This is a genomic window from Paraburkholderia franconis, assembly GCF_009362735.1.
Lineage (GTDB): Bacteria > Pseudomonadota > Gammaproteobacteria > Burkholderiales > Burkholderiaceae > Paraburkholderia > Paraburkholderia franconis.
Genome location: NZ_WHNP01000059.1, coordinates 1 through 42,721, shown reverse-complemented (window position 1 = coordinate 42,721; position 42,721 = coordinate 1). Strand labels below are relative to the sequence as shown.

The 42,721-nt window shown below is 63.7% G+C and carries 41 protein-coding genes and 1 pseudogene; 13 read left to right on the top strand and 29 right to left on the bottom strand.

The features are described 5' to 3' along the window. Positions 1 to 209: pseudogene (locus GCT13_RS36555) on the top strand (group II intron reverse transcriptase/maturase); the annotation flags it as partial. Positions 210 to 311: 102 nt separating this feature from the next. On the opposite strand, the gene GCT13_RS36550 reads toward GCT13_RS36555, so the two are convergent. From GCT13_RS36550 to GCT13_RS36520, 7 genes are all read right to left on the bottom strand, one after another. Next, positions 312 to 1,097, bottom strand: coding sequence for a DODA-type extradiol aromatic ring-opening family dioxygenase (locus tag GCT13_RS36550; RefSeq protein ID WP_152766715.1), 786 nt, complete (start codon positions 1,095 to 1,097; stop codon positions 312 to 314). A 166-nt stretch (positions 1,098 to 1,263) separates the two neighbouring features. After that, positions 1,264 to 1,863: a UbiX family flavin prenyltransferase gene (locus GCT13_RS36545; RefSeq protein WP_152766713.1), complete on the bottom strand. Its 600-nt coding sequence runs from the start codon at positions 1,861 to 1,863 to the stop codon at positions 1,264 to 1,266. Between the two features lie 25 nt (positions 1,864 to 1,888). Next, a complete protein-coding gene (grxD, locus tag GCT13_RS36540; protein ID WP_090873640.1) occupies positions 1,889 to 2,200 on the bottom strand; it encodes a Grx4 family monothiol glutaredoxin in 312 nt (103 codons plus the stop codon). 110 nt (positions 2,201 to 2,310) lie between these two features. Continuing rightward, positions 2,311 to 3,159 (bottom strand): peptide chain release factor N(5)-glutamine methyltransferase, encoded by an 849-nt coding sequence (gene prmC / locus GCT13_RS36535; RefSeq protein WP_152766712.1) that lies wholly within the window; start codon positions 3,157 to 3,159, stop codon positions 2,311 to 2,313. A gap of 7 nt (positions 3,160 to 3,166) precedes the next feature. After that, complete coding sequence (gene prfA / locus GCT13_RS36530) at positions 3,167 to 4,249, bottom strand: peptide chain release factor 1 (RefSeq protein ID WP_152766710.1); 1,083 nt, start codon at positions 4,247 to 4,249, stop codon at positions 3,167 to 3,169. 144 nt (positions 4,250 to 4,393) lie between these two features. Further along, a complete protein-coding gene (gene hemA, locus GCT13_RS36525; protein ID WP_321574863.1) occupies positions 4,394 to 5,683 on the bottom strand; it encodes a glutamyl-tRNA reductase in 1,290 nt (429 codons plus the stop codon). A gap of 54 nt (positions 5,684 to 5,737) precedes the next feature. Further along, positions 5,738 to 6,484, bottom strand: a complete 747-nt coding sequence (locus GCT13_RS36520; RefSeq protein WP_152766706.1) for a response regulator transcription factor — start codon at positions 6,482 to 6,484, stop codon at positions 5,738 to 5,740. 195 nt (positions 6,485 to 6,679) lie between these two features. Here GCT13_RS36520 and GCT13_RS36515 point away from each other — a divergent pair, with 195 nt between their 5' ends. The 4 genes from GCT13_RS36515 to GCT13_RS36500 all read left to right on the top strand — a co-directional run bounded on the left by GCT13_RS36515 (position 6,680) and on the right by GCT13_RS36500 (position 10,054). After that, the gene (locus GCT13_RS36515) at positions 6,680 to 6,934 is read left to right on the top strand and encodes a hypothetical protein (RefSeq protein ID WP_152766704.1); all 255 of its coding nucleotides are present in this window, start codon (positions 6,680 to 6,682) and stop codon (positions 6,932 to 6,934) included. Positions 6,935 to 6,953: 19 nt separating this feature from the next. Continuing rightward, positions 6,954 to 8,768, top strand: coding sequence for an aminopeptidase P family protein (locus GCT13_RS36510; RefSeq protein ID WP_152766702.1), 1,815 nt, complete (start codon positions 6,954 to 6,956; stop codon positions 8,766 to 8,768). Between the two features lie 114 nt (positions 8,769 to 8,882). Next, a complete protein-coding gene (locus GCT13_RS36505; RefSeq protein WP_152766700.1) occupies positions 8,883 to 9,434 on the top strand; it encodes an isochorismatase family protein in 552 nt (183 codons plus the stop codon). Beyond that, a complete protein-coding gene (locus GCT13_RS36500) occupies positions 9,431 to 10,054 on the top strand; it encodes an HAD family hydrolase (RefSeq protein WP_152766698.1) in 624 nt (207 codons plus the stop codon). Before GCT13_RS36505 ends, GCT13_RS36500 begins: the two co-directional genes overlap by 4 nt. Positions 10,055 to 10,088: 34 nt before the next feature. On the opposite strand, the gene GCT13_RS36495 is transcribed toward GCT13_RS36500, so the two are convergent. The 7 genes from GCT13_RS36495 to ychF form a co-directional block, all read right to left on the bottom strand. Next, positions 10,089 to 11,237, bottom strand: coding sequence for a DUF748 domain-containing protein (locus GCT13_RS36495; RefSeq protein WP_152766696.1), 1,149 nt, complete (start codon positions 11,235 to 11,237; stop codon positions 10,089 to 10,091). Between the two features lie 98 nt (positions 11,238 to 11,335). After that, positions 11,336 to 13,003: an energy-dependent translational throttle protein EttA gene (gene ettA / locus GCT13_RS36490; RefSeq protein WP_152766694.1), complete on the bottom strand. Its 1,668-nt coding sequence runs from the start codon at positions 13,001 to 13,003 to the stop codon at positions 11,336 to 11,338. A 243-nt stretch (positions 13,004 to 13,246) separates the two neighbouring features. Then, positions 13,247 to 14,335, bottom strand: coding sequence for a sn-glycerol-3-phosphate import ATP-binding protein UgpC (locus GCT13_RS36485; RefSeq protein ID WP_152766692.1), 1,089 nt, complete (start codon positions 14,333 to 14,335; stop codon positions 13,247 to 13,249). Positions 14,336 to 14,402: 67 nt separating this feature from the next. Continuing rightward, on the bottom strand, positions 14,403 to 15,248 hold the full coding sequence (ugpE, locus tag GCT13_RS36480; RefSeq protein WP_152766690.1) for a sn-glycerol-3-phosphate ABC transporter permease UgpE: 846 nt from the start codon (positions 15,246 to 15,248) through the stop codon (positions 14,403 to 14,405). Then, positions 15,245 to 16,129: a sn-glycerol-3-phosphate ABC transporter permease UgpA gene (ugpA, locus tag GCT13_RS36475; RefSeq protein WP_152766688.1), complete on the bottom strand. Its 885-nt coding sequence runs from the start codon at positions 16,127 to 16,129 to the stop codon at positions 15,245 to 15,247. Before ugpA ends, ugpE begins: the two co-directional genes overlap by 4 nt. Positions 16,130 to 16,218: 89 nt before the next feature. Beyond that, positions 16,219 to 17,544, bottom strand: a complete 1,326-nt coding sequence (ugpB, locus tag GCT13_RS36470) for a sn-glycerol-3-phosphate ABC transporter substrate-binding protein UgpB (RefSeq protein WP_152766686.1) — start codon at positions 17,542 to 17,544, stop codon at positions 16,219 to 16,221. Between the two features lie 423 nt (positions 17,545 to 17,967). Beyond that, entirely contained in the window at positions 17,968 to 19,062 is a 1,095-nt protein-coding gene (ychF, locus tag GCT13_RS36465) for a redox-regulated ATPase YchF (RefSeq protein ID WP_152766683.1), read from the bottom strand. 432 nt (positions 19,063 to 19,494) lie between these two features. Here ychF and GCT13_RS36460 point away from each other — a divergent pair, with 432 nt between their 5' ends. From GCT13_RS36460 to GCT13_RS36445, 4 genes are all read left to right on the top strand, one after another. Further along, positions 19,495 to 20,667, top strand: coding sequence for a UbiH/UbiF family hydroxylase (locus tag GCT13_RS36460; protein ID WP_152766681.1), 1,173 nt, complete (start codon positions 19,495 to 19,497; stop codon positions 20,665 to 20,667). 195 nt (positions 20,668 to 20,862) lie between these two features. Further along, a complete protein-coding gene (locus tag GCT13_RS36455; RefSeq protein WP_152766679.1) occupies positions 20,863 to 21,588 on the top strand; it encodes a DsbC family protein in 726 nt (241 codons plus the stop codon). A gap of 179 nt (positions 21,589 to 21,767) precedes the next feature. Then, positions 21,768 to 23,558: a M61 family metallopeptidase gene (locus GCT13_RS36450; RefSeq protein ID WP_152766677.1), complete on the top strand. Its 1,791-nt coding sequence runs from the start codon at positions 21,768 to 21,770 to the stop codon at positions 23,556 to 23,558. Positions 23,559 to 23,723: 165 nt separating this feature from the next. Continuing rightward, positions 23,724 to 24,320 (top strand): FMN-dependent NADH-azoreductase, encoded by a 597-nt coding sequence (locus tag GCT13_RS36445; protein WP_152766675.1) that lies wholly within the window; start codon positions 23,724 to 23,726, stop codon positions 24,318 to 24,320. Positions 24,321 to 24,503: 183 nt separating this feature from the next. On the opposite strand, the gene GCT13_RS36440 is transcribed toward GCT13_RS36445, so the two are convergent. The 9 genes from GCT13_RS36440 to rpe form a co-directional block, all read right to left on the bottom strand. Next, entirely contained in the window at positions 24,504 to 26,108 is a 1,605-nt protein-coding gene (locus tag GCT13_RS36440; RefSeq protein ID WP_152766672.1) for a GMC oxidoreductase, read from the bottom strand. A 168-nt stretch (positions 26,109 to 26,276) separates the two neighbouring features. Continuing rightward, on the bottom strand, positions 26,277 to 27,086 hold the full coding sequence (locus tag GCT13_RS36435; RefSeq protein WP_152766671.1) for a uracil-DNA glycosylase: 810 nt from the start codon (positions 27,084 to 27,086) through the stop codon (positions 26,277 to 26,279). A gap of 86 nt (positions 27,087 to 27,172) precedes the next feature. After that, positions 27,173 to 27,811 (bottom strand): CYTH domain-containing protein, encoded by a 639-nt coding sequence (locus GCT13_RS36430; protein ID WP_152766669.1) that lies wholly within the window; start codon positions 27,809 to 27,811, stop codon positions 27,173 to 27,175. A gap of 28 nt (positions 27,812 to 27,839) precedes the next feature. Further along, positions 27,840 to 28,625 (bottom strand): indole-3-glycerol phosphate synthase TrpC, encoded by a 786-nt coding sequence (trpC, locus tag GCT13_RS36425; RefSeq protein WP_152766667.1) that lies wholly within the window; start codon positions 28,623 to 28,625, stop codon positions 27,840 to 27,842. A gap of 51 nt (positions 28,626 to 28,676) precedes the next feature. Then, complete coding sequence (gene trpD, locus GCT13_RS36420; RefSeq protein WP_152766665.1) at positions 28,677 to 29,705, bottom strand: anthranilate phosphoribosyltransferase; 1,029 nt, start codon at positions 29,703 to 29,705, stop codon at positions 28,677 to 28,679. 26 nt (positions 29,706 to 29,731) lie between these two features. Further along, positions 29,732 to 30,319, bottom strand: coding sequence for an aminodeoxychorismate/anthranilate synthase component II (locus GCT13_RS36415; protein WP_152766664.1), 588 nt, complete (start codon positions 30,317 to 30,319; stop codon positions 29,732 to 29,734). A gap of 12 nt (positions 30,320 to 30,331) precedes the next feature. Continuing rightward, a complete protein-coding gene (gene trpE, locus GCT13_RS36410; protein ID WP_152766662.1) occupies positions 30,332 to 31,825 on the bottom strand; it encodes an anthranilate synthase component I in 1,494 nt (497 codons plus the stop codon). A 387-nt stretch (positions 31,826 to 32,212) separates the two neighbouring features. Beyond that, entirely contained in the window at positions 32,213 to 32,953 is a 741-nt protein-coding gene (locus GCT13_RS36405) for a phosphoglycolate phosphatase (RefSeq protein ID WP_152766660.1), read from the bottom strand. Position 32,954: 1 nt separating this feature from the next. Beyond that, complete coding sequence (gene rpe, locus GCT13_RS36400; RefSeq protein WP_087732413.1) at positions 32,955 to 33,638, bottom strand: ribulose-phosphate 3-epimerase; 684 nt, start codon at positions 33,636 to 33,638, stop codon at positions 32,955 to 32,957. Between the two features lie 299 nt (positions 33,639 to 33,937). Between rpe and apaG the strand changes: the two genes are divergently transcribed. Next, complete coding sequence (apaG, locus tag GCT13_RS36395) at positions 33,938 to 34,312, top strand: Co2+/Mg2+ efflux protein ApaG (RefSeq protein WP_087732412.1); 375 nt, start codon at positions 33,938 to 33,940, stop codon at positions 34,310 to 34,312. A gap of 24 nt (positions 34,313 to 34,336) precedes the next feature. Here apaG and GCT13_RS48705 read toward each other — a convergent pair whose 3' ends face one another. Beyond that, the gene (locus GCT13_RS48705; RefSeq protein ID WP_193727847.1) at positions 34,337 to 34,507 is read right to left on the bottom strand and encodes a hypothetical protein; all 171 of its coding nucleotides are present in this window, start codon (positions 34,505 to 34,507) and stop codon (positions 34,337 to 34,339) included. Here GCT13_RS48705 and mltA point away from each other — a divergent pair. Then, complete coding sequence (mltA, locus tag GCT13_RS36390; protein WP_152766658.1) at positions 34,428 to 35,660, top strand: murein transglycosylase A; 1,233 nt, start codon at positions 34,428 to 34,430, stop codon at positions 35,658 to 35,660. The genes GCT13_RS48705 and mltA overlap by 80 nt on opposite strands. 129 nt (positions 35,661 to 35,789) lie before the next feature. Here the strand turns inward: mltA and paaK are convergent, their stop codons facing one another. The 5 genes from paaK to paaN form a co-directional block, all read right to left on the bottom strand. Next, positions 35,790 to 37,094 (bottom strand): phenylacetate--CoA ligase PaaK, encoded by a 1,305-nt coding sequence (gene paaK, locus GCT13_RS36385; RefSeq protein ID WP_152766656.1) that lies wholly within the window; start codon positions 37,092 to 37,094, stop codon positions 35,790 to 35,792. 77 nt (positions 37,095 to 37,171) lie between these two features. Next, positions 37,172 to 37,633, bottom strand: a complete 462-nt coding sequence (paaI, locus tag GCT13_RS36380; protein WP_193727846.1) for a hydroxyphenylacetyl-CoA thioesterase PaaI — start codon at positions 37,631 to 37,633, stop codon at positions 37,172 to 37,174. Between the two features lies 1 nt (position 37,634). Beyond that, entirely contained in the window at positions 37,635 to 38,426 is a 792-nt protein-coding gene (gene paaG, locus GCT13_RS36375; RefSeq protein WP_152766654.1) for a 2-(1,2-epoxy-1,2-dihydrophenyl)acetyl-CoA isomerase PaaG, read from the bottom strand. 43 nt (positions 38,427 to 38,469) lie between these two features. Then, positions 38,470 to 39,672 carry a 3-oxoadipyl-CoA thiolase gene (gene pcaF, locus GCT13_RS36370; protein WP_152766652.1) on the bottom strand — a complete coding sequence of 401 codons (1,203 nt, stop codon included), beginning with the start codon at positions 39,670 to 39,672 and terminating at the stop codon, positions 38,470 to 38,472. Between the two features lie 138 nt (positions 39,673 to 39,810). Next, positions 39,811 to 41,502 carry a phenylacetic acid degradation protein PaaN gene (gene paaN, locus GCT13_RS36365; RefSeq protein WP_152766650.1) on the bottom strand — a complete coding sequence of 564 codons (1,692 nt, stop codon included), beginning with the start codon at positions 41,500 to 41,502 and terminating at the stop codon, positions 39,811 to 39,813. A 136-nt stretch (positions 41,503 to 41,638) separates the two neighbouring features. On the opposite strand from paaN, the gene GCT13_RS36360 reads away from it, so the two are divergent. Both GCT13_RS36360 and GCT13_RS48700 read left to right on the top strand, forming a co-directional pair. Then, positions 41,639 to 42,415, top strand: coding sequence for an enoyl-CoA hydratase (locus GCT13_RS36360; RefSeq protein ID WP_152766647.1), 777 nt, complete (start codon positions 41,639 to 41,641; stop codon positions 42,413 to 42,415). A gap of 113 nt (positions 42,416 to 42,528) precedes the next feature. Beyond that, positions 42,529 to 42,681, top strand: a complete 153-nt coding sequence (locus GCT13_RS48700; RefSeq protein WP_193727793.1) for a hypothetical protein — start codon at positions 42,529 to 42,531, stop codon at positions 42,679 to 42,681. Positions 42,682 to 42,721 lie beyond the last annotated feature (40 nt).

Sequence of the window (42,721 nt, the reverse complement as noted above, 5' to 3'; positions counted from 1 at the left end):
TGCGTCACCGGTTGCGCGTCATCCAGCTTAAGCAATGGCGCCGCGGGCCGACCATCTACCGGGAGCTACGGGCGCTGGGGGCACCGTCCGCTGTGGCGCACCAGGTGGCGGCGAACAGCCGTCGCTGGTGGCGTAACAGCGGCCAGCTCCTGAATCGCGTGCTGACCCTCGCATACTTCGATCGGCTGGGTGTGCCAAGACTCTCGTAACCTCAACTTCCCGAACCGCCCGGTGCGGACCCGCATGCCGGGTGGTGTGGCAGGGGTACGGCCTCATGGCCGTCCCCTATGCCGATCCGGCGACGGCGGCGCTTATGCGTTGCCGAACACGTAGTTCGTCATCGCCAGCGAGCGCTGGAACGTCCCGAGCGATTGAATGCCGAGCTCGTAATCGTCGGCTGCCGCGCCGAGCGCTGCGAATACCGGCAACAGGTGCTCGTCGGTCGGATGCATGAACACGGCGTGCGGCGCCTGGCGGCGATAGTCGAGCAGCGCGTCGATATCGCGGGCGGCAAGATGCGTCTCGAACCAGTCGGTGAATTCGGTGACGCGCGGATCGGCATCCTCGGGCCGCGCCGAGAAATCCGCCTCGCGCAGATTGTGCGTGATCTGGCCGGAACCGACGATCATCACGCCCTCGTCCTGCAGCGGACGCAGTGCGCGCCCCACGCGGAAGTGATGCGCGGGATCGAGCCGTGGCTGGATCGACAACTGGGCGATCGGCACATCGGCATGCGGGAACATGAGCAGCATCGGGACCCACGCGCCGTGATCGAGGCCGTGCGGTTGCGTCGCCGTCGGCATGCCCTGTTCGCCGAGCAATTCCGCCGCGCGCCGCGCGACGTCGGGCGCGCCGGGCGCCGGGTACTGGATCTCATACAGCTGACGCGGAAAGCCGTAAAAGTCGTGAATCGTCTCAGGCGCGTCCGATGTACTGGCGGCTGGCTGCAGCGTGCCCCAATGCGCGGACAGCATCAGGATCGCTTTCGGGCGCGGCACCTCGGCGGAAAGCGAGGCGAATTGCTCGCGCGGCATCGACGGATCGATCGGCAGCGTCGGCGCGCCGTGCGACAGAAAGAGGGAAGGCAAGCGGGTCATGGCGGTGCGGGCCATTCAGGCCGGAAAGGTTTCGTTGATACGAATATACGTCCGCACTCGCGATTGATAAACGGCACTGGGTGGATTTGATTGTCTCGCTGCTGTTGCGAATCCAGTCGAATGAACGGCTCGCGCGGCCGTGAGAGGTGAGACAACCGCGCCCGGCTTATTGCGCCGGACTATTCAGCCCTTGCCACGCCGGCGCGAGCGCCGGGCCCAGCGCGAACAGATCGAGCACGCGCGCGACGGTATCGTCGACCATCAGGTCGATCGTCGCCGGCCGGTTGTAGAACGCGGGCAGCGGCGGAAAGATCACGCCGCCCATTTCGGTGACGGCCGTCATGTTGCGCAGATGCGCGAGATTGAACGGCGTTTCGCGAACCATCAGCACGAGTCGCCGACGCTCTTTGAGCGTGACATCGGCGGCGCGCGTGATGAGATTGTCGGAGAGTCCGTGCGCCACGCTCGCGAGCGTTTTCATCGAGCAGGGCGCGATGATCATGCCGTCGGTCGCAAACGAGCCCGACGCAATGCTTGCGCCGACGTCGCGCACGGAATGAACGACATCCGCGAGCGGATGCACGTCGTCACGCGACAACTGGAGTTCGTGCTGAATATTGAGCCACCCCGCGCTGGAGATCAGCAGATGGCTTTCGACGCCGCCAAGCTTGCGCAGCGTTTGAAGCAGCCGGACGCCGTAGATCGCGCCCGTCGCTCCCGTGATGGCGATGATGAGACGACGTGGCGCCGCGGCGCGAGGTTCCATGGCGTGCGGCGCCCGTCTGCGTAAATCAGGCTGCGGCGAAGAGCTGCTGCAGTTCGCCCGACTGATACATCTCCATCATGATGTCCGAGCCGCCGACGAATTCACCCTTGACGTACAGCTGCGGGATCGTCGGCCAATTCGAGTATTCCTTGATGCCCTGGCGCACGGCTTCGTCTTCGAGGACGTTGACCGTCTTGAACTGATCGACGCCGCATGCCTTCAGAATTTGCACCGCACGGCCCGAGAAGCCGCACATCGGGAATTGCGCGTTGCCTTTCATGAAAAGCACGACGGGGTTTTCGTCGACGATTTGCTTGATGCGTTGTTGCGTGTCCATGACTGACCTTGCGGTTCCGGTATGTGTTGGGGATAGAGTCAAATGATAGCGGATTTCGCCGATGCCGACCGGTGGCGGAATCCCACAGGGCGCCGTGATTTCGTCGCGTGTCAGTCCGGCCAGTGCCCGCCGCTGATGCGTTCGATGCCGGCCAGATCGCACTCGGAGCGGACATCGGCGAAGCCTTGCGCCGCCAGAATTTCGCGGACGGCTTCCGCCTGGTCGTAGCCGTGTTCCATCCACAGCACGCCATCGGGTGCCAGCCTCGACGTCGCGCCCGCGACGATCGCGCGGATCGCCGAGAGGCCGTCAGCCTCGTCGGTGAGTGCGCCGCGCGGTTCGAAACGCAGATCGCCTTGCGACAGATGCGGATCGCCGCTCGCGATATACGGCGGGTTGCTGACGATCACCTCGAACGTAAGCGAGGCGTCGAGCGCGCCGTACCAGTCGCCTTGCGCGAACTGCACGTCGCCACCGGGGCGCTTCGGCTCGAGCAGCCGGATCGCATTGCGCGTGGCAACAGCCAGTGCTTCCGACGACCGGTCGACGGCCCAGACGCGCGCATCCGGGCGCGACCACGCAATCGACACGGCGATCGCGCCCGTCCCCGTGCCGAGATCGAGCACGCGGGCACGTGCGGCGCGCGCTTCGAGCGCCTGCACGGCCGTTTCGACGAGCAATTCGGTTTCAGGGCGGGGAATGAGCACATCGCGCGTGACTTCGAAATCGAGCCCGAAGAATTCACGCGATCCGATGAGTTGCGCAATGGGCTCGCCATCGACACGTCTCGCCTGAAGCTCGCGGAACGCCGCGACTTGCTGCGGATCGAGCGCATTGTCGGCGCGCGTGATCAGTGCCGTGCGGCGCCAGCCGAGCGCATGCCCGAGCAGAATGCGCGCTTCGAGCGCAGGTAGCGGCGACGCGCGCAGCAGCGTAGCGACGGTATCGGCTGTATTCATGCCCGGCTCAGTCCGCGTCGCCGAGCGACGCCAGCAATTCCGCCTGATGCTCGGACACCAGCGCCGCGATCAGTTCGTCGAGATCGCCTGCCATGATCGCTTCAAGGCGATACAGCGTCAGGTTGATCCGGTGATCGGTGAGACGGCCTTGCGGAAAGTTGTAAGTGCGAATGCGCTCCGAGCGGTCGCCCGAGCCGATCAGGCTTTTGCGCGTAGCCGCTTCCTTCGCGTGCTGCTCGTGGTACTGCTTGTCCTTGATGCGCGCGGCGAGCACCTTCAGCGCGCGATCCTTGTTCTTGTGCTGCGAGCGATCGTCCTGGCATTCGACGACGATGCCCGTCGGCAGGTGCGTCACGCGCACGGCCGAATCTGTCTTGTTGATGTGCTGACCGCCCGCGCCGGATGCGCGGAACGTGTCGATGCGCAGATCGGCGGGATTGATTTCGACTTCGCCGATTTCATCCGCTTCCGGCATCACCGCAACCGTGCACGCCGACGTGTGAATGCGGCCCTGCGTTTCCGTCGCGGGCACGCGCTGCACGCGATGCCCGCCCGATTCGAACTTGAGCTTCGAGTACGCGGCGTCGCCCGCGATCCGCACGATCACTTCCTTGTAGCCGCCCAGATCCGATTCGCTCGCCGACATCATCTCGACCTGCCAGCGGTTGCGCTCCGCGTAGCGCAGGTACATGCGCAGCAGGTCGCCCGCGAAGAGCGCGGACTCGTCGCCGCCCGTGCCCGCGCGAATTTCGAGGAAGATGTTGCGGTCATCGTTCGGGTCTTTGGGCAGCAGCATCTTCTGCAGTTCGCCTTCGAGCTTTTCCATCTGCTCGCGCGCTGTGCGGATTTCCTCTTCCGCGAAATCCTTCATCGATGCGTCCGACAGCAGTTCCTGCGCCGTCGCCGCATCGTTCAGCGCCTGGCGCCACAGACCGTAATGTTCGACGACAGGCTGCAGCTCCGCGTGCTCGCGCGTGAGCTTGCGGTATTGCTCGATGCTCGACGTGATGTCTTCGCGGCTCAACAGGTCGTTCAGTTCGGCCAGCCGGGTAGTGAGCTGGTCGAGCTTGGCTTGCATGCTCGTTTTCATTGGGGCGCTCGGAGCGGACTCCGGAAAGGACGGCTGGATTCGGGATTCGGGACGAGAACCGGCGACGAATGCCCGGGACACTGCGGATAGAGCACTGTGCGGGCCTGGACGGCAACACGCGCGATGCGTCGGCTTGGAGCGCCGCTAACGCTCCGACGAAGAGTGAGCGTGTTTGTAGAAGCCGCCCATCAGCTCGATCAGCTGATCGCGATTTTCGCTGCTGGCGCGGTTGAGCGCGTGCGTCGGACCGTGGATCAGCTTGTTCGTCAGCGCTTGAGACAGTGCTTCGAGCACGACGGCGGGGTCCTCGCCGCGCGCGAGCATCTTCTGCGCTTTCTCGACTTCGGCGCGCCGGAGCGTGTCGGCCTGGGTATGCATATGGCGGATGACGGGCACGATGCTGCGCGCGTCGAGCCACTGCATGAAATTCTGCACGCGCGTCTCGATGATCGTTTCGGCTTGCGCGACGGCGGCTTGCCGCGACGCATTGCCTTCGCGGACGATCGCGCCGAGATCGTCGACGGTGTACAGGAACACGTCTTCGAGCTGGCCGACTTCCGGTTCGATGTCGCGCGGCACGGCGAGATCGACCATGAAGATCGGCCGGTGACGGCGCGCTTTCACCGCGCGCTCAACGGCACCCAAACCGATGATGGGCAGCGTCGACGCCGTGCACGACACGATGATGTCGAATTCGTGCATGCGCGCGGGCAGTTCGGACAGCGGAATCGCGCGGCCGTTGAAGCGGCCGGCGAGGCGTTCGCCGCGCTCGGCCGTGCGGTTCGCAACGACCAGCTCACGCGGCTGCTGCGCGGCAAAGTGCGTCGCGCACAGCTCGATCATTTCGCCCGCGCCGATGAACAGCACGCGCTGGTTCGACACCTTGTCGAAAATGCGCTGCGCGAGGCGCACCGAGGCCGCCGCCATCGAAACAGATTGCGCCCCGATTTCCGTCGTGGTCCGCACCTCTTTCGCGACGGCGAACGTGCGCTGGAACAGCTGGTTCAGATACGTGCCAAGCGCGCCGGCTTCGGACGCAGTGCGCACGGCATCCTTCATCTGGCCGACGATCTGCGTCTCGCCGAGCACCATCGAGTCGAGCCCCGACGCGACGCGAAACGCGTGGCGCACGGCTTCGGACTGCGGCAGCGCGTACACGTGCGGCGCGAGTTCATCGACGGCGATGTTGTGGTACTTCGACAGCCAGTGGATCGCCGCTTCGCGGGCGGCGTGGTCGTCGGTGGCGCAGTACAGTTCGGTGCGGTTGCAGGTCGACAGGATCGCCGCTTCCGGCGCGATACGGGCCGTGCGGCCCAGGAAGATGTCCTTGAACGTCGAGAGCGCCGGCTTGATCTGTTCGAGCGGAAACGCCACGCGCTCGCGCAGGGCAACGGGCGCGGTGTGGTGATTGATTCCGATCGTTAAGAGTTGCACGGGGACGCTACGGCCTTGCAGGGCGACGTATTGGGGCTATGGTTAGGCCCAATATTATAGTGTTTCCACGAATCTTTCATTGGCGAGTGCCTTATCCGCGCCATCTGCCTTTTCTACGGGAATCTGGTCCAGACGGTAGCCGTAGCCGTACAGCGGAACCAGCGTGTAGCCGAATTCCGGCCGCAATTCGAGCTTGGTCCTGATGCGCGATGCATGGGTATCGAGCGTGCGCGACTTAACGTCGCGGCGGCGCGACCAGACGGTTTCGAGGATGTGTGCGCGCGAAACGGCCCGCGACATATTCGTGAACAGCAGCAGCGCGAACTGGAGTTCCTTCGGCGTCAGCGCTACGCTCTGGCCCCGAAAGGTGACGACCGAGCGGCCTGTATCGAACGCGTATTCGCCGAACATTTCCCGCGCGCGGTTGCGCGGGCGGCGGATGCCGGCGCGGCGCATCAGCGCGTCGATGCGCGCAAGCATTTCGGGACCGCGCGCGGGCTTCGCGAGACAATCGTCGGCGCCCGCCTGCAATGTCGCAACCAGTTCGCTTTCGCGTGGCGAGGTCATCAGCACGACGACGGGCAGACCGGGCAACACCTCGCGCACGCGCGCGATCACGTCTTCGGCGGCGGCGTCGCCGCAAAAGGCGTCGGTGACGAGAAGATCGAAGAATTCTCGAGCGGCGCCCGCCAAAAACGGCGCGCTGGCGGAAAAGTGGTGACAGGCATGCCCACCGGCAAACAGCAGCCGGCCGACAATTTCCGCATGCCGCAGGTCGGGCTCGATAAGGGCGATTCGCATGGGACGAAGGGCGGGACGCAGCGGCCTGGCGCGGGAGGCTTTCGGCTTGCCTAACCTTACCCCGGGCCCCTAAACTCAACCGCTACGCAGAAAGCCGTGCTGACCTTCTAGTGAAAGAGAAAAAATGCTAGCCATTGATAAAACAGCCGCCTATCAGAAAAGTCTTAAATTGATGATGCGCGGCGGAGTGCGCTGATGGGCTGGCCCGGCCTGATCCTCCTTGGCGCCGTCGTCGGTCTGGTCAGCTGGTGGCTGCATCCGCTGCGGCGCGCGAGCCGCGTGAGCCTGTGGGTGGCGCTCCTCGTCGGCATGGCGGGAGCGGCCATCGCGCACATGGCTGGCAACGTCGTTCAGCTTTTCCATGACGGCGATACGCTCGAATGGCCCGTCTGCACCGCTTTCGCTCTTGTTGCCGTTGCCGTGACGGTCGGCTTGTTATCCCGTCGATGAATCTTTGCAGGTGAAACCGATGAACGTACGACTCCCCGAAACCGCCTCGATCCCCGAGCGCATTGCACAACTGCGCAGCGCGATGACTCAGCAAGGGCTCGCCGCCTGGCTCGTGCCGTCGGCCGATCCGCATCTCTCCGAATATCTGCCGGGCCGCTGGCAAGGCCGCGAGTGGCTGTCCGGCTTCACTGGCTCGGTCGGCACGCTGGTCGTGACGGCCGACTTCGCCGGCCTGTGGGTCGACAGCCGCTATTGGGTGCAGGCCGAGGCGCAACTGGCCGGCACGGGCATTCAGCTGATGAAAATGTTCGGCGGCCAGATGACGGCGCCGCACATTGACTGGCTCGCGCAGAACGTGCCGGCGGGCGCGACGGTTGGCGTCGACGGCGCCGTGCTCGGCGTCGCGGCGGCGCGCGCGCTGAGCGATGCGCTGACGGCGCGCGGCGTCAAGCTGCGCACCGACTCCGATCTGCTCGACACCGTCTGGCCGCAGCGTCCGCCGCTGCCGACGGGCGCCGTCTACGAGCACGTCGCGCCGCACGCGAGCGTTTCCCGCGCGGAAAAGCTGGACCGTATTCGCCGCGCGATGCAGGAAAAGGGCGCGCAGTGGCACTTCATCTCGACGCTCGACGACCTCGCCTGGCTGCTGAATCTGCGCGGCGCGGACGTGAACTACAACCCGGTGTTCGTCGCGCATGCGCTGATCGGGCTGGATCGCGCGTCACTTTTCGTGACGGACGGCAAGGTGCCTGCGGAACTGGCGGAGTCGCTGGCCCGCGACGGCATCCGTGTCGAGCCGTACACCAAGGCCGCCGACGCGCTCGCCGCACTGCCGGGCGGCCAGACGCTGCTGATCGACCCGCGCCGCATCACGTATGGCTTGCTGCAATCGGTGCCGGCGTCGGTGGAGATCGTCGAGTCGGTGAATCCGTCGACGTTCTTCAAGTCGCGCAAGACGGAAGCCGAAGCCGCGCACGTGCGCGCGACGATGGAGCAGGACGGCGCGGCGCTCGCTGAATTTTTCGCGTGGTTCGAGGGCGCGCTCGGCCGCGAAAAAATCACCGAACTGACGATCGACGAAAAGCTGACGGCGGCGCGCGCGCGCCGGCCGGGCTTCGTCACGCTGAGCTTCGCGACGATCGCCGGGTTCAACGCGAACGGCGCGATGCCGCACTATCGTGCGACGCCCGCTTCGCATTCGACGATCGAAGGCAACGGCCTGCTGCTGATCGACTCGGGCGGCCAGTACCTGAGCGGCACGACCGACATCACGCGCGTCGTGCCCATCGGCACGATCAACGACGAGCATCGCCGCGACTTCACGACGGTGCTGAAGGGCACGATGGCGCTCTCTCGCGCGAAGTTTCCGCGCGGCATCCGTTCGCCGATGCTCGACGCGATCGCGCGCGCGCCGATCTGGGAAATGGGCGCGGACTACGGCCACGGCACGGGGCATGGCGTCGGCTATTTCCTGAACGTCCACGAAGGACCGCAGGTGATCTCGCACTACGCGCCCGCCGAAGCGTGGACGGCGATGGAAGAGGGCATGATCACGTCGATCGAGCCGGGCATCTATCGTCCGGGCAAATGGGGCATTCGCATCGAGAATCTGGTGCTGAACCGTCCGGCGCAGAAAACCGAGTTCGGCGATTTCCTCGAATTCGAAACACTGACGCTGTGCCCGATCGACACGCGCTGCGTCGCGCAGAACCTGCTGCGCGACGACGAGCGCGCGTGGCTCAACGCATATCACGAGATGGTGCGCGCGCGCGTGTCGCCGCATGTGTCGGGCGACGCGAAGGCGTGGCTCGAAACGCGCACGCAGCCAATCTGACGCGCAGGACGCCGCCGCGGCCGCTCGTTGCGGCGGCGTCTCGCGCATCGGCGCTGCCGTGTTCGCCGCAAAAATCCGCCGCCAAAATAACGACTAACGAATAGCGAGGCTCGCATGTCCGGTGTTGCCGTCATCGTCATCGACGTACAGCAGATGTTCTTCAGCGGCCCGTCGGCAGCTCATCGCGCCGGCGACGTGATCGACGGCATCAATCGGCTCACGTCGGCGGCGCGTCAGGCGAATGCGCCAGTGTTTATCGTGCAGCACGAGAGCGACGCGAATGGGCCGCTCTCGCGCGGTAGCGACGCGTGGCAATTGCCTGCCGCGCTCGTTCGCGAGCCACAGGACCGTTCCATCTTCAAGACCGTCGGCGATTCGTTCCAGGACACGCCGCTTGCCGCGCAGCTTCAACAAGGCGACATCGACAGCGTGATCCTATGTGGCTACGCGACCGAGTTCTGCGTCAACGCCACGGCGCGCCGCGCCGAACTGCTCGGCCTGCGCGCGACGGTCGTGTCCGATCTTCACACGACCCAGCACAAGCCGCACCTCGCCGCCGACAAGATCGTCGAGCACCAGAACTTCGTCTGGGCCAATTCGTCGATGACGGGCAAGCGCGTCAAAGTGCGTCCCCTCGCCGACATTCTGCAAACGGAGTTCGCATGACCATCAAGGCAGTCGTGTTCGATTTCGGCGGCGTGCTGATCGACTGGAGCCCCGAGTATCTGTACCGCGCGCTGATTCCCGACGACGCCGAGCGCCGCTGGTTCCTGTCCAATGTCTGCACGATGGACTGGGTGATCCGCCAGGACGGCGGCCAGCCGATCGCGGAAGGCACGGCGGAGCTGATCGAAAAGTTTCCCGAGCACGAGCCGCTGATTCGCGCGTTCTACGAGCGCTGGCACGAGATGGTCGCGGGCGTGCTCGACGACGGCGTTGCGACCGTCGAGAAACTCGAAGCCGCGAACGTGCCGCTCTTCGGCCTGACGAACTGGTCGGACGAGACCTTTCCGTATGCGTGGGAGCACTATACGGTGTTGCGCCGCTTCAGGGACATCGTCGTGTCGGGCCGCGTGAAGATGGTCAAGCCCGACCCGGCGATCTTCGACGAAATGCTGCGCCGGATTCGCGCGCATCTGCCGGATGTGCAGCCGCACGAACTCGTCTTCATCGACGACAACATCAAGAACGCGAACGCGGCAACCGAACTCGGCTGGCACGGCGTGCATCACACGAACGCCGATGAAACGGAAGCGAGACTGCGAGCGCTAGGCTTGCCCGTCTGAGCGTGGCAGCCGGGCACCGCCGTTGAAGCGAGCGTCATTGCCCGAGCAGATTCTTCAGCGCGTTGCCGAGTCCTTTCACCGTTTCACCCGCGCCCTTCGCGACGCCTTCTGCACTGACGCCGAGCGCTTTCGCGAAGTTCGCGCGCAGCTCGGTCATCAGGCTTTCGTTGAGCTTGAACTTCGGGTCACGCAAATTGCCGTCGATCGTGAAGTGCAGCGTCATGTCGTCGCCATGCTTCTTCAGCGCGGCGACGGCGGCGCGGGTCGGAATCTGCATGAACGTATCGAGCGGATCGCCCGTGTCGGCCAGTTGCAGACGATGCAGCGTGACCGTGCCCGGCGCGTGGATGTGATAGCTGGTCACGCTCGCCTGCATGTTCAGGTCGAGCGTGCCGCCCGTAACCTGCGTTCTCGCGCCCGCCTTCCTCAGCAGATACGGGTCGAGCGTGACGACGTCGACGCCGCGCAGCGTCGTGGTCGTCTGCGAGTCCTTGCTGGCGATTTTCATCCAGCCGTCGAACGTCACCTTGCCGGAGTGCTCCGGACCTTTGATCGAGCCGCGAACTGACAGGTTGGTCGGTTCGGTGAGTTCGGGCAGATGGATGTGGTCGACGCTGGCGCTCGCGTCGCTGACGATCACCTTGTACGGCGGCTTGCTGACCGATTCGTCGTAGAAGACGAACAGGCCGTCTGCGAACGCGATGTGTTCGATGAGCTTTTCAGCGGGCAAGGGCGGCCGGCTCGACGCTGCGCCGCTCGCCGCGCTGGCGCCACTTGCCGCGTTCGCGGGCTGGCTCAGCGTTTGCCGCAGCTTCGGCAGCAGTTCGAGACGTCCGCTCGCCGTGCGCACCAGCGCGAGACTGAAGCCGTGCACCACGACGCTTTTCATATGCACGCGATGCGCGAGCAGATCGCCGACATCGGGCGTCATCGTGATCTGCTCGGCGGTGAGTGAGTCGGCGGTCGGCCAGTCTTTGGGCGCCGTCAGCCGCACGCGGTTGAGTGTGATCGACGTGAGGCCGACGTCGATGCTCTGAGCGCTGCCGATCGGCGCGAGCGTCTCGACGACACGCTCTTTCACTTCGTGTTGCACGAAATACAGCCCGCCGAGCGCGATCACGACGAGCAGCACGATCACGCCCGCCAAGGCCACCACCACACGCTTGCCCGCCGATATCGCCATGCCTTCTCCTCGTCTGCGTGTGACGAGCCAGCAAACCATATGCCGTTCGCATCGAACCGCGCGAGCGGTCCGTCTGCGGACGACGGCACAGCGAACGCTTAACGGGTGATCGGCTTGTAACGCAGACGCTTCGGACGCGCCGCTTCTTCGCCGAGACGCGCGCGCTTGTCCGCTTCGTACTCCTGGTAGTTGCCGTTGAAGAACGTCACTTGCGAATCGCCTTCGAACGCGAGGATGTGCGTCGCGATACGGTCGAGGAACCAGCGGTCGTGCGAGATCACCATCACCGAGCCGGCGAATTCGAGCAGTGCGTCTTCGAGCGCGCGCAGCGTTTCGACGTCGAGGTCGTTCGACGGCTCGTCGAGCAGCAACATGTTGCCGCCCGCGATCAGCGTCTTCGCCAGATGCAGACGGCCGCGCTCGCCGCCCGACAGGTTGCCGACGATCTTCTGCTGGTCGCCGCCTTTGAAGTTGAAGCGGCCGATATACGCGCGCGACGGCGTTTCGTACTTGCCGACCGTCAGCACGTCGGCGCCGCCGGAGACGGCTTCGAACACGGTCTTCGAGCCGTCGAGCGCGTCGCGGCTCTGGTCGACATACGCGAGCTTGACGGTCGGGCCCTTGATGATGTCGCCCGAATCCGGCTGTTCCTTGCCCGTCAGCATGCGGAAGAGCGTCGACTTGCCGGCGCCGTTCGGCCCGATGATGCCGACGATCGCGCCCGCCGGAATCTTGAAGCTGAGGTTGTCGATCAGCAGGCGATCGCCGTACGACTTGCTGACGTTCTTGAACTCGATCACTTCATTGCCGAGGCGGTCACCAACGGGAATGAAGATTTCCTGCGTTTCGTTGCGCTTCTGATATTCCTGGCTGTTCAGTTCCTCGAAGCGGGCGATACGCGCCTTCGATTTCGCCTGACGGCCCTTCGGATTCTGGCGCACCCACTCCAGTTCCTTCTTGATCGCCTTCTGACGCGCCGATTCGGACGCCTCTTCCTGCTTCAGGCGGTCTTCCTTCTGATCGAGCCAGCTGCTGTAGTTGCCTTTCCACGGAATGCCGTAGCCGCGGTCGAGTTCGAGAATCCACTCGGCGGCGTTGTCGAGGAAGTAGCGGTCGTGCGTCACGGCGACGACGGTGCCCGGGAAGCGCGTGAGGAATTGCTCCAGCCATTCGACCGATTCCGCGTCGAGGTGGTTGGTCGGTTCGTCGAGCAGCAGCATGTCGGGCTTTTCGAGCAGCAGCTTGCACAGTGCGACGCGGCGCTTTTCGCCGCCCGACAGATGCTCGATCTTCGCGTCCCACGGCGGCAGGCGCAGCGCGTCGGCGGCCACTTCGAGCTGCTGTTCGGCGCTGCCGCCGTCCGACGTCGCGAGGATCGCTTCGTACGTCGCCTGCTCGGCGGCCAGTGCGTCGAAGTCGGCATCCGGTTCCGCGTACGCGGCGTAGATTTCGTCGAGTTTCTTTTGCGCGTTGAACACGTCGCCGAGACCTTCTTCGACGGCTTCGCGCACGGTCTTTTGCGGATCGAGCTGCGGTTCCTGCGGCAGATAGCCGATGTTCAGATTCGGCATCGGCGTGGCTTCGCCTTCGATGTCCTTGTCGACGCCGGCCATGATCCTGATCAGCGTGGATTTGCCCGAGCCGTTCAGGCCGAGCAGGCCGATCTTCGCACCGGGGAAGAACGACAGCGAAATGTCTTTCAGGATTTGACGCTTGGGCGGCACGATCTTGCCGACCCGGTTCATGGTGAAGACGTATTGGGCCATTTGCGTGAGTTGAGCGTGGAATGGATACGGCACTGCGCGTGCCGGCGCCCGGGCGGGCGGATGTGTCATTGTACTTGGGTGCTTTCTCTTTCTGTCTGCGACCGCTTTTTTTGTGGTTCGCTTCGTCTTTCGCTGGCATCCGCGATGCGCCTCGACAGGGGCAACCCCCGCGCCGCGAGGCGCTGACGCGGATGCCCGCGAAAAACCAAAAATACCGAAAAGCGTCGCAGACAAGAAAAGACTTCAATTCAACCGCTTGCCATCTTCCTCATCAAAGAAGTGAAGATGCCGCGCGGGCAGCGCGATCTGAAGCATCTCACCGGCACTCGGCCTGTGCGCGTGCGGCAGCCGTACGGTGACGTCGTGCCGCCCCCAGCGCCCATGCGCAAGATTATCCGCGCCGAGCAGTTCGCACGAATCGACGCCGAGCGTCGCGGCCGACGCGCCGGGCTGTTCCGGCGTCATGTGCTCGGGCCGGATGCCGAGCACGCATACGCGGCCCGCCACCACTTCGCGGCCGATACACGGCACGCCTTCGAGCGGCAGCTTCGGCCCATCGCCTGCGACTTCGAACGAAGCGCCGTCGTCGGCGATCCGGCCGTTCAACAGATTCATCCCCGGCGAGCCAATGAAGCCCGCGACGAAAGTCGTCGCGGGCCGCTCGTAGACTTCCGTCGGCGCGCCGATCTGCTCCGCGTGGCCGCGATTCATCACGATCACGCGCTGCGCGAGCGTCATCGCTTCGATCTGATCGTGCGTCACGTACAGGCTCGTCGTCTTGAGCCGGCCGTGCAGGCGCTGGATTTCGAGCCGCATCTGCACGCGCAGCCGCGCATCGAGATTCGACAGCGGCTCGTCGAACAGAAACACGGCCGGCTCGCGCACGATCGCGCGGCCCATCGCGACGCGCTGCCGCTGGCCGCCCGACAGCTCGCGCGGCTTTCTCGACAGCAGCGGTTCGAGTTCGAGAATCTTCGCGGCCGTCAGCACGCGCGCTTCGATCTTCGATTTCGGCAGCCCGGCGATCTTCAGCGCGTAGCCCATGTTTTCCGCGACCGTCATGTGCGGATAGAGCGCGTAGTTCTGAAACACCATCGCGATGTTGCGATCTTTCGGTTCGAGATCGTTGACGACCTTGCCGTCGATCGCGATCTCGCCCTCGGTGACCGCTTCGAGGCCCGCGACCATGCGCAGCAACGTCGACTTGCCGCACCCCGACGGCCCGACCATCACGACGAACTCGCCGTCGCGCACGTCCGCGTTGATGCCGTGCAGGACGTTCTGCTTGCCGTCGTACGATTTCTTCACCCCTTTCAGCGTCAGTGCAGACATGGGTTTTTATCCTTGTTTTTCAGCACTCGTTTTTCGGCCTCATTTTTCAGCATTCATTTTTCAGCATTCATTTTTCAGCATCAATGAGTCCGCGCACGAACCAGCGCTGCATCGCCAGCACGACGACGAGCGGCGGCAGCATCGCGAGCAGCGTCGCGGCCATCACGAGATGCCATTCGGTCGCCGTGTCGCCGGAAGCGATCATGCTCTTGATGCCGACCACGGCCGTCGTCAGCGACTGCTGGCTCGTGATCAGGATCGGCCACAAGTACTGGTTCCAGCCGTAGATGAACGTGATGACGAAGAGCGCCGCGAGATTCGTCTTTGACAGCGGCAGCACCACGTCCCAGAAGAAGCGCAGCGGACCCGCGCCGTCGATGCGCGCGGCTTCCATCAGCTCGTCGGGCAGCGTGAGGAAGAACTGGCGGAACAGAAACGTCGCGGTGGCAGAGGCGATCAGCGGCAACGTGAGGCCGGCGTACGTGTTGCTCAGATGCATCGACGACACGACTTGCACGGTCGGAAAGATGCGCACTTCGACGGGCAGCATCAGCGTGACGAAGATCAGCCAGAACGCGGCGTTGCGGCCCGGAAAGCGGAAGAACACGATCGCGAACGCCGAGATGATCGACACGGCGATCTTGCCGACCGCGATCACGAGCGCCATCACGAGACTGTTGAGCAGCATCGCGCCGAACGGGCTCGCGGCGTTGCCCGTGCCGTGCGTCCAGATGTTCGCAACGTTCTCGAACAGATGCGTACCTGGCACAAGCGAAAGCGGCACGCTGAACACTTCGTGCTCGCTCATCGTCGCCGCGCAGAACGCGACATAGACGGGAAACACGACCAGCAGCACGCCGACGATCAATACTGCGTGGCAGAAGAGGTCGAAGCCGCGGCGATTCTCGATCATGAGTATTGAACCCTCCGCTCGATGAAGCGGAACTGCACGACGGTCAGACCGACGACGATCACCATCAGCACGACCGATTGCGCGCCCGAGCTGCCGATGTCGAGCCCCTGGAAGCCTTCGGCGAAGATCTTGTAGATCAGCGTGCGCGTGGATTGCGCGGGGCCGCCGCCCGTTGCGGCATCGATGATCGGGAAGGTGTCGAAGAATGCATAGACGAGATTGACGACGAGCAGAAAGAACGTCGTCGGCGACAGCAGCGGCAGCGCGACGCCGAAGAAGCGCCGCACGGGACCCGCGCCGTCGATCGCGGCCGCTTCGATCAGTGAGCGCGGAATCGCCTGAAGGCCCGCATAGAAGAACAGGAAGTTGTAGCTGACCTGCTTCCATACCGATGCAAGCACGACGAGGAACATCGCCTGACCGGGATTGAGCGCGTGATTCCACACGATGCCCGCCTTGCCGAGCGCGAAGGTCACGAGACCGATGCTCGGGTTGAACAGGAACGACCACAGCACGGCCGCAATCGCGGGTGCGACGGCGTACGGCCAGATCAAGAGCGTCTGATAGGCTTTCGCGCCGCGCGTCACGCGATCCGCGCAGGCGGCGAACAGCAGCGAGATCGCGAGCCCCGAAACGGTGACGAGCGCGCAGAAGATCAGCGTCGTTTCGAACGACGACAGGTACAGCGGATCGGCGAACAACTGACTGAAATTGCCCAAGCCAACGAATTCGCTCGACGTGCCGAACGCGTCCTGAGTCTGCGTCGATTGCCAGAGCGCTTCGCCTGCGGGCAAGAGAAAGAACAGCAGCGTAATCGCGAGCTGCGGCGCGACGAGCAGATAAGGCAGGAAGCTGGTGCCGAAGCGGGAGCGCTTGTCCATCGACGTCCTTCCCAACGGTGAGCGAATCAGGCGCGCTTTGCTGCCGCATTCAACTTCATGCAGCGGCGAAAGCGCGCTCCTCGTACTGATCAGCTGCCTGCCTTCTCGAAGCGGCGCAGCAGATCGTCGCCGCGCGACACCGATGAATCGAGCGCATCTTTAGGCGTCTTCTTGTCGGCCCAGACCTGTTCGAGTTCTTCGTCGATGATCGTGCGGATCTGCGGCATGTTGCCCAGACGCAGGCCCTTCGTGAACGGCAGCGGCGGCTTGTTGAGCATCTGCTTGATGGCCGTGTCGCTGCCGGGGTTCTTCTCGTAGAAGCCCTGTTGCTGGGTCAGCTGATACGCGGCCGTCGTGACGGGCAGATAGCCCGTGTCCTGATGCCATTTCGCGGCGACGGGCGGCGAGCTGAGATAAGCGAGGAACTTCGCGACGCCCTTGTAGACGGCCGGGTCCTTGCCCGACAGCACCCACAGGCTCGCACCGCCGATGATCGCGTTCTGCGGAGCGCCCTTCACGTTTGCGTCGTACGGCATCATGCCCGTGCCAAAGCTGAACTTCGCGTACTTGCGGATTGTCGCGAGCGAGCCGGACGAATTCGTGATGATCCCGCAGTCGCCGCTATAGAACTTCGATACGGGTTCGTCCTTGCGGCCTGCATAGGTGAACGTGCCTTCCCTGGCCATCTTCTGCAGGAACGCGATGTGGGCGATCTGCAGCGGCTTGTTGAATTCGAGCTGCGCATCGGCGCCGTCGAAGCCGTTGTTTTCCGTCGCGAACGGCGCGCCGTGCCACGCACTGTAGTTCTCGAGCTGAATCCAGCTTTGCCACCCCGACGAATAGCCGCACGACAGGCCCGCTGCTTTCAGCTTCTGCGCATCCTGCTCGACTTCGGCCCAGGTCCTGGGCGGCGCGTTGGGATCGAGACCGGCTTTCTTGAAGGCGTCCTTGTTGTAGTAGAGGACGGGCGTCGAGCTGTTGAACGGCATCGAAATCAGATGGCCTGTTTTCGAATCGCTGTAGTAGCTGGCGATGGTCGGCACGAAGGCTTTCTCGTCGAGCGTCATGCCTGCCTGCTTGAACACATCGGACACGGGGACGACGGCCTTCTTGGCCTGCATCATCGTCGCCGTGCCGACCTCGTAGACCTGCAGGATCGCGGGCGCGTTGCCGCTGCGATACGCGGCGATGCCTGCGGCAAGCGTCTGGTCATAGGTACCCTTGAAGACGGGGACGATCTTGTAATCGCTTTGCGATGCATTGAAGTCGTTGGCGATCACGTTCAGGCGTTCGCCGAGCGCGGCTTCCATCGCGTGCCAGAACTGGATTTCAGTGGCGGCATGTGCGCCTTGATGAGCGCCCAAGGCCAGAACGGCAGCGACGGACAGCGAACGGAAGAGCGGCTTGCTATGCATCGAAAGTCTCCTTTTTTGTCGACCAGAGTTGGCGCTTCGGCGCCTTACTCTGGTCCCATGCAGAGCGGTCGACCAGAGTTGGCGCTTTAGCTGTCGGCAGGAGTAAGTGCTAAAGCACTTGCTCCTGCCCCATGCAGAGCACTTACTCTGGTCCCATGCCCGACTGGGCGATCGAACGCGCGTTGTGCGGTGCGCGATTCTAGTTATGGTCGATGACAGGAAAGCGTCGGTGATTCTTCTAAGTGCCAGGTCCGGTGTCGAAAGGGCAATTTAACATCGAAGAATGGTGTGAGAAAGCGCGATTACCCGAAGCGCCGATTGGTGTTCGCGCAACGAGGGCGAAAAAAAGCCGCGTCGATGCGCGGCTTTTCTCTGCGTCTGGCATCTTGCGTCATGCGGCGAGATGCGTTTGACAATTCGTCGTCAGACGTTGAACAAAAAATTCATCACGTCGCCATCATGCACGATGTACTCCTTCCCCTCGGCGCGCATCTTGCCCGCTTCCTTCGCGCCTTGCTCGCCCTTGTACGTGATGAAGTCGTCGAAGCCGATAGTCTGCGCGCGGATGAAGCCGCGCTCGAAGTCCGTATGAATCGCGCCTGCGGCTTGCGGCGCCGTGTCGCCGACATGGATCGTCCACGCGCGCACTTCCTTCACGCCCGCCGTGAAGTACGTCTGCAGGCCGAGCAGCCTGTAGCCCGCGCGGATCACGCGGTTCAGGCCCGGCTCGTGCATGCCCATGTCGGCGAGGAACACCTCTTTGTCTTCATCGGCGAGATCGGCGATTTCTGCTTCGATTGCCGCACACACCGCGACGACAGGTGCGTTTTCCGTTTCAGCGTACTTGCGCACGGCATCCAGATGCGGATTGTTCTCGAAGCCGTCTTCCTTCACGTTCGCCACGTACATGGCCGGCTTGGCCGTGATCAGACAGAACGGCTTGATCAGCAGACGCTCTTCGTCCGTCAGGTCGAGCCCGCGAACCGGCTTTGCCTGGTCCAGTTGTGCGCGAACCTTTTCCAGCACGGCGGCGAGCTTCACCGCTTCCTTGTCGTTGCCCGACTTCGCGGCCTTCGCGTAGCGCGTGAGCGCCTTTTCGACCGTCGCCAGATCGGCGAGCGCGAGCTCGGTGTTGATCACTTCGATATCCGACACCGGATCGATCTTGCCCGCGACGTGAATCACGTTTTCGTCTTCGAAGCAGCGTACGACATGCGTGATCGCGTCGGTTTCGCGGATGTTCGCGAGGAACTGGTTGCCGAGGCCTTCACCTTTGCTCGCGCCGGCGACGAGGCCCGCAATATCGACGAATTCCACGACGGCGGGCAGGATGCGTTCCGGCTTGACGATTTCCGCGAGCGCCTTCAGACGCGCGTCCGGCACTTCGACCACGCCGACGTTCGGCTCGATCGTGCAAAACGGATAGTTTTCGGCGGCGATGCCCGCCTTGGTCAGCGCGTTGAACAGGGTGGACTTGCCGACGTTAGGCAGGCCGACGATGCCGCATTGGAGGCTCATGAGGTTCTCTACAAATCAGGTGGTGACGGGCTTCGGCGAACGGGGCGGACTTGCCGCGTGGGCTACGCGTGACGCGGCGCACTGCCGGCCGGGCCCGCAGGTCCGCTCGCGCCGGATGGCGCGGCACGGGCGGACTCGTCCGTACTTGTCGTATGGCACCGGCCGCGCGACCGCGAGGCAAAAGCGCGCCGGCGTGCAGGACAACCGAAAACCGCAATTGTAACCCTGTCGGGCGGCGCGTTTGCGGCGGCGGAGGAACGGCGGCGTCCGCCGCACGACGCCGCGCCATGCGAGCGCCGGAGCGCGCATTCCGACCAGTCGATCCCGCCTGCCTCCGACGTGCATCAACCATCGGCCCAACAACGCGCAAACCCGGCCGTACCGCTGTCCCGCCGGTCCGTCCCCGACACCCCTCGCAGCTATAATGCCCGGATGAACGCTCACCACTCATCCTTCGACGTGGCCGTGATCGGCGGAGGGCTCGTCGGCAAGACGGCGGCGCTCGCGCTCACGCAATGCGGGCTGCGCGTCGCGCTGCTCGCGCAGCATTGCCAGCCGCTGCCCGGCGACGCCGTGTTCGACTCGCGCATCTACGCGCTGTCCGCGAGTTCGCAGGCGCTGCTCGAGCGTTTGCGCGTGTGGCAGGCGCTCGACGCATCGCGGCTCTCGCCCGTCTACGACATGCGCGTCTACGGCGACGCGCACGCCGAATTGCATTTCTCGGCGTTTCAGGCCTCGGTGCCGCAGCTTGCGTGGATCGCTGAATCGTCGCTGATCGAACACGCGCTCGACGCCGCGCTGCGCTTTCAGCCCAATCTCACGTGGCTCGACACGCGCGCGCAAGGGCTCGACGTGAAAACGGGCGGCGCGACGATCGGCCTCGCGAACGGCAACGTGCTCGAAGCGGATCTCGTGGTCGGCGCGGATGGCGCACATTCGTGGGTACGCGCGCAGATCGGCTCGAAGACGAACCGGCGCGACTACAGGCAGACGGGCGTCGTCGCGAACTTCAAGGCCGAGCGGCCGCACGGCGAGACCGCGTATCAGTGGTTTCGCGACGGTGAGATCATCGCGCTGCTGCCGCTGCCCGACGGCCACGTGTCGCTCGTCTGGTCGGCGCTGACCGATCATGCGAGCACGCTCGTCAGGCTCGATCCGGCGCAGCTTGCGGCGGAAGTCGAACGTGCGACGATGGGCGCGCTAGGCAAGCTCGAATGCGTGACGCCTGCCCAAGGGTTTCCGCTCGCGCTGCAAACGGTCGACCGGCTGGTTGCGCCGCGCGTGGCGCTCGTCGGCGATGCTGCGCATCTGATCCATCCGCTCGCCGGTCAGGGGATGAACCTGGGCTTGCGCGACGTGGCGTCGCTGGTAGACGTGATCGCGAAGAAAGAGGCGTTCCGCGATCTCGGCGACACGGTGCTGCTGCGCCGCTATGAACGCTCGCGCAGCGAGGACATCCGCGCGCTGACCATCGCCACCGATGGCCTCCAGCGGCTGTTCTCGCTACCGGGCAATATCGCGCGCGCGGTCCGCAATACGGGGATGGCGTTCGTCGGCGGGCAGCCGCTGGTCAAACGCTGGCTGGTGTCGGCTGCGCTGGGCTGAAACGCCGGGCACGGACGTTGCGCCCTCAATCGGCAGGGCGCATGTGACAGGACAGGCCGCGAGGCATACCATCCGTAACGCAGTTCCCGATGCGTCGGAAGCGCGATCGGGAACACGGGCGGAACATAAACACGGGCGCCGCAGGCGGCAGAAGGCCGCAAACATCGGCGCCAAAATCGAATCAGGAGTAGCAGCATGAAGCAACGTATCCGCATCGCCGCGCTGGCGCTGGCCGTCGTGACGGCCGCGCTCGGCTGTTCCGCGCAGGCCGACCAGACCACCGACAAGCTCAAGGCAACGCTGCAATCGCGCCTCGGCGAAGCGTCGATCAAGAGCGTGACGAAGTCGCCGATGGCGGGTCTGTACGAAGTGAACCTCGGCTCGCAGATCATCTACAGCGACGCGGCGGGCGACTATCTGCTGCTTGGCGAGATGGTCGACGCGAAGACGCGCAAGAACCTGACGGAGGCGCGTCTAGCGGAGATCAACCGCATCGACTTCGCGAACCTGCCGTTCGCCGACGCCGTGAAGGTGGTGAAGGGCAACGGCAGCCGCAAGATCGCCGTGTTCTCCGATCCGAACTGCCCGTACTGCAAGCAGCTCGAATCGACGCTTAAGTCGATGGATAACATCACCGTGTACACGTTCCTGTACCCGGTTCTGTCGCCGGACTCGACGGTGAAGTCGAAGTCGATCTGGTGTTCCTCCGACCGCGCGAAGGCCTGGGAAGCGTGGATGCAGGAGCGCCGCGCGCCGACCGCGCCGGGCACTTGCGATACGGCTGCCATCGACAAGAACCTGAAGCTCGGCCAATCGATGAACGTGAGCGGCACGCCGACCATCTTCCTCGCCGACGGCCGCCGCCTGCCGGGCGCCGTGCCCGCGGAAGAACTGGACAAGGCGTTGTCGTCGGTGCGCTGAACGAGGCGCATCGTCAGTCCGAAGCTATCTGAGCGAGGAGGCACGCGGCGCCTCCAGCCCCATGCAAAGCGGTCAATTGAAGCTGGTGCTCTAGCGCCTGACTCCAATTCCATGCAGCACGGTTGCTGCCCGTTTGAAGCCTTCCGAATTCCTTCCCGAGTTTTCACACACGAGCGCCGATGAAGCCGATCCGCTACACCATCGTTCCGAAGCAACCCGCCGCCCATATTTTCGAAGTCACCGTTACCGTCGCCGAACCCGATCCGTCGGGCCAGCGCTTCATGCTGCCCGTCTGGATTCCGGGCAGCTACATGGTCCGCGAGTTCGCGCGCAACATCGTCACGCTGCGCGCGTTCAACGATGCCGGCCGCAAGGTGCGCATCGAAAAGACCGACAAGCACATGTGGCAGGCCGCGCCCGTGAAGGGCGCGCTGACGCTGCGCTACGAGGTGTACGCGTGGGACATGTCGGTGCGGGCGGCGCATCTGGACGACACGACGGGCTTCTTCAACGGCACGAGCGTGTTTCTGTCGCCGCTCGGTTTCGAGGACGCGCGGTGCGTCGTCGATATCCAGAAGCCGGCGGGCTCGCAGTTCCGCAACTGGCGGGTCGCGACGGCGCTGACGGAAGCGCGCGGCACCAAGCGCTACGCGTTCGGCGAGTACACCGCGCAGAACTACGACGAGCTGATCGATCATCCCGTCACGCTTGGCGAGTTTGCGCTCGCAACCTTCAAGGCGCACGGCGTGCCGCATGACATCGTGATCGCGGGGCGCGTCGTTGGGCTGGATATGGTGCGGCTGTCGGCGGATCTGAAGCGTGTGTGCGAAGCACAGATTGCGCTCTTCGAGCCGCGCTCGAAAAAAGCGCCGATGGACCGCTATGTGTTCATGACTCAGGCCGTCAGCGACGGCTACGGCGGGCTCGAACATCGTGCATCGACGGCGCTGATCTGCAACCGTTCGGATTTGCCCGTCGTCGGCCGCGACGAGATGACGGATGGCTATCGCACGTATCTGGGCCTGTGCAGTCACGAGTACTTCCACACGTGGAACGTGAAGCGCATCAAGCCCGCGCCGTTCGCGCCGTACGACCTGACGCAGGAAAACTACACGTCGCTGCTGTGGCTCTTCGAGGGCTTCACGTCGTACTACGACGATCTGATGCTGGTGCGCAGCGGTCTGATCAAGGAAGCCGATTACTTCACGCTGCTCGGCAAGACGATCGGCGGCGTGCTGCGCGGCAGCGGGCGTCTGAAACAGACGGTCGCCGAAAGCTCGTTCGACGCATGGGTCAAGTACTATCGCCAGGATGAGAACGCCGCGAACGCGATCGTCAGCTACTACACGAAGGGCTCGCTGGTCGCGCTCGCTTTCGATCTGACGATTCGCGCGCAAACGCAGAACCGCAAGTCGCTCGATGACGTGATGCGCCTCTTGTGGCAGCGCTACGGGCGCGACTTCTATCGCGGCAAGGCAAACGGCATCGAAGAATCGGAGGTCGAGGCGCTGTTTGCCGAAGCGACGGGCGCCGATCTGTCCGAGCTTTTCGCCGAAGGCGTGCGCGGCACGCGCGATCTGCCGCTCGAAGCGCTGCTCGAACCGTTCGGCGTCACGCTCGAGGCGGACGTCGACGCGAAGGCGAAGCCGTCGCTCGGCGCGCGCGTGCGCAACGGCGCGGACTGCTCGCTCGCAGCCGTCTACGACGGCGGCGCGGCGCAGAAGGCGGGCCTTTCGGCAGGCGACGTGCTGATCGCGATCGACGGACTGCGCGTAACGGGCTCGAATCTCGACGCGCTGCTGTCGCGCTATGTGCCCGGCACCAAAGTCGAAGTGCACGCGTTCCGGCGCGACGAGCTGCGCGTCTCGCAGGTCAAGCTCGACGGGCCCGACGTGTCGCGCTACAAGCTCACGCCGAACGACAAGCGCGCGTCGGCGAGCTCGGCGCGCAAGCGCTGGCTGGGGAAATAACGGCGCGTTACGGCTCGCCGGCGCCCGCCGCCGGCTCGCTACCGGCAAGCGGATTGTTCTATCGCTGCAACAATCCGTCGCCGCTGCGGTACTTTTTCTGCGGCGGGTAAAAAAACACAATGGCTCCACTCGCGCAACACAGCGCGCCCCTCACTGGAGTCACAGATGACCACGATCCTGCAAATCAACTCGTCGGCTCGCTCGCAAGGCGCTCAGTCGACGCTCCTCGCCAACGAACTGACGGCAAAGCTGCAACAATCGAACCCGGGTGCGCGAGTCGTCGTCCGCAACCTGCACGAAGGCGCGCTGCCGCATCTCGACGACGCGATCCTCGGCGCATTCTTCACTCCCGCCGAGCAGCGCACGGCTGAACAGCAAGCGATTTCTTCGCGCAGCGAAGCGCTGATCGCCGAACTGCAAGCCGCCGACATCGTCGTGATCGGCGCGCCGCTGTACAACTTCGGCATCTCGTCGCAACTGAAGACGTACTTCGACTTCATCGCACGCGCTGGTATCACGTTCAAGTACGGCGCGAACGGTCCGGAAGGCCTCGTGAACGGCAAGAAGGTGTTCGTGGTGTCGGCTCGCGGCGGCAAGTACGTCGGCACGCCGGGCGACACGCAGACGCCTTACCTGAAGACGTTCCTCGGCTTCCTTGGCATGACCGACGTGAACTTCATTTACGCCGAAGGCCTGAACATGGGCCCGGACGCAGCGACTGCGGCACTGGCGGGCGCACGCGAAGCGATCGCCGCAGCGTAAGCGGCCGACGGGTTCGCACGGCGAGCCGTTCGGCCAGTCTTTCGGCGAGCCTTTCGTCGACGTGATGCGGGTATCGGCTGCATCGCACCGACAAACGAAAAACGCCACGGAACACAATTCCGTGGCGTTTTATTTTTGACGACAGGCGACGGGCCTGCTCCGTGCGATGCGCGAGAACTGGCGTCAGAAATCCTGCTTCAGGATCGCTTCGATATTGCGTTCGGCCAGTGCGGAGATCGTCAGCGAGGGGTTGACCGCGCCCGTCGTTCCTGGAATCATCGCGCCGTCCATCACGTACAGGTGTTTCGGGCCGATCACGCGTCCCCAGGCATCCGTGGCGCGGCCGAGCACGGCGCCGCCGAGCGGATGAGCGGTCCACGAGGCGCTGCAATCCGGCGCGAACGGCCACGCGCCTGGAATCGTTCCAGACGCTGCCGCAATCCTGTTGTTGACGCTGCGCACGGCAGCGATCGCATCGTCGTTGCCGTTCTTCGGCCATAGCAGATTGACGCGGTCGCGCGAGCCGTCGTAGCGGAATGACGCGCGATTCTTCTGATCGAACACCATCCCGAGCGACGCGTTCATGCCGAGGTTCACGCTGAGGCTCGGGACGTACCAGTTTTCCAGCGTGGTCGGCATGCCGGAGGCGTCGGTGATGCGCGACGCACTGGGCGACCCTTGCGTGAGCCCTTTCAATGCGCCGAACGTCCGCACGGCAGAGACATCGCCATTGGTGCCCCAGCCTTCGCCGACGTGCTCGTTCAGGTTCGGAATGTGGTTGAGCGCGCGCGCTCGCACGAGAATTTCCGACGTGCCGATCGACCCGGCCGCGAGGAACAGCTTGTCGCACGTGACGGAATAACGGTCCAGTTGCTTGCCGTCCGGACTGCGCTTGATGACGTCGACCGAATAGCGGGTGCCATCGAAGTAGACATTCTTGACCTCGTGCGCGGGATAGACGGTGGCCTTGCCTGTTTGCTCGGCAAGCTTCAGATAATTCTGTGTCAGATCGAATTTTGCGCCGTCGCTGTTGCCAAGGTTGCTCTCACCCAGAGTCGCCGACGGTCGATAACCGCCCTTCAGTTCGCCGCGCACCACGTCCCAGTTGAAGATCGAATCGTTGCCGACTGGCGTGTAGCCTGCCTTGCGCGTGTGCGTGTCCCAGATGCGCGAATGGCCGAACGGCGCGGATTGATAGACGTCGTTGGGCATCGGGCTCAGACGCAGCATCTGGCGCACGCGCGGATAGTAGACGCGGTCGAGTTCGTCGTAATTGACGAGACCGTTGAAGATCGCGTCGAAGTAGCGCCGCTCCGGCTGGATCATCACGCCCGTGAACACGACCGAGCCGCCGCCGACGCACGCCCCGCGCCACACGGAAATGTTGTCGTAATCGACGCAATCGAACACGCCGCCGAAGCTGTCCATGAACGACGTCAGTCCCGTCAACTGCTTGAAGCTGGTGCGATACCAGTAGCCTCGGCCATCGGGGAACATGTCCGTCGAGAAGGTCTGCCGCCTTGCCGAAATTGGCCAGCGGAAGCCGCGCTCGAGCACGGTCGTCTGAATGCCAGCCTGGGCGAGACGCAGGGCCGTAATTGCACCACCGAATCCGGAGCCGATCACGAGCGCCGGCGTGTACGCAGGCGGCCGGGGCACATTCTGAAAAATTTCCGGCACGGCCTGCCTGTATTGCGCGACCGTTCCCCAAATCGCGTGACTCGTTGAGGGTGCGAGCGCGAAGGGCACCGAGGCGCCCGCTATCTTGATGAAATCCCGTCTGTCCATGTTTCTCCCTTTTTGATTTGGATTGCTAACTAAGTTGCGCAAGAAGCGAGCTTGCGCGCTGGCTGTAATCAGCAGCAAGGGAGTGTAGAAGCGGGCGCCGCAGGCAAGATCGCCCGCGGCAAAAAATCTCAATCTACCGACAGCAGATGCATCCTCTTCCGTCGGACACTATGCGAAAACTTCGCCGTTTTCCGGCAAACGCCAGTCGATAGGCGCGCGGCCGTGCGCTTCGAGAAACTCGTTGGCGAGCGCGAAATGCCGGCAGCCGAGGAACCCCCGGTGCGCGGACAGCGGCGACGGGTGCGGCGCTTCGAGCACGCAATGCGACTTGCCATCGAGCAGCGCGCGCTTCGCTTGCGCATGCGCGCCCCACAGCATGAAGACGAGGTTGTCGTGGCGCATCGCGAGCTCGTGGATCAGCGTGTCGGTGCATTTTTCCCAGCCGCGCTTCGCGTGGCTCGCAGCGCGATCGCGTTCGACTGTCAGCACCGTGTTGAGCAGCAGCACGCCTTGTTTGGCCCACGCATCGAGACAGCCGTGTTGCGGCGTTTCATAGCCGAGGCTCGCGGCGATTTCCTTGAAGATGTTGCGCAGCGACGGCGGCGGACGCACCGACGGCGGCACCGAAAACGCGAGACCATGCGCCTGCGGCGTGCCGCGGTCTTCGCCGTGATACGGATCCTGGCCGAGGATCACGACTTTTACGTCGTCTGGACTCGTGAGGCGCAGCGCGCGGAATACGTCCGCGGGATAGACGGTCTTTCCGGCCGCACGCTCGCCGTCGACGAAACGGCACAGCGGCGCGTAAGTATCGCTGTCGATGAAAGGCTTCAGGTGCACGCGCCATGCGGGCGGCAACGCGTCGAACTGCGATTCGAGCGTCTGGATGTCGGCGGCGGGAGAGGGCGTGGCGTCGGTGTCGTCCGCGAACAGGGACGGCTGCGTCGGCTGGATGGGGGAACGTTTTGCGGAATTCATGGCGGGCTAGTGTGGCAGCAAACGCCTGAGCGCTCAAGCATCGCTGCGTTCGCGCCTCGCCTTCTTGCGCCCGCTCAGCCGCCGCGTTACTGCGAGCCGCCGCCTTCTCGCAGACGATAACCACGCTGCGCCTTGCTGACGTCATCGGGGCGCAGGCCGTGAATCGCTTGCGCCAGTTCCGCCGACAAGGCATGCAGCGCGCCGGCATCGCCTCGCTTCAGCTCCAGCTCGATCTCGCAGATCGGCGCGCGGCGCGTTTCGCCGTTCACGTCCGCGCGGATTTCGCCCTGGTCGATGGCCGCTTCGATGTCAGCGCCCTCGATCCTCACATGCCACAGCGTCCGCGAGAAATTGGTGCTGAAAAGCGGGATCAGTTCGTTGCGCGCGCTGTGCAGCGCTTCCTTCGACGGCTCGTCGTCGCAGGCATCGAGCAGCGCGTCGATTTCGAGCGCATTGCCTTTGACGGGCATTTCCCATTCGTGCCGGTTGTGCAAACCGTCTTTCGACGTGCCGACCGTCTTGTACGTCTGCAGCCAGCCATCCGGCGTGCGGCGCACGCGCACCGCGCTCCTTGCGCGCGCAAGCGTCAGCGCCGGCGTGTCGAAGTAGCTGTTTTCCAGCGCGATTGTCCGGCCCGCGCGGCCGGCGCGCTGGATGAACCATTGCGTCGCCGCGCCGATCTGATCCGCCGGCAGCGACAGCTTGATTTCCTGTTCCATGCCCATCGCGTGCTTCGCTCCCGAATTTGCCGAATCAGAAGAACATTCGTGCAAGTTCCGCGCCCGGCTCTTCGGCGCGCATGAACGCCTCGCCGACGAGGAACGTGTTCACGTCCATCGCGCGCATGCGCTCGACGTCGACGCGCGACAGGATGCCTGACTCGGTCACGACAATGCGGTCCTTCGGGATCATGTCCAGCAGGCCGAGCGTCGTTTCGATCGACGTTTCGAACGTGCGCAGATTGCGATTGTTCACGCCGATCAGCGGCGTCTTCAACGTGAGCGCTTCGACCAGCTCGTTCTTGTCGTGCACTTCGACGAGCACGGCGAGGCCGAGCGAATGCGCGTACGCTTCGAGGTCCTGCATCTGCGAGGTTTCGAGCGCGGCGACGATCAGCAGGATTGCGTCGGCGCCCATCGCGCGCGCTTCGAGGATCTGATACGGATCGACGATGAAGTCCTTGCGCAGCACGGGCAGCGTGCAGGCGGCGCGCGCCTCTTCCAGATACTGCGCGCTGCCCTGGAAGAACTGCACATCGGTGAGCACGGACAGACACGCCGCGCCATGCTTTGCGTACGAACGCGCGATGTCGGCGGGCACGAAATGCTCGCGCAGCACACCTTTCGACGGGCTCGCTTTCTTGACCTCGGAGATCACGGCTGCGAGGCCGGCGTCATGCTTCGCGCGAATCGCACCGACGAAATCGCGCAGATCGCGCGCCGACGCCTGCAGGCGCAATTCTTCGAGCGGCGCGCTTTGCTGCGCGATGCGCACTTCTTCGCGCTTGACGTCGATGATGCGGTCCAGAATGTCGCTCATATGAATCCCGTTACCTCGTGAAAGCCTGATTGATGCCTGATTAATGCCTGGTCATTGCTTGAATTGCTGCGTGAAGCGGACCAGTTCGTCGACCTTCGCGCGCGCCTTGCCGCTGGCGATGGCTTCGCGGGCCAGTTGAATGCCGTCCGCGATCGATGTCACGACGTTCGCCGCGTACAGCGCGGTGCCCGCGTTCAGCGTGACGATCTCGCGCGCGACGCCCGGCTTGTTGTCGAGCGCTTCGAGCAACAGCTTTTTCGATTCGTTGGCGTTGGCCACTTTCAGCGTCCGGTTCGACACCATCTGCATGCCGAAGTCCTCCGGATGAATCTCGTACTCGCGCACTTCGCCGTCGCGCAGTTCGCCAACCAGCGTCGCTGCGCCCAGCGACACTTCGTCCATGCCGTCCATACCATACACGACCAGCACGTGTTTTGCGCCGAGGCGCTCCATCACGCGAACCTGAATGCCGACGAGATCCGGGTGAAACACGCCTTGCAGCTGGTTAGGCGCGCCGGCGGGGTTCGTCAGCGGACCGAGGATGTTGAAGATGGTCCGCACGCCGAGTTCGCGGCGCACGGGCGCGATGTTCTTCATGGCCGGGTGATGGTTCGGTGCGAACATGAAGCCCATGCCCGTTTCGGCGATCGACGCGGCCACCTGTTCCGGCTGCAGGTCGATATTGACACCGAGCGCTTCGAGCACGTCAGCGCTGCCGGACTTGCTCGATACGCCGCGATTGCCGTGCTTCGCGACCTTCGCGCCCGCCGCCGCCGACACGAACATCGTCGCCGTCGAGATGTTGAACGTGTGCGATCCGTCGCCGCCCGTCCCGACGATGTCGACGAAGTTCGAGTTGTCCTCCACGTCGACGTGACGCGCGAACTCACGCATCACCGTAGCGGCCGCTGTGATTTCGCCGATGGTCTCTTTTTTGACGCGCAGCCCTGTGATGATCGCGGCCGCCACCACGGGCGACATGTCGCCGCGCATGATGAGGCGCATCAGGTGCAGCATTTCGTCGTGGAAAATCTCGCGATGCTCGATCGTGCGTTGCAGCGCTTCTTGTGGCGTGATCATGGTGATGTCTCCTTGTTGTGCGCTGCTTATGCGGTGCGAACGGCAGCCTTCGACTGCTTCACGAAGTTTTCGAGCAGTGCGTGGCCGTGTTCCGACAGGATCGATTCCGGGTGGAACTGCACGCCTTCCACGGGCAGCGTCTTGTGACGCACGCCCATGATTTCGCCGTCGTCGGTCCATGCGGACACTTCGAGGCAATCGGGCAGCGATTCGCGCTCGATCGCGAGCGAGTGATAGCGCGTGACGGTGAAATGCTTCGGCAGGTCGGCGAATACGCCTTTGCAATCGGTTTCGATCTGGCTCACCTTGCCGTGCATGATCGTCTTCGCGCGCACGACGCGACCGCCGAACGCTTCGCCGATCGCCTGATGGCCGAGGCACACGCCCAGAATCGGGTACTTGTCGGAGAATTCGCGCAGCACGTCGAGCGTGATGCCCGCGTGTTGAGGATTGCTCGGTCCCGGCGACAGACAAATGCGCTCGGGGTTGAGCTTCGCGATTTCGTCGAGCGTGATTTCGTCGTTGCGATAGGTCCGCACGTCTTCGCCGAGTTCGCCGAAGTACTGGACCAGGTTATAGGTGAACGAGTCGTAGTTGTCGATCATCAGCAGCATGGTCAGTCTCCGTCAGAAGTCGCTATCGAGGCCGTCTTGCACTTGCTCGGCGGCGCGCAGCACGGCGCGCGCCTTGTTCTCGGTCTCTTGCCATTCGGACTCGGGCACCGAGTCGGCGACGATGCCCGCCGCCGCCTGCACGTACAGATTGCCGTTGGCGATCACGCCCGTGCGGATCGTGATCGCGAGGTCCATCTCGCCCGTGAACGACAGGTAGCCGACTGCGCCGCCGTAGAGGCCGCGTTTCACGGGCTCGAGCTCGTCGATCAGTTCCATTGCGCGCACCTTCGGCGCGCCGGACAGCGTGCCCGCCGGGAACGTCGCGCGCAGCACGTCGAAATTGGTCATGCCCGGCTTCAGCGTTCCCTCGACGGAGCTGACGATGTGCTGCACGTGCGAGTACTTTTCGATCACCATCTTGTCGGTCACGGCCACCGAGCCGATTTGCGCGATGCGGCCCACGTCGTTGCGCGCGAGGTCGATCAGCATCACGTGCTCGGCGATTTCCTTCGGGTCGTTCAGCAGTTCAGTCGCGAGTTCGGCGTCGCGCTCGGGCGTATTGCCGCGCGGACGCGTGCCCGCGAGCGGACGGATCGTGACGATCCGGTCCTCGCCGCGCTTTTCCTGGCGCACGAGAATTTCCGGCGACGCGCCGACCACATGAAACTCGCCGAAGTTGTAGTAATACATATACGGCGATGGATTCAGCGAGCGCAGCGCGCGATAGAGCGACAGCGGATTGTCGCGATACGGCTTCGTCAGACGCTGGCCGACCTGCACCTGCATCAGTTCGCCCGCGGCGATGTACTCCTTTGCCTTGCGCACGGCGGCGAGATAGTCGTCTTTCTTGAACTCGCGGTAGATATCGGTGCGCACGCTCGACGACGTGACAGGCGGCTGCACGGTGGTGCGCAGGCGCTGCTTCAGTTCGCGCAGACGCTGCTTCGCGCGCGTGTACGCTTCGGGCGTCGTCGGATCGGCGTAGATCACGAGATACAGCTTGCCCGCGAGGTTGTCGATGACGGCGACTTCTTCCGTCAGCAGCAACTGGATGTCGGGCAGATTCAGATCGTCGGGCGGGGCCGTGTGCGCAAGCTTTTTCTCGATGTAGCGCACGGCGTCATAACCGAAGTAGCCGGCGAGGCCGCCCGCGAAACGCGGCAGGCCCGGACGCAGCGCCACCTTGAAACGGCTCTGGAACTGCTGGATGAATTCGAGCGGATCGCCTTCGTGCGTCTCGACGACCTTGCCGTCCTTCACCACTTCCGTCACGCCGTTGCGCGTGCGGACGAGCGTGCGCGCCGGCAGGCCGATGAACGAGTAGCGTCCGAAGCGTTCGCCGCCCACCACCGATTCCAGCAGAAACGAGTTCGCGCCGTTGCGCTCGGTTTGCGCGAGCTTCAGGTACAGCGAGAGCGGCGTTTCGAGGTCGGCCAGCGCTTCGGCGATCAGCGGGATGCGATTGAAGCCCTCGTTTGCGAGGGACTGAAATTCGAGTTCGGTCATGTTCCGATCCTGTTCGTGCGTCCGGCCGCGGTGGGCGTCGGACAAAGCGGGGCTGCGTTACCGGTCGAATGTGCTCGTCACAGGTGATAAGACCGGCGCGCGCTTTCCCGACGACGCTTGCACGGCTTCACAGCACGACGATAGTACGCAAGGTACGCGACGGCTAGCTGAAACGCGGTGCAGCGAAGTTAAGCCGGTCGATTGACGATCGCGGCAGTTCGGGAAAAGCGCGTGAGCGCAGCGAAGTAAAAAACGGGTGCCGAAGACGAGCTTCAGCGTACCTCAGGCGAGGTATTAGCGCGACCAGCGACGCCAGGGCCAGGCTCCCCGGTCGATCGTGCTCAGACTCCGTTTTTTATTCAGAAACATGAGGAAGACTTGGTTAAGTCAGGGATTAGATGCTGCCGATTGTACTGCATTGTGCGCTGCGATCGCCTTGGCGGCGCCCAACAGCGACGCAACTATACCATCGGATTTTATGGTTTGAACAGATTCGCCGTGATTGTAGCCGTATGGGACGGTCAGCGTTGCCATGCCGGCCGCGCGGCCCGCGAACGCGTCGTTCTGCGAGTCTCCGATCGCCACGGCTGCTTTCGGCTCGACGCCCAGCGCTTCGCAGGCGGTGAGCATCGGCAGCGGATCGGGCTTTTTCGCCGCAACGCTGTCGCCGCCCAGCACCACGCCGAAGTAGCGCAACAGACCATATCGTTCGAGCAGCTGCGTCGCGAAGCGATGCGGCTTGTTGGTCACGCACGCGAGCTTGAGGCCTGCGTCGCGCAACGCGATCAGGCCCGCTTCGACGTCGGGATAGAGCCGCGTATGCAGACCGTTGATCTTCGCGTACTCCTCCTGATAGATCGCGAGCGCCTCGTCGAAACGCGACTGCGCCAGTTCGGTCTCGAAGCGCGGCGCGAGCACGCTGCGAATCAGATGCTCGGAGCCCTTGCCGACATAGTCGATCACTTCTTCACGCGTGGTTTCTTCCGCGTCGAATTGCGCGAGCATGCCGTTCAGCGATGCCGTGAAGTCGTCGGCCGTATCGACCATCGTGCCGTCGAGATCGACGATGGCCGCTTGCAGCTTGCCGGCCGCGAACGCGGGGGCGGGGTAACGGGACGTCGCGTCCATGTCAGCGCCCGACGGAAGCCAGCGCGCCGCGCATCTGGTCGATCACCGACTTGTAGTCGGGCTTGCCGAAAATCGCCGAGCCCGCGACGAACGTGTCCGCGCCAGCTGCCGCGATTTCCGCGATGTTGTCGACCTTCACGCCGCCGTCCACTTCGAGATGGATCTCGCGGCCGGTCTTTTCCTTATACGCGTCGATGCGCGCGCGTGCTTCGCGCAGCTTGTTGAGCGCCTCGGGAATGAACGATTGTCCACCGAAGCCCGGATTCACCGACATGATCAGCACCAGGTCCAGCTTGTCCATCACGTGATCGATGTAGTTCAGCGGCGTGGCGGGATTGAACACGAGGCCGGCCTTGCAGCCGTGATCGCGGATCAGCGACAGCGTGCGGTCGATGTGATCCGAGCCTTCCGGATGAAAGCTGATCACGTTCGCACCGGCCTTAGCGAAATCGGGCACGATGCGGTCGACGGGGCGCACCATCAGATGCACGTCGATGGGAACCTGCACGTGCGGCCGGATCGCTTCGCACACGAGCGGGCCGATCGTCAGGTTTGGCACGTAGTGGTTGTCCATCACGTCGAAGTGGATCCAGTCGGCGCCGGCAGCGACGACGTTGCGGACTTCTTCCCCGAGCCGCGCGAAATCGGCGGACAGGATGCTGGGAGCGATGCGGAATTGGGTCATGGCTGTGGGGAGGGCGGGAGACGGAAAGCCGTTATTTTAGCGCCGCCACGCGCGCTGCGGCCGTTGGCGAGACGTGGCGGCGGCATCGCTGGCAGCGCTGCTCGACGGCCTGTCGGTGACCTGTCCCCGCCTTGTCCGTTCGGCCGATGCGGTTGCGAGCGTGCGCGGCATGAAGCAGAATGCCAAACCATGTCAGTGCCTCCTCTGCGGCGCGGCGCGATCAGCGCGCTGGCCGCCTGCAGACGGTCTCGCGCGGTCGATAGTCCGCGTTGCTCACCATCGGAATCAGGCGAATCAGCATGAGTCAGTACGAATTTAGCGTCTCTTCCCAAGTCCGATACATCTCCGAAGAGTCGGACCCGGAGCATCGAAAGTACGCGTTCGCCTATACGCTGAGCATTCGCAACACCGGCCAGGTGACGGCGCAATTGATCGCGCGCCACTGGATCATCACGGATAGCGAAAATCGCGTTCAGGAAGTGAAAGGGCTGGGCGTCGTCGGGCATCAGCCGCTGCTGAAGCCCGGCGAGCAGTTCGAATACACGAGCTATGCGGTGATCGCGACGCCCGTCGGCACCATGCGCGGGGAATATTTCTGCGTTGCCGAGGATGGCGAGCGCTGGGAAGCGCCCGTGCCGGAATTCGTTTTGCGCATGCCGCGCACGCTGCATTGAACGGAAAGTGCCGCGCGCGTTCGGTCAGCGACGCGGTTGTTGCTGCGGCGGGACCGGTTTCGTGTCCTGCTTCTGGCGTGCGGCTTTCTTCTTGCCGGACGCCGTCCATACAACGATGAAAATCAGCAGGAAGAGCGCGAGGAGCGACTCCAGCGCGAAGATGAGCATCGGGTATTCGTCGAACAGATCAGACATGGCAGTTTCCATCAAGAACAATCATTGTATGCGCTTTGCCCGCCGGGCCGTCGCTTGGGCGGGAGCACTGTCGGTTGCCGTATTGCTTGCGTCGTGCGGCGGAGGCGGCGCGCTGCGGCCGTCCGTTTCGCCGCCGACTGGCGCCGCGGTCATCCCCGGCCAGATGGCCGCCCAGCGACTGACGGCCGTTGCGTGGCGACAGGTGCCGGGCTGGCAGGACGATTCGCTGATCGGCGCGGCGGCGGCGCTGCGGCAGAACTGCGTACGTCTTGCGAGCCAGCCGACGTGGCGGCGCGCATGCGCGGCGGCGTTGCTGCTGGACGACCTCGACGTGGCCAGCGCGCGCAGTTTCTTTGAAACCTACTTCACGCCGTTTCAGTTCGCCAATACCGACGGGACGCTGGACGGCCTCGTGACAGGCTACTACGAGCCCCTGCTGCGCGGTTCGCGCGTGCGTCATGGCGTCTATCAGACGGCCTTGTACCGTTGGCCTTCGGCGTATCGTCCGGGCGCTCCTCTGCCGGCGCGTGCTCAACTCGAGCGCTCGGGCGCGCTGAACGGCAACGAACTGGTCTGGGTGGATGATCCCATCGAGGCCTTCTTCCTGCAGGTTCAGGGCTCGGGACGCATCGTGATGGAAGACGGCAGCGTGATGCGTGTCGGCTTCGGCGGGACGAACAACCAGCCATACAAGTCGATTGGCCGGTGGCTGCTTGACCAACGCGAACTCACGCCCGCGCAGGCGACCATGCAAGGCATCAAGGGCTGGGCTCGCGCGAACCCGACGCGTGTCGATGCGCTGCTCGATACGAACCCGCGCTTCGTGTTCTTCCGCGAGATGCCGTCGAACGAGCCGATGCCGTCGGGCGGCGCCGATGGTCCGATCGGCGCGTTGGGTGTGCCGCTGACGCCCGAGCGGTCGATTGCCGTCGATCCTTCGTCCATTCCGCTCGGCACGCCGGTGTTTCTGCAGACGACGCGTCCGATGACCAATGCGCCGATGAATCGTCTGGTGTTCGCACAGGATACGGGCACGGCGATCAAGGGCGGCGTGCGCGCGGACTACTTCTGGGGGCTCGGCGATGAAGCCGGCGATCTGGCGGGGAAGATGAAACAGGCAGGACGGATGTGGCTGCTGCTGCCCAATTCGTAAGCTTTGTTCTTCTCTTGAGCTTCGATATTTGCTCTTGAGGTTTTTGCCGATGAATGGCCCGACGGCGGCTCATATGGTTGCCGTCGGGCTTTGCTTATGCGCTCTGCTTCCGCGCGGTAACGTTGACCGTCAAGCGTTCGCTTTGCGCTTGTCCACCACGCGACGCGCCTTGCCCACCGAGCGCTCGATTCCGTTGACACTCAATACGACGACATTCGCAGTGACGCCGATCATTGCCTTGATGTCATACGCGAGCGCCTGTTTCGCAGCGCTTAACGCGGCTGTATCCGGCGCAGTCTCCGGACACGGTTCGACGTTCAGCGTCATCACGTCGAGCGGCCCCTCCTTGGTCAGCACGATCTGATAGTGTGGCGCCAGCGCGCGCTGCTTCAGCAGAAGCTCTTCGATCTGCGTCGGGAACACATTGACGCCGCGGATGATCATCATGTCGTCCGAGCGGCCCGTGATCTTTTCCATTCGACGCATCGTGCGCGCGGTGCCTGGCAGCAGACGCGTCAGATCGCGGGTGCGATAGCGGATGATGGGCAGTGCTTCCTTCGTCAGCGACGTGAACACGAGTTCGCCAAGCTCGCCGTCGGGCAACACTTCGCCCGTCTCTGGATTGATGATCTCCGGATAGAAGTGGTCTTCCCAGATCGTCGGACCGTCTTTGGTCTCGACGCATTCCGACGCCACGCCCGGCCCCATCACTTCGGACAGGCCGTAGATGTCCACTGCGTCGATGCCCATCCGTTCTTCGATCGCAAGGCGCATGTCGTTGGTCCACGGTTCCGCGCCGAAGATGCCGATGCGCAGCGAGCATTCCCTGGGATCGACGCCCTGGCGCTCCATTTCGTCGGCGATCGACAGCATGTAGCTCGGCGTCACCATGATGATGTCAGGGCGGAAATCCTGGATCAGTTGCACCTGCTTCTCGGTTTGCCCGCCACCGAACGGAATCACCGTCAGGCCTGCGCGCTCGGCGCCGTAGTGTGCGCCGAGGCCGCCCGTGAAGAGGCCGTAGCCGTAGCTCACGTGCACCTTGTCGCCGCGCCGCGCGCCTGCCGCGCGAATCGAGCGCGCGACGAGGTTGGCCCAGTTGTCGATGTCGCGCGCGGTATAGCCGACGACGGTCGGCTTGCCCGTCGTGCCCGACGACGCGTGAATTCGCGAGATCTGTTCCTGTGGCACGGCGAAGAGGCCGAACGGATAGTTGTCGCGCAGATCCTTCTTCGTGGTGAACGGGAAACGCGACAGGTCGGAAAGCGACTTCAGCTCTGACGGATGTACGCCTGCTTCATCGAACTTGCGACGATAGACGGGCGAATTTTCATACGCGTGCTTGAGCGACCATTTCAGCCGTTCGAGCTGGAGTGCAGCGAGCTCGTCGCGGCTCGCCTTTTCGATCGGGTCGAGCGGGAGCGGGGTAGTCATCGGGTGTCTCCTTTCTTTCAGAATAGGTTGCCGCGCGAGAGGCGGAGCAGTGATTGATGGCGCGATCAGGCGCCCCGTCAGTTGTCGATGGGAATCACCGTGCCTTTAATCTGCGCGGACTTGCCGCGAAACATCGCAACGGTCTCGTTTGCTCGATTCGTGACACGAATGTCGTAGATGCCGCTGCGGCCGCTCAATGTCTGCTCGACGGCTTCCGCAGTGAGGATGTCGCCGCCTTGCACCGGCCGCAGAAACTCGATCGAGCAGCCCGCGGCGACGGTGCTGATGTTGTACGAGTTGCAGGCGAAGGCGAACGCCGTATCGGCGAGCGTGAACATCAGTCCGCCGTGACAGATCTGATGGCCGTTCAGGAAATCGGGCCGCACGCTCATGCGCATGCGCGCGTAGCCTGCGCGTACCTCGACAATTTCGATGCCGAGCGCATGGCTGCAGGCGTCCTTGGCATACATGGCGTCGGCGGTTGCACGGGCGAGTTCGTCGGGCGTCATCGTGTTGCTCAGGTCGGGTTGCGTGGACATGTCAGCGGCCCTCGAAGCGCGGCGCGCGTTTTTCGATGAACGCACGGACACCTTCCTCATAGTCATGAGATGCACCCAGTTCGCGCTGCATGTCTCGTTCGAGATCGAGTTGCTGATCGAGCGTCTGCGTCGCGCTTGCCCGCATGGCCTGCTTGATCGCGGCAATGGCACGCGTCGGCTGCTGCGCGAGTTGTGCCGCCAGTGTGGCTACTGTGCTTTGCAGGTCGGCATCGTCGACGGCTTGCCAGATGAGACCCCAGTTTTCCGCCTTTTCCGCGCTGAGCTTGTCGCCAGTGATCGCGAGAGCCAACGCACGCGCCATGCCGACGCGTTGCGGCAGGAACCACGTGCCGCCCGAATCGGGCACCAGACCAATTTTCACGAATGCCTGAATGAAGTTCGCCGAGCGCGCGGCCAGCACGAGGTCGCACGCCAACGCGAGATTCGCGCCGGCTCCCGCCGCGGTGCCGTTCACGGCGGCGATCACCGGCAGCGGAAGGGCTTGCAAGCGGCGGATCAACGGATTGAAGTGCTTGTCGATCAGGTCGCCCAAATCGGTCATTGCCCCCGGCGTGAAGTCGAGATCGGCGAGATCCTGGCCGGCGCAGAACCCGCGGCCCGCGCCTGTAAGCACGAGTGCACGGGCACCTGCCGCTTCGACTTCGTCCAGCGCTGCGCGCAGTTCCTGATGCATCGCGCGCGTGAAACTGTTCAGCTTGTCGGGACGGTTCAGCGTCACAGTGGCGACGCGCGTGGCCGCGTCGATATCTACGCGGATCGCTTCATATGGCATCGGTTGTCTCCTGGTCTCCATACGGAATTCAGTGTCGCGCCGTTCAGACGCGCTCGATGGCGAGCGCGATGCCCTGACCGACGCCAATGCACATCGTGCACAGTGCAAAACGCCCGTTGATGCGCTCGAGCTGATACAGCGCCGTCGTGATCAGACGCGCACCCGATGCACCGAGCGGATGGCCAAGCGCAATGGCGCCGCCGTTCGGATTCACACGCGGGTCGTCGTCACGCACGCCGAGTTGGCGCAGAACGGCAAGACCTTGCGATGCGAACGCTTCATTGAGTTCGATGACGTCAAACTGGTCGAGCGTCATGTCGAGCTGCTTCAGGAGCTTTTGCGTAGCGGGCGCGGGGCCGATCCCCATGATGCGCGGCTCGACACCGGCCGTTGCCATGCCGAGTACGCGGGCGCGGCGGCGCAAGCCATATTGGTCCGCGGCGGCCCGATTGGCGAGCAGCAACGCGCACGCGCCGTCGTTGACGCCCGATGCGTTGCCCGCCGTCACCGATCCGTCCGGGCGCACGACGCCCTTCAGCTTGCCGAGCGCTTCGAGCGATGTTTCGCGCGGATGCTCATCTAGTGTCACGCGAACCGGCTCGCCTTTTTTCTGCGGAATCTCGACGGCGACGATTTCCTGCGCGAGCGTACCGTCGCGTTGCGCGCGATCGGCCTTCTGCTGGCTGCGCAGTGCGAACGCGTCCTGATCGGCGCGACTCACGTTGAAGTCGACGGCGACGTTTTCGGCTGTCTCGGGCATCGAGTCGACGCCGTAATCGCGCTTCATCTGGGCATTGACGAAGCGCCAGCCGATAGTCGTGTCATGGATTTCGGATTGCCGCGAAAACGCGGACGTTGCCTTGCTCATCACGAACGGCGCGCGTGTCATGCTTTCCACGCCGCCGGCGATCATCAAGCGCGCTTCGCCGGCCTTGATGGTGCGGGCTGCCGTACCGACTGCGTCCATGCCTGATCCGCACAGACGGTTGATCGTCGCGCCGGGCGCATCCGTGGGCAGCCCTGCGAGCAGCGCCGACATGCGCGCGACGTTGCGGTTGTCTTCGCCCGCCTGATTCGCGCAGCCGTAGATCACATCGTCAAGCGCGCGCCAGTCCACGCCCGGGTTTCGTTGGATCAGCGCCTTGATCGGAACGGCGCCGAGGTCGTCGGCGCGGACGTCTTTCAGGGCGCCGCCATAGCGGCCGAAGGGAGTGCGGATCGCGTCACAGATAAAGGCATCAGTCATATCGGAGTTCCTGCGAAGAGGGGCCGGCACGAAGACCGGCCCGTGGACTGCATGTTAGTGCGACGTTTGGTGCGCGATCAGTCGGCCCGAAGTCATAGGCCAAAACGTCGGTCAAACGTCCTATATCGTTCGGCCGACTTACGCCGGAACAGCCTTCGGTTCAACATGAACCCGGCTTTGAACGACGCGGAAGCGATTCGCCACGAAGGCTGCGTCGGCGAGCGCGGCGTTGGCAGCCGGGTTGGCGCCCGTGCCGTGAAAGTCCGAGAACGCTGCGGACTGGTTGACGAACACGCCGCCCGTCAGGTTGATGGACAGGGCAACGCCGCCGCGAATCGATGCTTCCTCGGCCGCTTCGATCACTTTGTCGTCTGTGCTGTAGACGGAGAGTGTCAGCGCGCCGTGCTCGGTGGCGATACGTCCGGCCAGATCGAGCGACTGGTCCGTCGAGTCCGTCGCGATCACGAAGGAGATCGGGCCGAACCACTCTCGTGTGAACCGGGCTTCGTCTTTCGCGGCATCGAGTTGCAGAACCAGCGGGGTGCGCACGCGGGCACCTGCGAACGCCGGGTGTTCGAGTGACTGGCTGTCCGCGAGAACACGCCCGAGCTTGCGCGCTTCGTCAAGACGTTGGATCACGCTTTCGTTCTGGATCGCGCCGAGCAGTTCGACGGCGCGGGCAGGATCGGAGCAGAGTTTCTGGACAGCGCTGGCAATTGCCTCAGCGACTGCATCGAAAGAGACGGTGCCTTCGGCAGTGCGAATGCCGTCGCGCGGCACGTAGATGTTTTGCGGAGCCGTGCACATCTGTCCGGAGTACAGCGCCAGCGAAAAGGCGATGTTGCGCGCGACCGATTTGAGGTCGTCGGCGGAGTCGATCACGATCTGGTTGACGCCCGCCTTTTCGGTAAACACCTGTGCCTGGTGCGCGTTGCGCTCCAGCCAGGTACCGTTTTGCGTGCTGCCCGTGAAGTCGATCAGCTTGATTTCCGGGCGGCGCGCGAGGTTCTGGACGAGTTCTCCATCGTTGGGATCGGTCGCGAGCAAAGTCACGACGTTCGGATCGAAGCCGGCTTCACGCAGCACGTCGCGGGCGATGCGCACGGTGATCGCAAGCGGAAGGATCGCGCCCGGGTGCGGCTTGACGATGACAGTGTTGCCGGTCGCAAGGTCGGCGAAGAGGCCGGGGTAGCCGTTCCAAGTCGGGAACGTGCAGCATCCGAGCACGAGGGCCGTCCCGCGCGGCACGATGTTGAAACGCTTTTGCATCGCGAGCGGCGGGTTCTTGCCTTGCGGTTTTTCCCAGTGAGCGTCGGTAGGGATGCGGCGCAACTGGTCCCACGCGTACGCGATTGCTTCGAGTGCGCGGTCCTGGGCGTGCGGACCACCCGCCTGGAACGCCATCATGAAAGCCTGGCCGGTCGTGTGCATCACGCTATAGCCGATCTCGAAGCTCAAGCGATTGATACGCGCGAGGATTTCGAGGCTCACGCCGATCCACGCTTTCGGACCGGCTTCGCGCCATTTGCGTTGGGCTTGGGCGGCGGCAGCGATCAGTGCATCCGGCTCTGACTTCGGATAGCGGATGCCAAGCGGGAAACCGAACGGCGATTGCTCTGCGCCTACTGTCTCACCCGTGCTCGGCTGGTCGAGTTCGAACGTCTTGTTCAGATGGGCCTTGAATGCCGTTTCGCCGTCCGCGTTCGCGGTTTCCCCGTACACTTTGGGACTCGGCATTTCCGGGAACGGACTCCAGTAGCCGCGGGTCTCGATGGCGGTAAGAGCTTTCTGCAGCGTGTCTTCGTGCTTCGTAAATAGCGGATGGGTCATGGCGGGCGAGGTGCTCATTGAACGTTAGAGGAAATCTTGTCGATTCATTGACCGACCGGTTGGTTGGTGAATGTTAGCATTATTAGGATGCAGCGCGAGCCCCTCGCGCCTGCAGGTAAACACTTAGGAGGAGTGCATGGCTTTCGAGAACATTCTGGTTGAGACACGTGGCCGCGTAGGTCTTATTACGTTGAACCGTCCGAAGGCGCTCAACGCGCTCAACGACGCTCTGATGGACGAACTCGGTGAGGCCCTGCGCACGTTCGACTCGGATGAAGGCATTGGCGCCATCGTCATCGCCGGGAGTGAGAAGGCGTTTGCGGCGGGCGCGGATATCGGAATGATGGCGACCTATTCCTATATGGACGTCTACAAGGGCGACTACATCACTCGAAATTGGGAAGCTGTCCGATCGGTTCGGAAGCCAATCATCGCAGCAGTGGCCGGTTTTGCTTTGGGTGGTGGCTGTGAACTCGCGATGATGTGCGACATCATCTTTGCAGCCGACACGGCAAAGTTCGGTCAGCCGGAAATCAGGCTCGGGATCATGCCGGGTGCGGGCGGCACGCAGCGCCTGCCGCGTGCCGTATCGAAGGCGAAGGCGATGGATATGTGCCTGACGGCCCGGTTTATGGACGCCGCTGAAGCCGAGCGCGCGGGTCTGGTGTCGCGTGTGATTCCCGCCGCGACGTTAATCGATGACGCCATTGCCGCGGCAGCTACGATCGCCGAGTTTCCGATGCCGGCGGTGATGATGGTGAAGGAGTCCGTCAACCGCGCTTACGAAACAACTCTGGCGGAGGGTGTGCATTTCGAGCGCCGGCTATTCCACTCGTTGTTCGCAACCGAGGACCAGAAGGAGGGGATGACTGCGTTCGTCGAAAAGCGCAAACCCGTCTTTAAACATCGTTGATGACAACGGTCGAAAAACCGCTTGCAACTGTGGTGGCAAGCGCCTAGAATTCCGCTCTTTCGCGCGGCGGACACCGCGGCGCGAGGGAAGCGGGAAAGGCGGGAGAGCCGGTAGTGATGTGGTTTTCCGGCGGGGTCGGCAGGTTCTTCGGTAGTAAAAAACCTGTTGACGGATGCCGGAAGGTTCTTCATAATCTCGTTTCTCTGCTGCTGATGCAGCAACGCAACGAAGGCAAGGCGCCTCGTGCGATGTTCTTTAAAAACTAACAGCCGACAGATGTGGGTGCTCGATGACGGCGCGCGGTGG

Excerpts from the sequence above, each read along its gene's own strand:
- GCT13_RS36550 (WP_152766715.1), bottom strand. The coding sequence starts at position 1,097 with ATGACCCGCTTGCCTTCCCTCTTTCTGTCGCACGGCGCGCCGACGCTG.
- GCT13_RS36545 (WP_152766713.1), bottom strand. The coding sequence starts at position 1,863 with ATGGAACCTCGCGCCGCGGCGCCACGTCGTCTCATCATCGCCATCACG.
- grxD (WP_090873640.1), bottom strand. The coding sequence starts at position 2,200 with ATGGACACGCAACAACGCATCAAGCAAATCGTCGACGAAAACCCCGTC.
- prmC (WP_152766712.1), bottom strand. The coding sequence starts at position 3,159 with ATGAATACAGCCGATACCGTCGCTACGCTGCTGCGCGCGTCGCCGCTA.
- prfA (WP_152766710.1), bottom strand. The coding sequence starts at position 4,249 with ATGAAAACGAGCATGCAAGCCAAGCTCGACCAGCTCACTACCCGGCTG.
- GCT13_RS36520 (WP_152766706.1), bottom strand. The coding sequence starts at position 6,484 with ATGCGAATCGCCCTTATCGAGCCCGACCTGCGGCATGCGGAAATTGTC.
- GCT13_RS36515 (WP_152766704.1), top strand. The coding sequence starts at position 6,680 with ATGGGCTGGCCCGGCCTGATCCTCCTTGGCGCCGTCGTCGGTCTGGTC.
- GCT13_RS36510 (WP_152766702.1), top strand. The coding sequence starts at position 6,954 with ATGAACGTACGACTCCCCGAAACCGCCTCGATCCCCGAGCGCATTGCA.
- GCT13_RS36505 (WP_152766700.1), top strand. The coding sequence starts at position 8,883 with ATGTCCGGTGTTGCCGTCATCGTCATCGACGTACAGCAGATGTTCTTC.
- GCT13_RS36500 (WP_152766698.1), top strand. The coding sequence starts at position 9,431 with ATGACCATCAAGGCAGTCGTGTTCGATTTCGGCGGCGTGCTGATCGAC.
- GCT13_RS36495 (WP_152766696.1), bottom strand. The coding sequence starts at position 11,237 with ATGGCGATATCGGCGGGCAAGCGTGTGGTGGTGGCCTTGGCGGGCGTG.
- ettA (WP_152766694.1), bottom strand. The coding sequence starts at position 13,003 with ATGGCCCAATACGTCTTCACCATGAACCGGGTCGGCAAGATCGTGCCG.
- GCT13_RS36485 (WP_152766692.1), bottom strand. The coding sequence starts at position 14,335 with ATGTCTGCACTGACGCTGAAAGGGGTGAAGAAATCGTACGACGGCAAG.
- ugpE (WP_152766690.1), bottom strand. The coding sequence starts at position 15,248 with ATGATCGAGAATCGCCGCGGCTTCGACCTCTTCTGCCACGCAGTATTG.
- ugpA (WP_152766688.1), bottom strand. The coding sequence starts at position 16,129 with ATGGACAAGCGCTCCCGCTTCGGCACCAGCTTCCTGCCTTATCTGCTC.
- ugpB (WP_152766686.1), bottom strand. The coding sequence starts at position 17,544 with ATGCATAGCAAGCCGCTCTTCCGTTCGCTGTCCGTCGCTGCCGTTCTG.
- ychF (WP_152766683.1), bottom strand. The coding sequence starts at position 19,062 with ATGAGCCTCCAATGCGGCATCGTCGGCCTGCCTAACGTCGGCAAGTCC.
- GCT13_RS36460 (WP_152766681.1), top strand. The coding sequence starts at position 19,495 with ATGAACGCTCACCACTCATCCTTCGACGTGGCCGTGATCGGCGGAGGG.
- GCT13_RS36455 (WP_152766679.1), top strand. The coding sequence starts at position 20,863 with ATGAAGCAACGTATCCGCATCGCCGCGCTGGCGCTGGCCGTCGTGACG.
- GCT13_RS36450 (WP_152766677.1), top strand. The coding sequence starts at position 21,768 with ATGAAGCCGATCCGCTACACCATCGTTCCGAAGCAACCCGCCGCCCAT.
- GCT13_RS36445 (WP_152766675.1), top strand. The coding sequence starts at position 23,724 with ATGACCACGATCCTGCAAATCAACTCGTCGGCTCGCTCGCAAGGCGCT.
- GCT13_RS36440 (WP_152766672.1), bottom strand. The coding sequence starts at position 26,108 with ATGGACAGACGGGATTTCATCAAGATAGCGGGCGCCTCGGTGCCCTTC.
- GCT13_RS36435 (WP_152766671.1), bottom strand. The coding sequence starts at position 27,086 with ATGAATTCCGCAAAACGTTCCCCCATCCAGCCGACGCAGCCGTCCCTG.
- GCT13_RS36430 (WP_152766669.1), bottom strand. The coding sequence starts at position 27,811 with ATGGGCATGGAACAGGAAATCAAGCTGTCGCTGCCGGCGGATCAGATC.
- trpC (WP_152766667.1), bottom strand. The coding sequence starts at position 28,625 with ATGAGCGACATTCTGGACCGCATCATCGACGTCAAGCGCGAAGAAGTG.
- trpD (WP_152766665.1), bottom strand. The coding sequence starts at position 29,705 with ATGATCACGCCACAAGAAGCGCTGCAACGCACGATCGAGCATCGCGAG.
- GCT13_RS36415 (WP_152766664.1), bottom strand. The coding sequence starts at position 30,319 with ATGCTGCTGATGATCGACAACTACGACTCGTTCACCTATAACCTGGTC.
- trpE (WP_152766662.1), bottom strand. The coding sequence starts at position 31,825 with ATGACCGAACTCGAATTTCAGTCCCTCGCAAACGAGGGCTTCAATCGC.
- GCT13_RS36405 (WP_152766660.1), bottom strand. The coding sequence starts at position 32,953 with ATGGACGCGACGTCCCGTTACCCCGCCCCCGCGTTCGCGGCCGGCAAG.
- rpe (WP_087732413.1), bottom strand. The coding sequence starts at position 33,638 with ATGACCCAATTCCGCATCGCTCCCAGCATCCTGTCCGCCGATTTCGCG.
- apaG (WP_087732412.1), top strand. The coding sequence starts at position 33,938 with ATGAGTCAGTACGAATTTAGCGTCTCTTCCCAAGTCCGATACATCTCC.
- mltA (WP_152766658.1), top strand. The coding sequence starts at position 34,428 with ATGAAAATCAGCAGGAAGAGCGCGAGGAGCGACTCCAGCGCGAAGATG.
- GCT13_RS48705 (WP_193727847.1), bottom strand. The coding sequence starts at position 34,507 with ATGTCTGATCTGTTCGACGAATACCCGATGCTCATCTTCGCGCTGGAG.
- paaK (WP_152766656.1), bottom strand. The coding sequence starts at position 37,094 with ATGACTACCCCGCTCCCGCTCGACCCGATCGAAAAGGCGAGCCGCGAC.
- paaI (WP_193727846.1), bottom strand. The coding sequence starts at position 37,633 with ATGTCCACGCAACCCGACCTGAGCAACACGATGACGCCCGACGAACTC.
- paaG (WP_152766654.1), bottom strand. The coding sequence starts at position 38,426 with ATGCCATATGAAGCGATCCGCGTAGATATCGACGCGGCCACGCGCGTC.
- pcaF (WP_152766652.1), bottom strand. The coding sequence starts at position 39,672 with ATGACTGATGCCTTTATCTGTGACGCGATCCGCACTCCCTTCGGCCGC.
- paaN (WP_152766650.1), bottom strand. The coding sequence starts at position 41,502 with ATGACCCATCCGCTATTTACGAAGCACGAAGACACGCTGCAGAAAGCT.
- GCT13_RS36360 (WP_152766647.1), top strand. The coding sequence starts at position 41,639 with ATGGCTTTCGAGAACATTCTGGTTGAGACACGTGGCCGCGTAGGTCTT.